Here is a 55,685-nt window from a genome sequence, read left to right as displayed (position 1 = left end):
CGCCTGGCGCAAGGCACAGTCCGGGCTGGAGGAGGCGCTGGCGATGATCGACGACCCCGCCACCGACGCCGAGATGCGCGATCTCGCCTATGAGGAGCGCGATGCGGCCAGGGCCGAGATCGAGGGGCGCGCCCGCGAGATCCTGATCGCGCTGCTACCCAAGGACGCTGCCGACGAGCGCGGCGTCATCCTCGAAATCCGCGCCGGCACGGGCGGCGACGAGGCTTCGCTCTTCGCCGGCGACCTCCTGCGCATGTACCAGCGCTATGCCGCCGGCAAGAGCTGGAGCGTCGACATCCTGACCGAGAGCGAGGGCACGGTGGGCGGCTTCAAGGAGGTCATCGCCGAAATCGCCGGCAAGGGTGTCTATGCCAGGCTGAAGTACGAATCCGGGGTGCACCGCGTGCAGCGCGTGCCGGACACCGAGACGAGCGGGCGCATCCACACCTCGGCCGCGACCGTCGCCATGCTGCCGCTCGCCGGCGAGGTCGACGTCAACCTCGACGAGAAGGATCTGCGCATCGACACGATGCGGGCCCAGGGCGCCGGGGGCCAGCACGTCAACAAGACCGAGTCGGCCGTCCGCCTCACCCACATCCCGACCGGCACCGTCGTGCTGGTCCAGGACGAGCGCTCGCAGCACAAGAACAAGGCGCGCGCCTACGAGCTGATGCGGGCCAAGCTCTATGACATGGAGCGCAGTCGCGCCGATGCCGAGCGCTCGGCCGATCGGCGCTCGCAGGTCGGCTCCGGCGACCGCTCGGAGCGCATCCGCACCTACAACTTCCCGCAGGGGCGCGTCACCGACCACCGCATCAACCTCACCCTCTACAAGCTCGACGAGATGATGCAGGGGCTGGTGCTCGACGAGATCATCGATGCGCTGACCGCCCAGCGGCAGGCCGAGTTGCTCGCCGAGCAAGGCAGCGTGTGAAACCTTCGCCGCTCTCCCGCGTTCTGGACGCATCGACTGTTTCCACGGGGAGGATCGAGAGATGAAAGTCCTGTTCAGCGCCATTGCCCTTGCCGCCGCCGTCGCCTTCGCGCCGGTGTCCGCGGGCGCCCAGGAGCGGACCGCGAAGAAGGTTCTGAGCGGCGAACCGGCAACGCTGCAGAAGGCCAAAACGCAGTCGCAGGCCCGGCGCGATTGTCAGCGTCAGTATCGCGGCGCTAAGGAAAGCAAGTCCGCCCTGCGGATCAAGATCAACGCCTGCGTCCAGGAAGGCATGCAGGGCAATTGACCGGCCGCGTGCCGGCCCAAGGATACGCTTGACCGGCACGGCCAAACCGACCGACGGAAACGCGCCCGTTGCCTTGCCGGCAGCGGGCGAAAGCATTTCTGCAGCCCGGAAGGCGATCGCGCTCGTCTTGAAGCGCGGCGGCATCGCCGATTTCACCTTCGAAGCCCGTATCCTGATCGAGGACCTCGCCGGCGGCAGCGATCCGATCGACGAGGCTGCTGCCATCAGGCTCACCGATGCGCTTGCTCGGCGCCTCGCCGGCGCCCCGCTCTGGCGCATCCTCGGCGCCCGCGAGTTCTGGGGCCTGAGCTTCGCCCTCTCGCCGGGCACGCTGGAGCCGCGTCCGGATAGCGAGACCCTGATCGAGGCGGCGCTCAGCCATCTCGCACCGCGCCGGCACGAGAGGCTGCGCGCGCTCGACCTCGGCACCGGAACGGGCTGCCTTCTGATCGCAGCCTTGCGCGAATTTCCGCAGGCGACCGGGCTCGGGATCGACCTGTCGCCGGATGCGGTCGCGACCGCGACGGGCAATGCCGCGCGCAACGGCGTCGCTGAGCGCGCCGCCTTTCGTCAGGGCAACTGGACTGCCGGGATCGACGAGCGCTTCGACCTCATCCTGTCGAATCCGCCCTATATCGGCAGCGCCGAGATCGCTGGCCTGGACCCCAATGTGCGCGAGCACGATCCGCTGCTCGCCCTCGACGGCGGCCCGGACGGCCTTACCACCTATCGCGCCCTCGCCGCTGCCCTGCCCGACCATCTGCATCCTGGCGGTCTCGTCATCCTGGAGATCGGCGCCGGACAGGAAGAGGCTGTCATCGCACTGATGGAGCAGGCGGGCTTGCACCATCTTGCGTCCCATCGCGATCTCGGCGGCCATATTCGCGGCCTCGTCTTCGGGCATCGTCGATGAGCCGTGCACAGCAAGCTGCGCGAATTTGCTTGGAACAGGCCGCAAAACCAGCTATGCACGCATGGTCTTGAAGACAGTGTCGACAGCTCATGACCTTTGGCTGGGCCCTGCCGAGCAGACCAAGCCCTCGGATCACTGCGAGAATCGACGTTACTGACATAGCGAGACCGAGACTTCGAATGCGCGAGACAGCCATTCGGAGGGGGAGCCGGTAAGGCTCCAGTGGAAAGAGCGCGTGAAGACCCATATCGGCGCAGAGCCCTTTCAGGTCGAATTTCCTACGCACGGCGTCGCAACCCGCCGCGTGTCACGACGCGCATGACGACCTCAAGGTTGCTTTGAATGAACGGAACGCGAGACAGACGCGAATGAGACCAGGTCAGAACCGGCGCATGCGCGGCCGTAGCAACAATAATAACAATAACAACAGCAACAACGGCAATCGTAAGTCACCCAATCCGCTGCAGCGCAGCTACGAGTCGAACGGCCCGGACGTCAAGGTCAGGGGCACGGCGCAGAATGTGGCGGAGAAGTATCTCCAGCTCGCTCGCGATGCGCAATCCTCCGGCGATCCGGTTGCGGCTGAGAACTATTTCCAGCATGCCGAACACTATTATCGCATTCTGCTCGCTGCCCAGGAGCAGATGACGCAGCAGTTCGGCCACAGCTTCCAGCCGAACCGCGCCTTCGTCGAAGACGCTGACGACGGCGAGGAGGAAGGCGAGGAAGACGTCAGCTTCCAGGGCGGCCAGCAGCAGGGCGAGCGCCAGTTCAATGGCAATGGCGTGAACGGCCATGGCGGCCAGCGCCAGGAGGGCGAGGAAGGCGAAGGCGGCATCCAGAACAACGGCCAGCGCTTCGACCGGACCAATAACAATAATAACCGCCCTGAGCGCAATTTCGACCGGAACGGCCAGCGCCGCTTCGACCGGAACGATCGGAACGATCGCCAGGATCGTGGCGATCGTCCGGATCGCGGCGAACGCCAGGACCGCGGCGAGCGTCGCTTCGAGCGCCCCGAGGGCCAGAACGGTTCCTACGCTCCGCGCCCCGAGGCTCAGCCCGGTGCCGAGCAGCCGGACATCGCACCCGTCCAGCCGCCGGTCGAGCAGCGTCGCTTCGAGCGCCCGGACCGTCCGCCGCGCGGCGAGCGTCCTTCGCGCCGTGACCGCGATGAGGCTCGCGCCAGCAACACAAACGAGGAGCAGGATGTCGCCCCGGCGCTCCCGGCCTTCCTGACCACGCCGACCCGCGTGCCGATCGCAATCGCGGAAGAGCCTGCAGCTCCGGTCGTCGTTACAGCTGCCCCGGCCGAAGCCGCGGAAGGCGCGCCTGAGACTGGCGAGAAGCCAAAGCGCCGGGCGCCCCGGCGGCGCTCGCCGCGCGAGGTGATGGACGCGCTCGGCGGCGACGGCGGCGAGCCCCCGGCCGAGTGACCCCGCCAAAGACATCAGGATCGTTCAGAGAGGGCCCGAAAGGGCCCTCTTTCTTTTCAGGCGACGCCGAGCGCTGCCGGCTCGCTGGCCTCGACCAGCGTCAGCCGCTCACCCTCGGCCAGTGCGCCACCAGCGACGATCCGGCAATAGATGCCGCAATCGACATGGCCGTAGCCCTTCATCAGCGCTTTCGGGATCTGCAGGTCGCGCGCGCCCGTCACAGGGTCGACATTTGTCGCGGCGCAGCGCTCGATCCGCTTGATCACCTGGAGTCGCAGGCCCGACGGCGCGACAAGTTCGCGGTCGGCCAGATCGAGCTCGGCCCAGGCCGGCAGGCCCTCGACCATGATATTGCCGCGGAAGCGCAGCGGATCGACGGGAACGCCGAGCCGCGTCTCCAGGTCGGCGACGCTGGCGAGGTTGATGATCGAGACGAAGCCCGAGCGTGAATCGGTGAAACGGTAGCCCTCCGGCGCGGCCAGCAGGCGCGGCTCGCCGCGCAGTTCCTCCGACATGAAGGCTTTGAAGAAGGCGCTGAGCTGTTCGCGGCCGGCAGCGGTCTGGGTGGCGATCCTGGTCTCTCCATCATCATGGCCGATGACGAGATCGCCGCTGGCGTCCTCGTACCGCGTGCGCAGGCGCGCCAGCGATTCGTTGCGCATCAGCATCAGGTATTTGATCTTCGGCTGATGCGCTGGCTCGGCCGGGTCGAAGCCGGAGAGCCCGTTCTCGATGGCGAAGAGCCGGTCGCCGGGGAAGTAGCCACCTGTCGGCAATTCGGCCCGGCTCAGCCGCTCCGGCGACAGGCCTTTGACCGGATAGCGATACAGCGAAGCGACGCGCATGGGCCCTGCCCTTCCGATTGCGAGGGCGGAAAGTGCCATGCAGGACACCGCGACGCCACCGCCTACGGGCCTCACAGTCGATGAAAGGATTGCATCGATCCGATCAATGCGACTGCTCCGCGCCCTCCTCGGCCTCTTCGTCCAGAATCGAGCGCTGGCAGCCCCAGCCCGAAAGCACATCATCGATGGCGTCGACGACGAAAAAGCGGGCGGCGTCGCGCTCATAGCCCTCGGCGAGCAGGCTGTCGTAGTCGGTATGGGCGTGCCGGACATGGGAACCGAGCGCGAGCCAGAGCGCGGTCGAAGGCGGCAGCGCCTTCATCTGGACCCGGCCGGCGAGCGCCAGCACCGCCTCGGCGTCGAGCAGCGGGATGCCGGGCACGAGCGTCCGCAACGCCTTTCGAATCGCCTGCTGCCGCTTCGTGCCGACCATGCCGGCAGGCTGGGCGCAGGCGTTGACGATCGTCAATGTCAAAGCTGCGTCCTTCCCCTTACGTTGCGCGAAAGCAACACTATCTTTGAGGACGAGGGGCCGCCCATCAGGGGGCCCTATCCCATCGAAAAGCAGCCGGCTCCGCCGCTTCGGGGCGCGACTGGCGTGCGGAGGTAGCCGAATGAACATCGAGAAATATACCGACCGGGCAAAGGGTTTCCTGCAGGCCGCGCAGACGATTGCCATGCGCGAAGGGCATCAGCAATTCACGCCCGAGCATCTGCTGAAGGCACTGCTCGACGACAGCGAGGGCATGGCTTCCGGCTTGGTCGACCGGGCCGGCGGGCAGTCGCGGCTCGCGAAGCAGCAGATCGACGCGGCGCTCGCCAAGCTCCCGAAGGTGAGCGGCGCAGGCGCCAACAGCCTGCACCTGACGCCCGCATTGGCACGTGTCTTCGACACGGCCGAGAAGGCAGCGGAGAAGGCCGGCGACAGCTTCGTCACGGTCGAGCGGCTGCTGCTTGCGCTGGCGATCGAGAAGGACAGCGAGGCCGGCAAGATCCTCGCCAAGGCCGGCGTCACGCCGCAGGGGCTGAATGCCGCGATCGAAGCGATCCGCAAGGGCCGTACCGCCGACTCCGCCTCTGCCGAGCAGGGCTATGACGCCCTGAAGAAGTATGCGCGCGACCTCACCGCCGCGGCCCGCGACGGAAAGCTCGACCCTGTCATCGGACGCGACGAGGAGATCCGTCGCACCATCCAGGTGCTGAGCCGCCGCACCAAGAACAATCCGGTGCTCATCGGCGAGCCCGGCGTCGGCAAGACCGCGATCGCCGAGGGCCTCGCGCTGCGCATCGTCAATGGCGACGTGCCCGAGAGCCTGAAGGACAAGGAATTGCTTGCACTCGACATGGGCGCGCTGATCGCCGGTGCGAAATATCGCGGCGAGTTCGAGGAACGGCTGAAGGCCGTGCTCTCCGAGGTCTCGGCCGCGGCTGGTGGAGTCATCCTGTTCATCGACGAGATGCACACCCTGGTCGGCGCCGGCAAGACCGACGGCGCCATGGATGCCTCCAATCTGCTGAAGCCCGCCCTGTCTCGCGGCGAATTGCACTGCGTCGGCGCGACCACGCTCGACGAGTATCGCAAGTATGTCGAGAAGGATGCAGCGCTGGCGCGGCGCTTCCAGCCCGTCTTCGTCGACGAGCCGACGGTCGAGGACACGATCTCGATCCTGCGCGGCCTGAAGGAGAAGTACGAGCAGCATCACCGCGTTCGCATCACCGACTCGGCGCTGGTCTCGGCCGCGACGCTGTCGAACCGCTACATCACCGACCGCTTCCTGCCCGACAAGGCGATCGACCTCGTCGACGAGGCCTCGGCGCGGCTGCGCATGCAGGTCGACTCCAAGCCCGAGGAACTCGACTCGATCGACCGCGAGATCGTCCGGCTCAAGATCGAGCAGGAGGCACTGAAGAAGGAAAGCGATGCCGGCTCGAAAGAGCGGCTGAAGCGGCTCGAATCCGAGCTCGCCGAGCTCGAAGCGCGCTCGGCCGCGATCACCGCGACCTGGAAGGCCGAGAAAGACAAGCTCGGCCACGCAGCGGAGATCAAGACCAAGCTCGACAGCGCCCGCAACGAGCTCGCCCAGGCGCAGCGCAAGGGCGAGTACCAGCGCGCCGGCGAGCTCGCCTATGGCGAGATTCCTCAGCTCGAGAAGGCGCTCGCCGAGATCGAGGCGAAGGGCGACACCTCCGGCATGGTCGAGGAGGCGGTAACGCCGGACCATGTCGCGCAGGTCGTCAGCCGCTGGACCGGCGTGCCGGTCGACAGGATGCTGGAGGGCGAGAAAGAGAAGCTGCTGCTTATGGAGCAGAGCCTCGGCAACCGCGTCGTCGGTCAGGCCGAAGCAGTCGAAGCCGTCTCCAAGGCTGTCAGGCGCGCCCGCGCCGGCTTGCAGGATCCGAACCGGCCGATCGGCTCGTTCATGTTCCTCGGCCCGACGGGCGTCGGCAAGACCGAGCTGACCAAGGCGCTGGCGTCGTTCCTGTTCGACGACGATACCGCCATGGTCCGCCTCGACATGTCCGAATACATGGAGAAGCACTCGGTCAGCCGGCTGATCGGGGCGCCTCCGGGCTATGTCGGCTATGAGGAAGGCGGGGCACTGACCGAAGCGGTCCGGCGCCGGCCCTACCAGGTCGTGCTGTTCGACGAGGTCGAGAAGGCGCATCCGGACGTGTTCAACGTCCTGCTGCAGGTGCTCGACGACGGGCGCCTGACCGACGGCCAGGGCCGCACGGTCGACTTCCGCAACGTACTGATCATCATGACCTCCAACCTCGGCTCGGAGTTCCTGGTGAACCAGCCGGAAGGGCAGGACAGCGACGTCGTGCGCGACGAGGTGATGGGCGTAGTCCGCCACGCCTTCCGGCCGGAGTTCCTGAACCGGATCGACGACATCATCCTGTTCCATCGCCTGCGGCGCTCGGATATGGGTGCGATCGTCGACATCCAGATGGCCAGGCTCGGCAAGCTCCTGGTCGACCGCAAGATCACGCTCGACCTCTCAGAGGATGCGCGCGACTGGCTGGCGGAGAAGGGCTACGATCCCGCCTATGGCGCGCGCCCGCTGAAGCGCGTGATCCAGAAGTCGGTGCAGGACCCGCTGGCGGAGCTGCTGCTCGCGGGTGCGATCCGCGATGGCGAGACCGTGCCGGTCACGGTCGGTCCGGCCGGACTGATGCTCGGCGAGTTCACCGCCGCGACCGAGCACCGGCCGGCAGGGGTGGCGCTGAACTGAACCTTCGCTCAGTCATCAAGACGAAGGGCGCCGCTCACGCGGCGCCCTTTTCTTTCTAGGGCGTCATTCTCGACCGCAGCGAAGCGTAGAGCCGAGAATCTGGGGATGAGAAGGCGTTGAGCGGAGCCTCCTCTCGCCGAGATGCTCGGGTCAAGCCCGAGCATGACGTATGTCATTCCAGCCTGGCCGCGGTGCGCATCACCGCCAGCGCCAGCGTCTGCGCCGCCGGAACGATGCTCTCGACCTCCAGGAACTCGTCCGGCGTGTGGGCCATGCCGCCGACCGGGCCGACGCTGCACAAGGTCGGGCAGCCCTGCGCCGCCGTGAAACCGGAATCGGCGCAGCCGCCAGTGTATTCCGCCGTCACAGCGATGCCGAGGCCGGCGGCCGCCTCGCGATAGGTGTCGTAGAGCACGAGCGAATCCGGCGTCTGCTCCAGCGGCACGAACTCCCCCTTGATGATCAGCTTCGCCGACGAGCCCTCGACCACCGGCGTCTCGACGATGCCGCGGATCGCCTCGACCAATTCTTCTCGCTGAGCCGCCGTCTTGTAGCGCAGGTCGATCTCGCACCAGGCCGAGGGCGCGACGGTGTTGACGGTCTGGCCGCCACCGATCAGCCCGACATTGACGGTGACGCCGGCGGCAAGATCGGTCAGCCCCTGCAGACGCGGGATCTTGTGGCCGAGATCGACGATGGCCGAGATGCCCTTCTCGTAGTTGGCGCCGGAATGGGCCGCCTTGCCCAGGAACTCGGCCCGCATGAAGACGCCGCCCTTGCGGCCCGACGTGATCGACTGCTTGTGATCGCGGCCGTAGTCCGTCCCTGTCGGCAGCCGGCTTGGCTCGGCGTTGAAGACGCAGCGCGACTCGCGCGCCGCCGCCTCGATCACCGGCCGCGAGGACGGCGAAGCGATCTCCTCGTCGCTGGTGGTCAGCATCAGCAGCGGCGCCTTGAGGCCGCCATTGGCGGCGAAGGCGGCGGCGACGAAGGCTTCGATCACGAGCCCGGCCTTCATGTCGGCGACGCCTGGCCCATAGGCGCGGCCATCGCGGAGGGTAAAGGGCCGGCGGCTCGGCTCGCCCTCGGGGAAGACCGTATCGCGATGGCCGAGCAGCAGGATCGGCCGCTGGTCGTTCGCGGTCGGATTGGGCAGGCGCGCCTTGACCGCATCGCCATAGCGCGCATCCGGCACGATCTCGACGGAGAGGCCGTTCGCCTCATGGAAGCGGGCCAGCACCTGTCCGGCCCGGTCGACGCCGGCCTTGTCATAGGAGCCCGAGTCGGTATCGACCATCTCGCGCAGCAGATCGATCATCGCCTGCTTGCGCTCGCCGAGCCAGGCGAGGATGCGGGCTTCTTCCTGTGTCGTGTCGGTCATGGTCGACTTCCGTCTCGTGAGATGGCGGCGAGCTTACCCAAGCCGTTCCGGCGACGATAGGAGCAGCGTGCAAGCCCGCCAGACCTCGGGCGCGGCCGGAATATGCGGCGATTCCGCCGACAGCGAACCTATGGTTAAGCGAAAATTCAGCGTGATGGGACAGGCTGACAAGGGGGACTGGCCTGTCGACCGCTATCGGCCATTTCCGAACAGCGCTCACAGGCCAACGCCCGCATGCAGACCGATTCCGCCGCGACCTATCTGACGCAGCTGCGTTTGCGCGTCGGCGGCGCCTTGACCTTGCTGCTCTGGCTCTTCGTGCCGCTCACCATGCTGTCCTGGTTCGTCACCGGGGGCGCCGGCTCACTCACGCCCCTCCTGATCACGATCGGACTGGCGGCCTTCGCGACCCTGGTCTGGCGGTCCAACCCGACCGGCATGGTGACGCAGATCATCCTCTCGCTGAGCAGCACCGGTAGCGCCCTTGCCTTCACCTACGCGCTCAAGGGCGCTGGCTGGCATGAGGTGAGCGACTCCGTGCTGCTCATCATGCTGACGCTCTCGGCCGGCTGGTGCGCCTGGCAGCCGCTGGTCGCCACGGCGGTCTTGGCGCTTGGCCATGGCAGCCTCATAGGTGCTTTGCTCTCCCGGCCGGGCACGACCCTGCAAGGAGACGCGCTCTTCCTCATCGGAGTCATCGTCCAGCTCGGGCTGCTGCTCTGGATCATCCGGCAGCAGAGCCAAACACTCACGGCCGCAGGCGACATGGCTGCGCAGGCGCGGGACGACGCCATGGCTCAAGCCGAGGAACTGCACCAGGCGCAGCTGCACGACATGGAGCGCGAAGCTGCCCGGCGCCAGACGACCCGGGACATCGTCGCCGGCTTCAACACGCAGTTCCTTGCGACACTCGACACGGTTCTGCAGGATATCCGCGACCTCAAGGGCCGCGCCGCCTCCCTGAACGAGATCGCCGATATCGCCAATGGCGAGGTCTCCGCCGTGGCCTCGACCTCGGAGGAATCCTCGCGCAACGTCTCGGATGTCGCCACCGCGACAGAACAGCTTTCGACCGCGATCACGGCGATCGACCGGCAGCTCGCTACCACCCAGGCGCTGGTCGCCGACATGAACGGCAGCGCCCGAACCACCGCCGGCTCGGTCGACGTGCTCGACCGGGCGGTGCAGCGCATTGACGGCATCGTCGCCCTGATCCGCGGCATCGCCGGGCAGACCAATCTTCTGGCGCTCAACGCGACGATCGAAGCAGCGCGCGCAGGCGACGCCGGCAAGGGCTTTGCCGTCGTCGCCGGCGAGGTCAAGAGCCTGTCGCATCAAACCGCGATCGCGACGCAGGACATCGCCGGACAGATCGCCGAAATCAAGCAGGCGACCTCCGGCGTGGTCGAGACCATCGCCAAGCTGACGGCAGGCATGACCGACATGGACGAACGGACGATCTCGATCGCGGCAGCGCTGGAGGAACAGGGCCAAATGACCCATGTCATCAGCCGCAGCATCGCCGAGGTCGCGACCGGCACTGAATATCTGGCCCAGACCACCAACAACATCCGCGGCTCGGCCAACCAGACCCATGAGGTCGCGAGCGCGGTGCTCGCCTCGACCACGGCACTCGAAGGCAAGGCCGAAGAGCTCGAAAGCGCCGTTCACCAGTTCCTGCAGCGCGTCTCGGCGGCTTGAAACGGTAGCCTGGCGATCCGCCTCGGCAGCGCGATCAGGCCGCCACCTCGCGCGCATGGGCGCCAAGGTAGGCAATGGCAGCCGCGACACCGCCCTCCCCGTGCGGGATGCCCTTCGCCTGCAGCGCCATCTCGACAGCGCTCAGGCTGCCCAGCACCATCGGCGCGTTGACATGGCCCATATGAGCGATGCGGAACGCCTTGCCGGTGAGATCGCCGATGGCGAGGCCGAGCGTGACGCCGCAGACCTCTCTCGCATAGTCGGTGATGACGGTCGGATCGCCATCGACGAGGATGGTGGTGACCGAGGGGGCGCGCTGCGACGGCTCGACGACGTTGAAGCTCAGCGCCTGGCCTTCAGCCCATTTCGACATCGCGGCCTGCGTCGCAGCCGCCAGCAGGGCGTGACGCCGCCAGGCGGCTTCGAGGCTCTCGGCGAAGATCATGTCGAGCGCGGCGCGCAGGCCGAACATCAGATGCTCGGGCGGCGTACCGCAATGCTTCATGTAGAGCAGCGGGTCCATCCGCGCGGTCCAGTCCCAATAGGGCGTGCGTATGGTCGCCTGCCGGTGCGCATGCAGCGCCTTGGCGTTCGCTGCGACGAAGGCGAGGCCCGGCGGGGTCATCAGCCCCTTCTGCGAAGCGGACATCGCGACATCGACGCCGAAGCTGTCCATATCGAACGGCATGCAGCCGAGGGCCGCGACGCCATCGACCATGTATAGTGCCGGATGGCCGGCGGCATCGATGGCGCGGCGGATCGCTTCGATGTCGTTGACCACGCCGGAGGCGGTGTCGATCTGGACCGTCAGCACAGCCTTGATCGCGTGGTCCTTGTCCTGCCGCAGGCGCTCTTCAACTGCCGCCGGATCGACCGCCGCGCGCCAGGAACCGGCGAGCACCTCGACATCGGCGCCCATGAACCGCGCCATCTCGCCCCAGCCGATGGCGAAGCGGCCGCTGGCGAGCACCAGGATCTTGTCGCCGCGCGAGAGGACATTGGTCAGCGCCGCCTCCCAGCCGCCATGGCCATTGGCAGCGTAGAGGAACGTTTCGCCCGTCGTGCGGAAGACAGCCTTGAGATCGGCCAGGAGAGACTCCGTCAGATCAACGATCGTCTTCGAGGCAAGCTCCTCGGCCGGGCGCATCATCGCCTGGAGAACGCGATCGGGAATATTGGTCGGGCCCGGCATTGCGAGCAGGACCCGGCCATTGGCAACACTCATGAAGACCCCCGCCTTACGCTTCGGATCGGACCCGCTGAACAAGCAGCAATCCGACGGCGCGATGCACAAACCCTATGAACGGTGCAGAAATCGTTGCGCGCGGCTTGTCAGCGGCGCGCTTCGGCCGCCATGCGCACGGCAAAGCCGGCGAGCATCGTCGCCATCACCCAGCGCTGCACCAGCGCCCAGAACGGGCGCGTGCGCAGGAAGATCGCGATGCCACCGGCGGCGAAGGTGATCAGCGTATTGACGCTGACGGAGACGGTGATCTGGATGAAGCCGAGGACGATCGACTGCGTCAGCACGCTGCCCGCAGCCGGATCGATGAACTGCGGCAGCAGCGCCAGGTAGAACATCGCGATCTTCGGGTTCAGCAGACTGGTGAGGAAGCCCATCATGAAGAGCTTGCGCGGCCCGTCATGCTTGAGCTCGCGCACATGGAAGGGCGAGCTGCCGCCCGGCCGGACCGCCTGCCAGGCGAGCCAGAGCAGGTAGGCCGCGCCGGCGAGGCGCAGCGCGTCATAGGCGAAAGGCACTGCAAACAGCAGTGCGGTGATGCCGAAGGCCGCGCAGAAGACATAGAAGACGAAGCCGAGCGCGATGCCGCCGAGCGAGATCAGCCCGGAAGCCGGCCCCTGCGCGATCGAGCGCGAGATCAGGTAGATCATGTTCGGCCCTGGCGTCAGCACCATGCCGAAGGCGAGCAGGATGAAGGCGATCAGGTTGCTCGTATCGATCATGGCGCGCTCCGGCCGCAAGGTGCGCGACCATGGCATTGCCGGTGAAACGCCCGCAAGGCGCAACCCATGACGCGGCTGCATCGCCGCCATCCAGCTCCGGCTTCCCTGGCAGCAGATGGCGGGAACGAGTCGCCGCCTGCCGGGTTCATGGGCATCATCTCGGGGGGATACACGCCATGACCTTGTTCAGCCGCCTGCTCTATTCCGGCATCGCCGGCTCCTTGCTGCTGGCCTCCTTGCTGCTGATGGCGGTCGCGATCTCGCGCACCTTCATCGGCTTTCGAACCGGCGAAGGTGCGCTCGACACGATGCTCGACGGGATCGGGCTGGTGATCATCGCGGTCGCCGTCGCCGATGTCGGCAAGTTCCTGTTCGAAGAGGAGGTCATCGCCGACCGCGAACTGCGGCGGCCGGCGGAAGCGCGCGGCTCGCTGACCAAGTTCATGACGATCATCATCGTCGCGCTCAGCCTGGAGTCGCTGGTGCTGATCACGAAGGCGGCGCGCGACAAGCCGGCCGACATCCTGTTCCCGTCCCTGCTGATGCTCGTCGCGGTGGCGGCGCTGGTCGGGCTCGGCCTGTTCCAGAAGCTCAGCCAGCATGCGACGGCGGCGATCCCCGACGATGTCGGGGACGACGAAGACGAGCCGAAGAAAGTTGAGAGCGCAAAGTCGTCACGGCCGCCACGACGTCCGCAACGTGCAAAGACCTGACCGGGAATCGGCGGCTCAGACCTTCAGCTCGACCAGCATCAGGTCGGTATCATCCGGCTTCGCCCCCGCCGCCGTCAGCATGGCGTGGGCCTGGCCGCGGTGATGGGTCTGGTGATTGAAGAAGTGCATGACGAGAATCGGTGCCGGCATCGTCATTTCACTCCCGGTCAGGCCCGAGAACCAGGTCACGTTCCCTGAGAGCCACTCCGGCGAGAGGTCCTCCGCCCAACCCCGAATCGTCCCGTCGACATCGTGGCGTGCAACCTTCAGCTCCTCCCAGTCCTCGATCATCCGCGAGGACTCGCGGTTGGGCACGGTCGGCTTCGGCGTTCCGGCAAAGCGCGACAGCCACATCCGGTCGGCCCAGAGCAGATGGCAGAAGGTGCCGTGGATCGAGCCGAAGAAGGCGCCGCGATCCTGCCGACGCGCTTCGTCGCTGAGCGTGTCGGCGGCGCCATAGAGGCTGCGGTTCTGCCAGCGATTATAGCGCGCCATGGTCGCGACATAGGCCGTGTCGATCATGACGCGTACTCCCTTCAGATGATGTTCGCCTCGCGCAGCGGCTTGCCGGCGGCGATTCGCTCATGGCCGAGATCGGCGAGGTCGAGCGTGAGGTAACGACCGTTGACGATATGCTCGGCAAGGCCGCGGCCGACCGCCGGCGATTGCTGCAGGCCATGGCCCGAGAAACCGTTGGCGAGGTAGAGATTCGGCACGCCGACGGCAGGGCCGAGGATGGCATTGCCGTCGAGGCCGTTCATGTCATAGGGACCGGCCCAGGCGCGGCCGGGCTTGATCGCCTCGAAAGCGGGCACGCGATGAGCGAGCGGCGCCCAGACATATTCCTCGAAGAAGGACCAGTCGACATCCTCGACATCGGCGTCGGTCTCGACCCATTCGCGGTCGAGCTCTTCCGGCGGCGAGGAGCCGCAGATGAACATCTGCGCCTCATTGCCGCGGTTGCCCTCGGGGCGGACATAAGCGCCGGAGGTGTCGATCAGCAGCGGGCAATTGTCGACCTCGCCCTTGCAGGTGAAGCTGTAGACATAGCGCTTCATCGACTTCACGGGGATGGTGACACCGGCGGTCGCGGCGAGCCTGGCGCCATGGGTACCTGACGCGTTGACCGCGGCGGCGCAGGCGATGCGGCTGCCATCGGCCAGCTCGACGCCGGTGACGCGGCCGCCTTCGACGACGTAACCAGCGACTTCGCCCTGGCGGTATTCGACGCCGAGCGACCGTGCCTTCTTGCGGAAGGCCTGCAGCAGGGCCCAGCCGTCGAACCAACCCTCGCCGCTGACGCCATAGGTGCCGCAGAGGAGATCCGAGGTATTCAGCCAGCCGAATTTGCTGCGCAGCATCTCTGCAGCATAAAGCGCAATATCGGCGCCTTCCTGCTGCTGAAGCTTTTGATTCTGCTCAAGAACCTTACGCCCCTCATCGCCGGCGACGTAGAGATAGCCGCCCTCGTGCAGATCGATCGACGGGGCCTCGCCATCCACAGAGAGGTGCTGGCCGATATTACGCAAAAACTCGATACCGAAGAGCGAGACGCGGATATTCACCGCGCTGGAGAACTGCTGGCGGATCGAGGCGGCAGAGAGCGCCGAGGCCGAAAGCCGATAGGTCGGATCCTTCTCGACGACGATGACCTTGCCCTTGAATCCGGGATCGCTGGCGAGGTGATAGGCGACGGAAGAGCCGATCGCGGCGCCTCCTACGATGACGATGTCGGCCGAGGCTGGAGCGGAAGACATGGATGACCTGCGCAAGCGATGGTTCGTGATCTCTGCGCATGAATGACGACTCGACCGGCGCTTGTCGAGTAGCTAGTTCATGCCCTCACATTCGCCGACGAGCCAGTCGCGGAAAGCGACCACCGCCGGCAGGCTCGCCTTGGCCTCGGGATAGACGAGATAATAGCCCTCGGGCCCGCGCACCGGCCGATCCACCGGGATGACCAGCGCGCCCGAGCGCAATTCCTCCTCGACCAGGATGCGCGGCACGATGGCCACGCCAAGCCCCGCCACCGCCGCCTGAGCCACCATGGCGAACTGCTCGAAGCGCGGCCCCATAAGCGCCCGCTCCGGCGGCAGGCCCTGCTGCTCCAGCCAGTTGGCCCAGGCCCGCGGGCGGGTCGATTGCTGCAGCAAGGGCTGGCGCAGCAGATCGGCTGCCTCCTTGAGACCGGCCCGGGCGACCAGCGCCGGCGCAGCGACAGGCACGACCTCCTCGCCCATCAGCCGGTGCAGCCGCGCGCCGGGCCATACCGGAAGGCCGAAATGGATGGCGGCGTCGGCCGCGTCATGGGCGAAGTCGAAAGGCACCAGCTTGGTCGAGAAGTTGATGGTGACGCCGGGATGAGCCTCGGTGAAGCGCGGCAGACGCGGGATCAGCCAGCGCGTGCCGAAGGTCGGCAGGATGGCAAGATGGAGCAGGCCCGCGCCGCCGCGGAAGGCCATCGCCGAAAGCGTCGCGGCGGCCAGGCGTGAAAGCCCGTCGCGCACCTCGGCGGCATAGGCCCCGCCGGCCGGCGTCAGGCTGACGCGCTTCTTCACCCGCTCGAACAGCTTCAGGCCGAGATTCTGCTCCAGCAGCGCGATCTGGCGGCTGACGGCGCCCTGCGTCAGGTTCAGCTCCTCGGCGGCCCGGGTGAAGCTGCCATGTCGCGCCGCCGCCTCGAAGGCGGCGAGCGCCGAGAGCGAGGGCACCGAGAGGCGGCCGGGAACGATTTCGGCGGTCATGATCTCAACTCATCAAGTCGTGAGAACATATCGATTGCGGAGAGCGGCTGGAAGAGGGCATTGTGCGGTCGAATGCCGGGCTGCAGCTCGCAGCCCAATACGAGCCCTCATCCTGAGGAGCCGCGTAGCGGCGTCTCGACGCATGCTCCAGACTGCATCACTGCAGTCGACTGGAGCATCCTTCGAGACGCGCTTCCTTTGGAAGCGCTCCTCGTAATGAGGGCTGTGGTTCGCTGGCGATCAGGATCAACACCATGACGACCTCCCTTCCGAACGACGCCCTCGCCTTGCTGAAGCGCCTCGGCGTGCCCGAGAGCGCCTATGCCGGCGCCGGCCTCAGCGCCCGCTCGCCGATCACCGGCGAGACTGTCGCGACGCTGCGCGAGACGAGCGCCGCCGAGGCCGAGGCCGCGATCGGCCGGGCCCAGTCGGCCTACCTCGCCTGGCGCAAGGTGCCGGCGCCGCGGCGCGGCGAGTTCGTCCGCCTGCTCGGCGAGGAGTTGCGCGCGCACAAGGCCGATCTCGGCCTGCTGGTGACGCTCGAAGCCGGCAAGGTCACGTCCGAGGGCCTCGGCGAGGTCCAGGAGATGATCGACATCTGCGACTTCGCGGTCGGCCTGTCGCGCCAGCTCTACGGCCTCACCATCGCCACAGAGCGCCCGAACCATCGCATGATGGAGACCTGGCACCCGATCGGCGTGGTCGGCGTGATCTCGGCCTTCAACTTCCCGGTCGCGGTCTGGTCATGGAATGCGGCGCTCGCCTTCGTCTGCGGCGACAGCGTCGTCTGGAAGCCGTCGGAGAAGACCCCGCTGACCGCGCTCGCCGTGCAGGCGATCACCCTGAAGACAATGAAGCGCTTCGGACCCGAGGCGCCGATCGGCCTGTCGGAAATCCTGATCGGCGGCCGCGAGCTCGGCGACATCCTGGTGCAGGACCATCGCGTCCCGGTGGTCTCCGCCACCGGCTCGACCCGGATGGGCAAGGAGGTCGGCCAGAAGCTCGCCGCCCGCTTCGCTCGCGCCATCCTCGAGCTCGGCGGCAACAACGCCGCGATCGTGGCGCCTTCGGCCGATCTCGACATCGCCCTGCGCGGCATCGCCTTTGCCGCCATGGGCACGGCCGGCCAGCGCTGCACCACCTTGCGCCGCCTGATCGTGCATGAGAGCGTCTACGACCAGCTCGTGCCGAAGCTCGCCAAGGTCTACGCCGGCGTGAAGATCGGCGATCCGCGCGAGGCCGGCGTTCTGGTCGGCCCGCTGGTCGACGAAGCCGCCTATCAGGGCATGCAGAAGGCGCTATCCGAGGCCAAGGCCGAGGGCGGCAAGGTGCATGGCGGCGAGAAGGTCGATGTCGGCTCGGGCGGTTTCTATGTCCGTCCGGCCCTGGTCGAGATGCCCAGCCAGTGCGGCCCGGTCGAGCGCGAGACCTTCGCCCCGATCCTCTATGTAATGAAGTACAAGTCGATCGACGAAGCGATCGCGATTCAGAATGCGGTCGGCGCCGGCCTGTCCTCCTCGATCTTCACGCTCAACATGCGCGAGGCCGAGCTGTTCGTCTCCGACGAGGGTTCGGATTGCGGCATCGCCAACGTCAATATCGGCCCGTCCGGTGCCGAGATCGGCGGCGCCTTCGGCGGCGAGAAGGAGACCGGCGGCGGCCGCGAAGCCGGCTCGGATGCCTGGAAGGCCTATATGCGCCGCGCCACGAATACGCTGAACTACGGCACCACGCTGCCACTGGCGCAGGGCGTCAGCTTCGACGTCGACGCCTGACAAGAAGACAAGGGAGAGCACCATGGCCGAAGCCGCGCGCAAGACCGCCCCTAGCCACAAGCTGGCGGAGTTCAACTGGGAAGACCCCTTCCTGATCGATGAGCAGCTCTCCGAGGACGAGCGGCTGATCCGCGACACGGCACGCCAATACGCGCAGGAGAAACTGCAGCCGCGCGTGGCCGAGGCGTATCTCGAGGAGAAGACCGAGCGCGGCATCTTCAACGAGATGGGCGAGCTCGGCCTGCTCGGCGTGACGGTCCCGGAAGAGTATGGCTGCGCCGGCGCCAACTACGTTTCCTACGGTCTGGTCGCCCGCGAGGTCGAGCGCGTCGACTCCGGCTATCGCTCGATGATGTCGGTCCAGTCCTCGCTGGTGATGTACCCGATCTACGCCTATGGCGACGAGAACCAGCGCAAGAAGTACCTGCCCAAGCTCGGTTCGGGCGAATGGGTCGGCTGCTTCGGCCTGACCGAGCCGGATGCCGGCTCCGACCCGGCGGGCATGAAGACCCGCGCCGAGAAGGTCGCCGACGGCTACAGGCTGACGGGATCCAAGATGTGGATCTCGAACTCGCCGATCGCCGACGTCTTCGTCGTCTGGGCGAAGTCGGCAGCGCATGACAACCAGATCCGCGGCTTCATCCTCGAAAAAGGCATGAAGGGCCTCTCCGCCCCGAAGATCGGCGGCAAGCTCAGCTTGCGCGCCTCGATCACGGGCGAAGTGGTGATGGACGGCGTGATCGTGCCGGAAGAGAACCTGCTCCCGAACGTCTCGGGCCTCAAGGGTCCGTTCGGCTGCCTCAACCGCGCCCGCTACGGCATCTCCTGGGGCGCGATGGGCGCCGCCGAGGATTGCTTCAACCGCGCCCGCCAATACGGGCTCGACCGCAAGCAGTTCAACAAGCCGCTCGCCCAGACGCAGCTGTTCCAGAAAAAGCTCGCCGACATGGTCACCGAGATCACGCTCGGCCTGCAGGGTTCGCTGCGCGTCGGCCGCCTGCTCGATGAGGGCAAGATGGCACCGGAGATGATCTCCCTCGTCAAACGCAACAATTGCGGCAAGGCGCTCGACATCGCCCGCCAGGCTCGCGACATGCACGGCGGCAACGGCATCTCGATCGAGTACCATGTCATGCGCCACGCGGCGAACCTCGAGACGGTCAACACCTATGAGGGCACGCACGACGTCCATGCGCTGATCCTCGGCCGGGCCGTCACCGGGCTGCAGGCGTTCTTCTGATCCTCCCTCTCGGATCGTCCCGGGCGAGCGCAGTTCGACCCGGGACCCATGCCTGAATCGTTCCGGCATGGGTCCCGGCTCTCCGCTTCGCTGCGGCCGGGATGACGGCGTGGACTCCGTTATGACTTCAGCCCCTCCCCTCGCCGGCCTGCGCGTCCTCGAACTGGCGCGCATCCTCGCAGGCCCTTGGATCGGCCAGCTCCTTGCCGATCTCGGCGCCGATGTCGTCAAGGTCGAGGCGCCGGAAGGCGACGACACTCGCAAATGGGGGCCGCCCTTCGTCGAGGGCACGGGCGACGAGCATCTCTCCGCCGCCTATTTCCACTCGGCCAATCGCGGCAAGCGCTCGATCACGGCCGATTTCCGCACGGAGGAAGGCCAGGCGCTGGTGCATCGCCTCGCCGCCCATGCCGATGTGGTGATCGAAAACTTCAAGGTCGGCGGGCTCGTCAAATACGGGCTCGACGCAGCCTCGATGCGCAAGGCCTATCCGCGATTGATCTACTGCTCCGTCACCGGCTTCGGCCAGGACGGCCCCTATGCGCCGCGCGCCGGCTACGACTTCCTGGTCCAGGGCATGGGCGGGCCGATGTCGGTCACCGGCGAACCGCAGGGCGCGCCGATGAAGGCGGGCTATGCCGTGGCCGACATCTATACCGGCCTCTATGCCACGACCGGCATCCTCGCCGCCTTGCGCCGGCGCGATACGACCGGCGAAGGCGCCGTGCTCGACATGGCGCTGCTCGATGCGCAGGTCGCCGTGCTCGGCAACCAGGCGATGAACTATCTCACCTCCGGCAAGGCGCCGCAGCGCCTCGGCAACGCGCACCCGAACATCGTGCCCTATGACGTCTTCCCGGTGGCCGACGGGCACATCATCATCGCCACCGGCAATGACGGGCAGTGGCGCAAGCTCTGCGAGGTCGTCGGCGATGCGGGCTTTGCCAGCGAGCCCGACTACATCGACAACCGCTCGCGCGTCGCCAACCGCGTGGCGCTGACCGCGCGCCTCAACGCGCTGACCAGCCGCTTCGCCAAGCTCGACCTCCTGGCGAAGCTGGAAGCGGTCGGCGTGCCGGCCGGCCCGATCAACACGATCGAGGAGGTCTTCGCCGATCCGCAGGTGGAAGCGCGCGGCGTGCGCGTCGACCTCAAGAATCCGGCGGCCAAGGCCGGCTCGACCCCGACCGTCGCCTCGCCGATCGTGCTCGACGGCATCAGGCAGGTCGCGAGCCGGCCGAGCCCGCGCCTTGGCGAGCATGCCGACGAAATCCTGAACGACCCGGCCTGGGGAGGGCCGCATAATGGCTGAGCGCACTGGTGGGCAGATCCTCGTCGACCAACTCCTAATCCACGGCGCGACCGACGCCTTCTGCGTGCCCGGCGAGAGCTATCTTGCCGTGCTCGACGCGCTGCATGACGCCGACATGAAGGTCACCATCTGCCGGGCCGAGGGCGGCGCGGCGATGATGGCGGAGGCCGCCGGCAAGCTCACCGGCAAGCCCGGCATCTGCTTCGTGACGCGCGGCCCCGGCGCGACCAACGCCTCGCCAGGCATCCATATCGCCGACCAGGACTCGACCCCGATGATCCTGTTCGTCGGCCAGATCGAGCGCGGCATGCGCGAGCGCGAGGCCTTTCAGGAGCTCGACTATCGCGCCGTCTTCGGCACGATGACCAAATGGGCGACCGAGATCGACGATGCCGCGCGCATCCCCGAGATCATCAGTCGCGCCTTCCATGTCGCCACCGCCGGCCGGCCCGGCCCGGTGGTGATCGCGCTGCCGGAGGACGTGCTGACCGACCTCGCCGACGTCCCGGACGCGCAGCCTTATCAGGTCACCGAGACGCACCCCTCGCTTTCGCAGACGATCGACCTGCAGAAGCGGCTCTGGGCGGCGAAGGCGCCGATCGCCATCCTCGGCGGCTCGCGATGGGACCCGCAGGCGATCGCGCGCTTCCAGCGCTTCGCCGAACGCTTCGACCTGCCGGTCGCGGTCTCCTTCCGCCGGCAGATGATCTTCCCGGCCGATCATCCGAATTTCGCCGGGGATCTCGGCATCGGCCCCAATCCGAAGCTGCTTAAGCGCATCCAGGATAGCGACCTGGCCCTTCTGGTCGGCGGGAGACTGTCGGAGATGCCGAGCCAGTCCTATACGCTGTTCGGTATTCCCAATCCGGGCCGGCCGCTGGTCCATGTCCATCCCGATCCGGAAGAACTCGGCCGCGTCTATCGGCCGGAGCTGGCGATCAACGCTTCGCCGACCGCCTTCTGCGCCGCGATCGAGACGGTGCACCCGCCGCAGGTGATCCCGTGGGCCGGTGCGGCCGCCGAGGCGCATGACGCCTATCTAGCCTGGAGCGAACAGCCGGCACCGGTGCCCGGCAAATTCCATCCCGGCGAGATGGTAACCTGGCTGCGCCGCAACATCCCCGCCGACGCCATCCTATGCAACGGGGCTGGCAACTATGCCACTTGGGTGCACCGCTTCCACCGCTTCACCAAGTTCGCGACGCAGCTCGCGCCGACCTCGGGCTCCATGGGCTATGGCGTGCCGGCGGCGATCGGCGCCAAGCGGCTCTTTCCGGACCGGACGGTGATCGCCTTTGCCGGCGATGGCTGCTTCCTGATGAACGGCCAGGATTTCGCGACGGCGGTGCAGTACGAACTGCCTGTCATCGTCATCGTCGTCGACAACGGCATGTACGGCACCATCCGCATGCACCAGGAGAAGCACTATCCCGGCCGCGTCTCGGCGACGACGCTGAAGAACCCTGACTTCGCCGCCTACGCCAAGGCCTTCGGCGGCCATGGCGAAAGGGTCGAGACCACTGAGGAGTTCGCGCCGGCCTTCGAGCGCGCCGTCGCCAGCGGCAAGCCGGCGATCATCCACTGCCTGCTCGATCCCGAGGCGATCACGCCGGCGAAATCGCTCTCGACCATCCGCGCCGAAGCGATCGCGGCGCAAGGCTGACCTGGTTCGATTTGCCGATCGGGTCGCTTCGGCCCGGTCGGATTCGGCTCTGACGACGCCATTGAACTTTCTGGCCCGCACCTCGTTGGAGACAGGCGAGCAACGGAGAAGGACAATGGCACGGCAACTGGCTCTGACGATGGCTATCGCGGGCGCGATCGGACTATCCGTGACGGCGCCGGCCAAGGCTGCCGGCTTCTTTGACGATCTGGCCCGCATTTTCGGGGCTCGCCCGACGCCACCGGCGGCAATCGGCGACCCTTTCGAGATGACCGTGCAGCCGAAGCGGCAGAAGCCGCGCGCTGCGGCGACGACGACTAAGCCGCCCGAGCCCGCCGTCAAGCTCGATGCGGCGAGCGATCCCTACTGGTATCTGAACGACCCGACACTGCGCAAAGGCGACATCGTCGTGACACGTTCCGGCGTCGTCGTCTTCGACGGCCGAAGCACCTCCCAGCATAGGCCGGCCGCCTTCACGGCACTCGTCGACAGCAGGAAACTGCCGAAGGGACAGCAGCATCTGCTGCAGGCGGCAGCCGGTGGACGCGCTTATTTCGGCGGCTCCTCCACCACCCCGGCAGCGCCTGCCCAGCCGGCCGCGACCGCCGTCTCTCAGCTTCAGTAAGTCGCGCGGCCGATTGCGCTGGCGTGACCGGTAACGGCGATCTTCGCCGAGTCCGTCAGGCTCACGCCGCCTTCGCCTCGTCGAGCTTGGCGGCGACGAGCTTGCGCAGGCTGCGCAGGTCCTTGACGAAGCCGCGAATGCCCTCGGCGAGCTTCTCGGTCGCCATCGCATCCTCGTTCATGGCGAAGCGGAAGGACTTCTCGTCGAGCGTGATCTTCTTCGCGCCTTCAGGGGATCCGACTTGCGGCGAGGCTGCCGGCGACAATCTGCGCGGGAGGTTGCCGGTCGCGCCAGCGAGCTCGTCGAGCAGGCTGGGGCCGATCGTCAGCCGGTCGCAGCCGGCGAGTGCCTCGATCTCGCCGATGTTGCGGAAGGAGGCGCCCATGACCACGGTCTTGATCCCGAAGGCCTTGTAATAGGCATAGATGCTCTTCACCGAGACGACGCCGGGATCGGTCTCCGCGGTGTAGGGGCCGCCGCCGGCTTTGACGTGCCAGTCGAGGATGCGGCCGACGAAAGGCGAGATCAGGAAGGCCTTGGCATCGGCTGCCGCGACCGCCTGCGGTAAAGCAAAGAGCAGGGTCAGGTTGCAGTCGATGCCCTCGGCCTGCAGGACGCGCGCAGCCTCGATGCCCTCCCAGGTCGAGGCGATCTTGATCAGGATGCGCTCGCGCCCGATGCCGCGCTCCTCGTAGGCCGCGATGATGGCGCGCGCCTTGGCGAGCGTCGCCTCGGTGTCGAAGGAGAGATCGGCATCGACCTCGGTCGAGACCCGGCCGGGGACGATCTTGGTCAGTTCGGTGCCGAAGGTGACGGCCAGCCGGTCGCAGACCGCCTCGACCGCGCCCGCACCGTCCTGGCGCTTGCCCCAGGCGATCGCCTCCTCGACGAGACCGGCATAGGCCGGCGTCTCAACCGCCTTGAGCAGCAGCGTCGGATTGGTGGTGCAATCGACCGGCTTGAGGCGGCGTACGGCCTCGATGTCGCCGGTGTCGGCGACTACGGTGGTCATGGCGCGGAGCTGGTCGAGCTTGGAGGCGGTCATCGCGTCATCCGTATCGGTTGCTGTCGGTCATGCCATCAATATGACGCCTGCCGACCGTCATTGCGAGCGAAAGCGAAGCAACCCGGCCCTGCACCAGCCCCGGCAGGGTCGCTTCGTCGATGCTTTCGTCAGCTCTTCACCGCACCCGCGGTCAGGCCGGTGACCATGTTCTTGCGGAAGCCGTAATAGATCACCGCGGGCGGGATGGCGTAGATCAGGCCGGCCGTCATCAAGAGGTTCCAGGGCGCATCATCGGCCGAGAGGAAGAGCCCGAGGCCCACCGCGAGCGGCACCGCCTTTTCGCTGGAGAGCAGCAGGAAGGCGTAGAGATACTCGTTCCAGGCGAGCAGCAGCGCGTAGATGCCGATCACCACCATCGAGGGCTTCATCAGCGGCAGATAGACCAGCCGGAAGAGCTGCAGCGAGTTGGCGCCGTCCATGATCGCAGCTTCGTCGAGCTCCTTGGGCAGCTTGTCGGAGGCCTGCTTCAGCACCCAGATCGCATAGGGCGAAGCCAGCGCCACCATGGCCAGGATCAGCGCGACGCGGGTGTTGAGCAGCCCGAACGTGCCCATCGCCTTGTACATGGGGATGGCGAGGAAGGCGGCCGGAATCAGATAGGTCGCCAGCGCGAAGTTCATGATCGAGCGGCCGCCCGGCGCCTTCAGCCGCGAGATGGCGAAGGCGGCGCAGGTCGCGATGAACAGGGTGAGCAGCCCGGTCGCGATCGCGATCATGAAGCTGTTGAACAGCTGCAGCCAGAAGTTCGTCAGGTAGTAGTGCTGCTGGTTGAAGACGATCTGGAAGTTCTGCAGCGTCGGCTTCTCCGGCCAGAGCTTGCCGGCGAGCATCGATTCCTGCGTCGAGATCGACAGCACGAAGAGATGGTAGATCGGCAGCAGCGTCCAGATCAGCACAGGAATGGCGATCAGGATCAGCTTGCCCTCGTCGAGAACCTTTTTCATCATTCGGATCCCTTCGAGAGACGCTTCACCATGAACCAGACCATGGGCAGGATCAGCGGCATCGCGCAGATGATCGAGGCGATGCCGAGGTCGAGATTGTTGTTGCGCATGTAGCGGATGCCGAGCGTCGCCAGCACGTGGTTGAGGTCGCCGGGACCACCGCCGGTGAGCAGGTAGACGCTGTTGAAGTCACCCAGCGTCCAGATCATCGAGAGCAGGGTCGAGGTGACGTAGAGCGTCGCCAGCGAGGGCCAGGTGATGAAGCGGAACTGCTGCCATTTGTTGGCGCCGTCGACGCTGGCCGCCTCATAGAGATCCTGCGCGATGGCGAGCCGGCCGGTGACGAGGATCAGTGTCCAGAACGGCAGTGACTTCCAGATATGGACCATGATCGAGGAGGCGAAGGCCAGCGTCGGATCGGTCAGCCAGCCCGGCCCCTCGACGATGCCGAACCAGTGGAAAAGCTGCTGGTTGATCATGCCGTTCTCGGGGTTGAGCATCACCCGGAAGGACAGGATGGTCGGGATCGAAGGCACCGCCCAGGGCAGGATGAACAGCACCAGCATGAATCGCACCCATGCACGCTGCTGGACGAAGAAGCCCGAGAGGAACAGCGCGATGATGAACTTCAGGTTCACCGCGATGAACAGGAAGACGACGGTGTTGACCAGCGTGCGGATGAAGATCGGATCGGCGAAGAGCGCCTTGTAGGACTGCCAGTTGAGGCCGAGCCAGAGGCCGTAGGCAACCGGATAGACCACCATCACAGCGAAGACGAGAAGATAGGGTGCGAGCATGAGCACGCCCCAGAACACGCGGTCCCGCGCCTGTCCGGAGGTTGCTTCGCTCGAAGCGGTTGCTGGGGGAGCCATCGCTGCCGTGGTCATTCTGGTGTTCTCCCTCGATACGCGCCCCGCCGTCGAAGACGGGTCGGCATCCCGCAGCGAGGTTGCGCTGCGGGATGCCCTGTTTGTCGGCTTGCCTTATGCCGGCGTCAGCCGGCGATCTGCTTGATGCGGGCGATCATCTCGTCGACCGCCTGCTCCGGCGTGACCTTGTCGACCAGCACGCGGTTGACCGCCTTGGCCCAGACGTTCTCGGCGTTCACCGTGGTGAACTTGTAGTTGTAGACGAACTGGAACGGCGTGGTGCCATCCGTGTACTGCTTGTAGACGATCTTGCGGTGCGGGTCCGCACCCGTCCAGAACTCGGCCTTGGCGGCCTCGACCGTGGTCGGGAACCAGCGGCCAACCGAGCCCTCGACGAAGGGACGCAGGTTCTCGTCCTTCATCATGAAGGCCATGAATTCCTTGCCGCGCTTCTTGTTCTTGCCATCGGCGAAGACGACTGCCGTCTTGACCGCGGCGAGGTTGGTCATCGGCGAGCCGTCAGGCTTGTTCGGGAACTCGGCCGTGCGGATGTTGTCGTAGTAGTTCTTCTTGGCCTGGTCGCGCTGCTCCTGGGTGAGCGCTTGGTTGTTCATGTCGTCGAGGTGCTTGGCCGCGATCGAGATCGTGGCGTTGTGGGTCAGCACCGTCGTGCGGTTGTGGAAGGCGACGTTGTTGTCGGGGTCGAGCCAGTTCACCGAGGAGGGCGGCGTGCAGCCGCGCTGGGAGATGTTGGCGTAATCCTTCACCGCCTTGACCATCGCAGCCTTGTTGGCCGGCTGGTCGAGCACGATCTTGCCGTCCTCGTCGACGACCTTGGCGTTGTGGGCGTTGGCGAAGGTCAGGAAGGAATAGAAGGTGTCGGAAGCGGCGACGCCCATCGGATGGCCGACGGCATAGATGCGCTTGCCCTTGGCGCGCAGCGCGCCCTGGACCTTGTCGCACCAGAAGTCCCAATAGCCATCCCAGCCCTTCGGGATATCGCTTTCCTTGAAGCCGGCCTCTTCCAGCATGTCTTTCCAGTAGGTGATGTGCATCATCTGCTGCTGGACCGGGAAGGCGTAGTAGGCCTTCTTCTTGGTCTTGTCGTTCATCAGGAAGGTCGTCGCCAGCGCCTGCGGCTGGATCTGCGCCTTGATCGGCTCCAGCACGTCGGTGACGTCCTCGAGCTTGCCCTCGAAGGCCCACTGCCCGGTGGTGCGGAAATCGTAGGTCGTGCAGAAGCCGACATCGGGCGGCGTGCCCGCCTGGACCGCGCCCACCGACTTGGTCACGCAGTCCTCGGTGGCATAAAGGGAGAGATCGACCTTGACGCCGGTCGCCTTCTGGAACTTGTCTACGACGGCGAGCAGCGCGTCGTCCTCGCCCTTGTAGAAGCCCTTGGTGAACCAGACGGTCACCGTCTCCTGGGCAAGCGCCGCTCCGGACCAGCCGGCGGCGATTGCGGCCAAGGCTGCACCGGCAGCCAGAGAACGCACGAATTTCATGGTATCCTCCCATTTAAAACGTTTAGATTGAGCTTTTTGTGCCCTAGTCCTCATAAACACTAGTCGATGAGCCATGCAACTCACAAGCGGCTGGGTTGCACGATTTTCATGCGATGTTCGATCGCACGTGTCCTCGTTCCCTTCTGCCGCACCGACGTGAATCGGCTTTGACGGCGCAGCCCGGCCGCGTCAAAGAGGACGATGTCACTGATGTGTCATGCGCGCGGCTTACCCCGCGCCGCAAGATTCATGTCCTGACGTTCGCGCGCTCTCGCCGCGCGGCAGACCTGCGGAGTTTCATATGCGCGCCCTCGCAATCACCGCCGTCCTTGCGCTCGGCCTGGCCCTGCCGGCGATCGACACCGCCGGCGCGGTCGAAGGCAAGCTCGTGCTCTATACGAGCCAGCCCAACACCGACGCCCAGCAGACGATCGACGCCTTCAAGGCGAAGTATCCCAAGGTCGAGGTCAGCTTCGTGCGCGACGGCACGCCGCGCGTGATGGCCAAGCTCCGGGCCGAGATCGAGGCCGGCGCGCCGCAGGCCGACGTGCTGCTGATCGCCGATGCCGTGACCATGGAGGGCCTGAAGAAGGAAGGCCGCCTGCTCGCCCATGACAAGGCCGATGTCTCGGCCTTCCCGGCCGGCGTGCACGACTCCGCGAAGATGTGGTTCGCGACCAAGCTGATCACCACCGGCATCGTCTACAACACCAAGGCGGCGCTGAAGCCGGAGAGCTGGCTCGACCTCGCCAAGCCGGAGGCCAAGAACCAGCTCGCCATGCCGAGCCCGCTGAATTCGGGCGCCGCGATGATCCACACGATCACGCTGACCGGCAACCTGCCCGGCGGCTGGAGCTTCTACGAGAAGCTGAAGGAGAATGGCACGCTCGCCGCCGGCGCCAATGGCGACATCCTGCGCCAGGTCGCCACCGGCGAGAAGCTCTACGGCATGATCGTCGACTTCATGCCGATCCGCGAGAAAGCCAAGGGCGCGCCGGTCGAATTCGTCTTCCCGAAGGAAGGCGTCTCGGCGGTGAGCGAGCCGGTCGCGATCCTGAAGAGCAGCAAGAATCCCGAGGCCGCCAAGGCCCTGGTCGATTTCCTGATCTCCAAGGACGGCCAGGAGCTGGCGCTGAAGCAGGGCTATGTCTCGGCCCATCCGGATGTCGCCCTGCCGGCCGGCTACCCGGCCCGCGGCGCGATCAAGCTGATGCCTTTCGACGCGGCCAAGGCGCTGGCCGACGAGCCGGCCGCCCGCAAGCGCTTCAGCGCGATCTTCGAAGGCTGAGCCCGACGGAATCCAGCCCCAGGCGCCGACACGATGACGCTCGCAGCCCCCGCCGAGCTGAGGCAGACCGGCATCCGCCCGGTCCTGCCCGGCCTCGCGTTGCCGGCCGGCCTCGGCCTGCCGGCGCTGGTCCTGCTCTGCGCGACCCTGTTCGGCGCCCTGCCCTTCCTGCGGCTGCTCGTCGCCGCCTTCGCGCCGGGCTGGCAGTTCGCACCCGAAGCGGCCCTGGCCGAGATCTCCAGCCGCGCCGCGGTCAACGCGACCCTGCACACCTTCGAGACGGCCGGGCTTTCAGCGCTCGGTGCTTTGCTTATCGGTGGAATGGCGGCGATCCTGCTCGCCGTCACCGATGTCCGCGGCAAGCGCCCGCTCGCCTTCGCGCTGGTCTTCTCGATGATGGTCGCGCCGCAGGTTGCGGCGCTGGCCTTCCTCAGCCTGTTCGCGCCGAACTCGGCCCTGCTGGGCATACTCGGGCTGGCGCCGGCGCCCGGCACGCCCAATCCGCTGCTGGGACGCGGCGGCATCATCCTGGTGATGGCCCTGCATCATGCGCCGCTGGTCGCCATCACTCTCTGGACCGGTCTGCGCAGCGTGCCACATACGCTGGTCGAGGCCGCGCAGATGGAGGGGGCGGCGCCCGCCACCATCGTCGCGCGCATTCTTTTGCCGGTGCTGCGGCCGCAGATCATGGCCGCGGCCCTGCTCGCCTTCGTCGCCGGCATCGGCAATTTCGGCATCCCGGCTTTGCTTGGCCTGCCGGTGAACTACCTCACGCTGCCGACGCTGATCTATCGCCGGCTGTCGAGCTTCGGCCCGGCCGGGCTGCCGGACGCGGCCGCGCTCTCGCTGCTGGTCGTGCTCGTCGCCGGCCTCGGCATCGTCGCCGGCCTGCTCGCAACCCGGCGCGGCGGCGGCAAGGTCGAGATCGAACGGCCGCTGCAACCCTTCTGGCAGCTGGGAGCCGCGCGTCCCTTCGTAGCCGTCGGTCTCTGGCTGCTGATCGCGCTCAAGCTCGGCCTGCCGCTGCTGGCACTGCTCGGCGAGGCGCTGACGCCAGCACTCGGCGTCGCGCTGACCTGGCAGAACCTCACCTTCGACAAGTTCGCCGAGGTGCTGCTGCGGCAAGACGTGACGGTGCGCGCCTTCCGCAACTCCTTCTTCTTTGCAGGCTCGGCCGCAGTGTTGCTGGCCCTCCTCTCGATCGCCTTCGCCTATGGACTGGAGCGGCGCATGGGCAAGCTCCGGCGCGTGGTCGCGGTGGTGATCGAGCTGCCCTATGCCCTGCCCGGCGTCGTGCTGGCCATCGCCTGCATCCTGATGTTCCTGAAGCCGCTGCCGCTGATCGGCGTCAGCATCTACGCCACGCCCTTCATCATCCTGTTCGCCTATGTCGCACGCTTCCTGCCGCTGGCGCTGAAGGCCCCGGTCGCGGCGATGGCGCAGATCGAGGCGCATCACGAGGAAGCCGCGAAGCTGGACGGCGTCACGCTCTGGCAGATGCTGCGCTTCATCGTCGCCCCGATCCTGGCGCCGGCAGCCGCCGTCAGCGGGCTGATGGTCTTCCTCGTCGCCTTCAACGAGCTCACCGTCTCGGCCCTGCTCTGGTCCTCCGGCACCGAGACGCTCGGCGTCGTGCTGTTCAGCCTGAAGGAAGCCGGACTCGCCGGCGAAGCAGCGGCCGTGGCGATCAGCGCCTGCGCGGTGATCCTCGCGGTCATGCTCGGGCTCGACGCGCTCGGCCGCAAATTGCCGGCCAACATCCTGCCCTGGCGGATCTGAACTGCAGCACTCCCGCAACAGCGATAAGCACCCCCTATCACCCCCGCGCGACAGGTGCTGGTTAAACCCAAATTAACGTTGCGGCAGGAAGGTCTGCCGCATGGAGTTCGCCTTTTCATCGCAAAGCAGAGCTCGAAACCTGCCGCAAACCCTGCTGGCACCGACCAGGGACTCGTGAGCTCAATGGCCTATCGCGCAACCGGACGCCGCGAGAGCGAACCCATCACTGAGGAGCTCAAGGTCCTTCTCGTCGAGGATTCGCGGACCTACGCGCTGGCGCTCTCGCGCCGCCTCGAGACCGAGCTTCAGCTGCCCATCGTCGTTTGCCAGTCGCTCAACGAATTGCACGAGGTCGTCACCGAGGATCGCGCCGCCTTCACCCTCGCCGTGGTCGACCTCAACCTTCCCGACGCGCCACGCGGCGAAGCCATCGACTTCACCGTCCAGCGCGGAATCCCGACCATCGTCCACACCGCCAGCTTCGACATCGAGACGCGCAACCGGATCATGGAGCGCGACGTCATCGATTACGTCCCGAAGGACAGCGCCTTCACGCTCGAGACAGTGGTCGGGACCGCCAGGCGTGCGCTCGGCAACCGCCAGACCCGCATCCTCGTCGTCGACGACACATCGGCAACGCGCAAGCTGCTCGCCCATATGCTGAAGGTCCAGCAATACGAGGTGATCGAGGTCGCCTCCGGGGACGAGGCGCTGGCCCTTCTCAAGGACGATCCCGACATCAAGCTGGTCGTCAGCGACTATTACATGCCCGACATGGATGGTTACGAGCTGACGCGGCGCATTCGCCGCGAGTTCGCCTCCGACCGGCTGCGCCTGATCGGCGTCTCCTCGTCGAGCGACCGCATGGTCTCGGTCGGCTTCCTCAAGGCCGGCGCCAACGACTTCATCTCGATGCCCTTCATCCCGGAAGAGCTGCAATGCCGGATCGCGAGCAATGTCGAGACGCTCGAACAGCTCGAGCAGCTCCATAGCCTCGCCTCCCGCGATGCTTTGACCGGGCTGTTCAATCGCCGCCATTTCTTCGCCAACGCCGGCAGGCTGATCGAGGAGGCGCAGGCGAAGAAGCGCAAGAGCGCCGTCGCCATCCTCGATATCGACGACTTCAAGCAGTTGAACGACAGCCACGGTCATGATTTCGGCGACCGGGCGCTCGCCAATGTGGCGCGCTGCCTCGCCCAGTCGGTGGAAGGCAGCGGCCATTTGCTCGCCCGCATCGGCGGCGAGGAATTCGCCATCCTGTTCCCTGGTGTCGACGCCAAGGCGGCGATGCGGCTCAGCGACCACATCCGGCTCGACGTCTCGCACGAGACCCTAACCGTGGGCGGTCAGCAGGTCACGCTGACGGCGTCGATCGGCGTTGCAGAGATCGATGGTGCCGGCAATTTCGACCAGCAGCTGATCGCCGCGGACCGGGCGCTCTATGCGGCCAAGCGCGAGGGACGCAACTGCGTGCGCCTCGCGGGCTGAGCACGCAGCGTCAGCTTGCCGCGGCGAGGCGCGCGCCGCCGGCTGCCGCCAGCTCGCCCATCAACAAGGCGCGGCTCGCCTTCGACTCGCGCACGATGAAGTCGACGACCGCCCGCACCCGGGCCACGTCCTTGAGGTCGGCATGGACGAGCAGCCAGAACGAGCGCGTGATCGACACGCTCTCGGGCAGCACCGGCACCAGCCTGGGTTCGTCGACCGCCATGAAATGGTGGATCACGCCGATGCCGGCGCCGGCCGCGACGGCGTTCATCTGCGCTAGCACGCTGGAGCTCTGGATATGGGCCCGCAAGCCCTTGGCGACCTCGTCGAGATAGTCGAGCTCGGGCGTGAAGATCAGGTCGTCGATATAGCCGACGATGCGATGGCCGAAGAGATCCTCGGCTGCCGTGATCTTCGGCATGGCGTCGAGATAGTTCTGCGCGGCGTAAAGGCCGAGCCGGTAGTCGCAGAGCTTGCGGGCGACGACCTTGCCCTCCTTAGGGGGGGCCAGCGTGATGGCGACATCCGCCTCGCGCTTCGACAATGAGAGCAGGCGCGGCATCGCGATGAGCTGCAGCTCCAGCCCGGGATAGGACTTGGCGAGACCGGCGAAACGCGAGGCGAGGAAGGTCGAGCCGAAACCATCGGGCGCGCCGATCCGGACCGTGCCGGAGAGCGCCATGTCGGCGCCGCCGATCTCGCTCTGGATCGCCAGCGCCTCGGTTTCCATGCTTTCTGCCTTGGCCAGCAACTGCTCGCCATGGCCGGTCAGCGCATAGCCCTGTGGGCGGCGCTCGAACAGCTTGGCCTTGAGCGATTCCTCAAGCGAGGTGATGCGGCGCGAGACGGTGGCGTGGTCCGCGCCAAGACGGCGCGCCGCCGCGGTGAGCCGGCCCGAGCGGGCGACGGCAAGGAAGAAACGCAGGTCGTCCCAGTCGAACCGTTCCATGGCGCTCCTCCCGTATCTGTTTTTTTGCACGACGCCCGCCGATATCCGCCTATAGCCGTGCGCAAACGATAATGATAGGGGTAGCTCAAATCAGCGTCACACGACTTTAGGGGAGGACGCCATGCGTCAGATCGGTCACTTCATCGGCGGCAAGCACGTCGCTGGCACCTCGGGCCGCACGGCCGACGTCTACCAGCCGATGGACGGCTCGGTGATCGGCAAGGTTGCGCTCGCCTCCGCCGCCGAGATGCGCACCGCGGTCGAGAACGCCGCCGAGGCCCAGCCGAAATGGGCGGCGGTCAATCCGCAGCGCCGCGCCCGCGTGCTGATGAAGTTCCTCGACCTGATCGCGCAGAACAATGACGAGCTCGCCGAACTGCTCGCCCGCGAGCACGGCAAGACCATTCCCGACGCCAAGGGCGACATCCAGCGTGGCGTCGAGGTGATCGAGTTCTCGCTCGGCGTGCCCAACCTGATGAAGGGCGAGTTCACCGACGGCGCCGGCCCCGGAATCGACATCTACTCGCTGCGCCAGCCGCTCGGCGTCGTCGCCGGCATCACCCCGTTCAACTTCCCGGCGATGATCCCGCTCTGGAAGCTCGGCCCCGCCATCGCCTGCGGCAACGCCTTCATCCTGAAGCCGTCCGAGCGCGATCCCGGCGTGCCGATGCGCCTCGCCGAGCTGTTCATCGAGGCCGGCGGCCCTCCCGGCATCCTCAATGTCGTCAACGGCGACAAGGAAGCGGTCGACGCCATCCTCGACGACCACGACATCAAGGCCGTCGGCTTCGTCGGCTCGACCCCGATCGCCGAGTACATCTACGCCCGCGGCTGCGCCAATGGTAAGCGCGTGCAGTGCTTCGGCGGCGCCAAGAACCACATGATCATCATGCCTGACGCCGACATGGACCAGGCCGTCGACGCGCTGATCGGCGCCGGCTACGGCTCGGCCGGCGAGCGTTGCATGGCAATCTCGGTCGCCGTCCCGGTCGGCAAGGCCACCGCGGACGAGCTGGTCAAGCGGCTCATTCCCCGCGTCGAGAGCCTGAAGATCGGCCCCTCGACCGACACCTCGGCCGATTACGGCCCGGTCGTCACCAAGGCGGCGATGGAGAAGATCAAGTCCTATGTCGACATCGGCATCCAGGAAGGCGCCAAGCTCGTCGTCGACGGCCGCGACTTCAAGATGCAGGGCTACGAGAACGGCTTCTATGTCGGCGGCTGCCTGTTCGACAACGTCACCAAGGACATGCGCATCTACAAGGAAGAGATCTTCGGCCCGGTCCTCTCCGTGCTGCGCACCGAGAGCTATGACGAGGCGCTGAAGCTGACCAACGACCACGAATACGGCAACGGCACCGCGATCTACACCCTCGACGGCGACGCCGCCCGCGACTTCGCCTCGAAGGTCCAGGTCGGCATGGTCGGCATCAACGTGCCGATCCCGGTGCCGCTGGCCTACTACACCTTCGGCGGCTGGAAGCGCTCCTCCTTCGGCGACCTCAACCAGCACGGCCCGGACTCGATCCGCTTCTACACCAAGACCAAGACGGTGACGGCGCGCTGGCCTTCGGGCATCAAGGACGGCGCCAGCTTCGTCATCCCGACGATGAACTGAGCCGACGGCGAGGAGATCGGATCGTGTTCTCCCTCACCGAAGACCAGATCGCGATCCGCGACATGGCCCAGGGTTTCGCTGCCGAAACCCTGGCGCCGCACGCCGTGCGCTGGGACGAGGAGAAGCATTTCCCGGTCGAGGAGATGCGCCAGGCGGCTGCGCTCGGCATGGGCGGCATCTACATCCGCGACGATGTCGGCGGTTCCGGCCTGTCGCGCCTCGACGCGGCGGTGATCTTCGAGGCGCTGTCGACGGGCTGCCCGACAGTCGCCGCCTATATCTCGATCCACAACATGTGCGCCTGGATGATCGACCGCTACGGGTCGGAAGAGCAGCGCCACAAGTTCCTGCCGAAGCTCTGCAGCATGGAGCATCTCGCGAGCTACTGCCTGACCGAGCCGGGCGCCGGCTCGGACGCCGCCGCGCTGAAGACCAAGGCCGTGCTCGACGGCGACCACTATGTCCTCGACGGCCAGAAGCAGTTCATCTCCGGCGCCGGCGTCTCCGACATCTATGTCGTGATGGTCCGCACCGGTGAGGCCGGCCCGTCCGGCATCTCGACCATCGTCGTCGAGAAGGGCACGCCCGGCCTCTCCTTCGGCGCCAACGAGAAGAAGATGGGCTGGAACGCCCAGCCGACGCGCGCCGTGATCTTCGAGAACTGCCGCGTGCCCGTCGCCAACCGGATCGGCCCGGAAGGCATCGGCTTCAAGATCGCCATGGCCGGCCTCGACGGCGGCCGGCTCAATATCGGCGCCTGCTCGATCGGCGGGGCGCAGGGCGCGCTCGACAAGGCCCTCGGCTATGCCCAGGAGCGCAAGGCCTTCGGCGCACGCATCGCCGACTTCCAGGCGCTGCAGTTCAAGCTCGCCGACATGGCGACCGAGCTTGAGGCGGCCCGCACCTTTCTGTGGCGTGCTGCAGCAGCGCTCGACAAGAAGACGCCGGATGCCAGCAAGCTCTGCGCCATGGCCAAGCGGGTCGCGACCGACACCGGCTTCGAGGTCGCCAACCAGGCGCTGCAGATCCATGGCGGCTATGGCTATCTCGCCGATTACGGCATCGAGAAGATCGTCCGCGACCTCAGGGTCCACCAGATTCTGGAGGGCACCAACGAGGTGATGCGGATGATCGTGGCGCGCTCGCTGGTTGGGCGCGCCAAGGGGAACTAACAAACGCAGGTCATCCCGGGCGGACGTCAGTCCGACCCGGGATCCATTCCGGAACGGTTCAGGCATGGACCCCGGCTCTCCGCTTCGCTGCGGCCGGGATGACGCCCCGAGAATACAGGCAGGAGAGAACGACCATGAGCACCATCGCCTTCATCGGTCTCGGCAATATGGGCGGGCCGATGGCCGGCAACCTGGTCAAGGCCGGGCACAAGGTCTCCGCCTTCGACCTGTCGCAGCCTTCCAAGGACGCCGCCGCGGCGCTCGGCGTCGGCATCGCCGGTTCGGCCAAGGAGGCGGTCGCGGATGCCGAGATCGTGGTCACCATGCTGCCGGCCGGCAAGCATGTGCTGGGGGTCTGGACCGACATCCTCCCCGCCGTGAAGCCGGGCACCCTCCTGATCGATTCCTCGACCATCGACGTCGAGAGCGCCCGCAAGGCGCATGCGCTCGCCGCCGAGCGCGGCTGCCTTTCGCTCGACGCGCCGGTCTCGGGCGGCGTCGGCGGCGCCCAGGGCGCGACGCTGACCTTCATGGTCGGCGGCAGTGGCGATGCCTTCAAGCGCGGCGAGCCGATCCTGTCGGCGATGGGCAAGAAGGTCGTGCATTGCGGCGACGCCGGCAACGGCCAGGCGGCGAAGATTTGCAACAACATGATCCTCGGCATCTCGATGATCGGCGTCTCCGAGGCCTTCGTGCTGGCCGAGAAGCTCGGCCTGTCGCATCAGGCGCTGTTCGACGTCGCATCGACCTCGTCCGGCCAGTGCTGGTCGCTGACGACCTATTGCCCGGTGCCCGGCCCGGTGCCGACCTCCCCGGCCAACAACGACTACAAGCCCGGCTTCGCCTCGGCGCTGATGCTGAAGGATCTGAAGCTCGCCCAGGAAGCGGCGCAGGCCGCCGGCGCCTCGACGCCGCTGGGCTCGGCGGCCGCGCAGGTCTACGGCCTGCACAATGCCTGGGGCGAAGGCGGCACCGACTTCTCCGGCATCATCCATCTGCTGCGTGGGCGCGGAAACAGCTGAGCCAGCGTCGCGCTGCCGGCAAACGTTCGCATACGTATAATTCTGCATTCGACCCCGTTCCGGTCGGACCGAAAGCGGAGTAGGACGGGAGGCATGAACGACGCCTCCCGCCGCAAAGAACGCTCAGCCCAGACCGGCTTCGCCACCAGCCCGCTCGACCGCCGCGCCGATCTGCGCGACCGGCCGGACGAGGTCGCCGCCTTGCGAGAACGCAGCGACACGCGTTTCGCCGTCGTTGCCGGCGAGACGCCGATCCTGTTGCGGACGGGTGCCGAGACGCAGACCGTCTGGTTCGACGAGAGCGGTGCCGATGGCCTGGGCCCGGCGCAGGAAGAGGTCTTCCTCGGGCTCGATCCGGACGGGGCGCCGCGCTTCGGCCGGCTGATCGACCGCGAACTGCTCGATGGCCTGCGCGAGCAGGCCGTACTCGTCGTCACCGACCTGCGCAGCGTCGCGCTGAAGCGGCTGGTGCCGAAGGATGAGCTTGGCCCGCTCGGCGAGGCCAAGGCCCTGCTCGACTGGCATGCCCGCCATCGCTGCTGCGCCCAGTGCGGCGCGCCGACCAAGCTCGGCTCGGCCGGCTGGAAACGGCAATGCGAGGCTTGCGGCGCCCAGCATTTCCCGCGCACCGATCCGGTCGTGATCATGCTGGCGGTGCGCGGCGACAACTGCCTGCTGGCGCGCCAGGCGCGCTTTGCGCCCGGCATGTATTCCTGCATCGCCGGCTTCGTCGAGCCGGGCGAGACCTTCGAGGATGCGGTCAGGCGCGAGACCTGGGAGGAAGCCGGCCTGCGCACCGGCACGGTGCGCTACATTGCCTCGCAGCCCTGGCCTTTCCCGGGGTCGCTGATGATCGGCTGCATCGCCGAGGCGCTGAACGACGACATCGTGCTGGATGGCACCGAGCTGGAAGCCGGTCGCTGGTTCAGCCGCGCCGAGGCGCTGCAGATGCTGGAGGGCAAGCACCCCGACAATCTGTTCTGCCCGCCGCATATGGCGATCGCCAACACGATCCTGAAGGCGTGGGCTGTGGACGGCGAGGAGCCGTAGCAGCATTATGCCGAAACAACTAAGTCTGCCGGAGACATAAAACACACGAGTTACCAGCTATTAAATCTCAATTATCTTCGACTCGATATCTCGAGTATTAAGCCTCCACTTAATTCTATTATAAATGAATTCATCTAATTCAGGCTCATCCTTAAAAAGAGCCTTACTATCTGTTAATAGCAGAAATTCGTTTTCATCATATTCAATGAGCGAGAAATCGCAGAATAAACCATATGCTCTGTAGTACACACCGCCCTTGTTGGCTGATTCTCTTTGCTCATATTTTGCATTGAAAATATCCCCGTAAATTTGATCAGCCAGCCCCTTAAGCGGCGACTTTGAGCGAATCAGCAAGGCAAGCATTCGCTGGGCGCCCTACTCCCCCGGCTCGGGGAAGCTGTCGCGGAATTCGTGCGCGGGATAGACGCCCAAAATCTTCAGCTCCTTGGAGAAGAAGGCGAGCTCGTCGAGCGCGCGACGCAGCGCCGGGTCGTCGGGATGCCCCTCGACGTCGCTGTAGAACATCGTCGCCGAAAAATGGCCATCTACCATGTAGCTCTCGAGCTTGGTCATGTTGACGCCGTTGGTGGCGAAGCCGCCGAGCGCCTTGTAGAGCGCCGCCGGCAGGTTGCGGACCTGAAAGATCAGCGTGGTCACCGTCTTGCCCGAACCCTGGCGGGCGAATTCCGGATATTTCGAGAGTACGACGAAGCGCGTGGTGTTGTGCTTCTCGTCCTCGATGTCCTCCATCAGGATGTTGAGCCCGTAGACCTCGGCGGCGATGTGCGGCGCGATCGCGGCCCGCGTCGGATCGCCGGCCTCGGCGACCTGCCGGGCCGAGCCGGCCGTGTCGGCCGCGACCTCGGCCTTGAGTCCGAGCTTGCGGATGATCTTGCGGCACTGGCCGAGCGCGTGGATGTGGCTCTGCACCGTCTTCAGCGTCGCCAGCGTCGCACCCTCGACCGCCATCAGATGGAAGCGGATCGGCAGGAAGTGCTCGCCGATGATGTGGAGCCCAGAGCGCGGCAGCAGATGATGGATGTCGGCAACGCGGCCCGCGATCGAATTGTCGATCGGGATCATGCCGTAGCGGGCGGCGCCGTCCGAGACCGCGGCGAGCGCGTCCTCGAAGGTCCGGCAGGGCAAGAGCTCGCAATCCGGAAAGACCTGGAGGGCCGCCTGCGAGGAGAAGGCTCCGGGCTCACCCTGATAGGAAACGACGACTGACATTCTAGGACTTTCAGGCTCAGGCTTTGGATGTCAGGAACGCGCGGGCGCGATCCAGATCGGGAGGCGTGTCGACGCCGCGCGGGACGTGATCGATGATCATCGCGTCGATGCGCATGCCGTCCTCTAGCGCCCGCAGCTGCTCGAGCTTCTCGCGCAGCTCCAGCGGTGATTGCGGAAGCGAGACGAAGCGGTCGAGCGCGCGGCGGCGATAGGCGTAGAGGCCGACATGGTGATAGAGCGGGCCATCGCCATAAGGGGCCGTCGCGCGGGTAAAGTAGAGCGCCCGCATCCGGCCGGGGGAAACCTCGCTGCCGATCAGCTTGACCACGCTCGGCGCGGTCTTCTCCTCGTCCTCGGTGATCTCGCCGGCCAGCGTCGCGATGTCGACGGCCGGATCGGCGAGCGGCTCGACCGCAGCCGCGATTGCAGCCGGCGCCAACGTCGGGAAGTCGCCCTGGACGTTGACGATGATGTCGTGCTCGCCTTTCGGATCGACGATGTCGGCCGCTTCCTTGATCCGGTCGGAGCCGGTCTGATGCGCGGGGCTGGTCATCACCGCCCGGCCGCCGGCCTGCTCGATCGCCGCGAGGATGCGCTCGTCATCGGTCGCGACCACGACATCGCCGACACCAGCCTCGATGGCACGGCGCCAGACGCGGACGATCATCGGCTCGCCCAGGATGTCGGCCAGCGGCTTGCCCGGCAGGCGCGTCGCCTGCATGCGGGCCGGGATCAGGATCAGCGGGTTGGGCATTGGCTGTGGAAGCTCGCGGGGGCGGCAAAAGGTCTCAAAGCGGAGCGTGCTTATACGAGTTGCAATGCAGCGCGCAAAGCGGTTAAGCAGCGCAGACGTGCCGGCTCCCGCAAGGGTCCGGCCGCAGCGCTGTCTTGCTTCGCCGACGGGCGGGCCGGGGGTTGTGAGAGACGATGAATATCGAACTGAACAAGATCGCTGGCGCGGGTTTGTCGACCCTGCTCGTCGTCATGGCCCTGAACATGGGCGCCGGCATCGTCTTCGCCCCGAAGAAGCCGGTTGTCCCTGGCTATGACCTGCCTAGCCTCGAGCCGGCGGCGGCAGCTGGCGGCGCGGGCGCTGCAGCGGCAGTCGAAGAGCCGATCGCGGTGCGCCTCGCCAAGGCGGACGTGGCCAAGGGCGAGAAGGCCGTCGGCGCCTGCAAGGCCTGCCACACCTTCGAGAAGGGCGGCGCCAACAAGGTCGGCCCGCATCTCTATGACGTTTATGGCCGCGCCGAGGGTTCGGTCGCCGGCTTCGGTTATTCCGCGGCGATGAAGGCCCGCGGCGACAAGAGCTGGGACGCCGACGCGCTCGACCACTTCCTGAAGAACCCGAAGGCCTACGTCCCCGGCACCGCGATGGCCTTTGCCGGCATCGCCCGGCCCGAGGCCCGCGCCGACGTGGTCGCCTATCTCAACAGCCTCGCCGATTCGCCGAAGCCGCTGCCGAAACCCTGATTTGATAGCGCGCCTCGCGCCGATGTGACGTCATGAGCCGGGCCGAAAGCCCGGCTTTTGCTTGTCGGCGCCATGCAATTGCCGTCACCATGACCGGAAATGCGCGCAGCGCTAGCGTTAGCTCGGCGTAACGACATAATCGGACGACGAATCGCAAGGGGTATCGCATGGCGATCCGGATCACCCGCCGCAGGCTGCTCAAAGCCGGCGGTGCCATCGCAGGCGCGGCCACGCTGCCGGCCTCGCTCACGGCGGCGCTGGCGCAGGAGAACGAGGTCCATGGCCTCTCGACCTTCGGCGAGCTGGCACTGCCGCCGGACTTCCCGCATTTCGCCTATGTGAATCCGAAAGCGCCGAAAGGTGGTTCGATCACCATCCAGATCAAGCGTGCCGGCGGCAATCAGAGCTTCGACACCTTCAACACGCTGAACACCTATGTGCTGCAGGGCGACGGCGCGGCCGGCATGGATGCCTGCTTCGACAGCCTGATGGCTGGCTCAGGCGACGAACCCGGCTCGCTCTACGGCCTGATCGCGAGGAGCGTCTCGGTCTCGCAGGACAAGCTGACCTACCGCTTCCGCCTGCGGCCGGAGGCGAAGTTCCATGACGGCTCGCGGGTCACCGCCGGCGACGCCGCCTTCTCGTTCAACCTGCTGAAGAGCAAGGGCCATCCGACCTACCGGCTGATCCTTGGCGAGATGGAATCGGCGGTCGCCGAGAGCGACGACGTCCTCGTGGTGAAGCTCTCGGCGAAGCGCAGCCGCGACCTGCATCTCGTCGTCGCCGGCCTGCCGGTCTTCTCGGAGAAATACTGGTCGACTCGCAATTTCGAGGCCTCGACACTGGAGCCGCCGCTCGGATCGGGCGCCTACAAGGTCGGAAAGTTCGAGCAGGGCCGCTTCATCGAGTTCGACCGCGTGCCGGATTACTGGGCCAAGGATCTGCCGGTGAATGTCGGGCAGAACAATTTCGACCGTGTCCGCTGGGAGTATTTCCGCGACCGGCAGGTCGCCTTCGAAGCCTTCAAGAGCGGGGTGATCACCTTCCAGGAGGAATTCACCTCGCGGATCTGGGCGACGGGATACGACTTCCCGGCCATCCACGAAGGCAAGGTCAAGAAGGAGGCCCTGCCGAAGACCGAACCGATCGGCTCGCAGGGCTGGATCTACAATCTGCGCCGCGAGAAATTCGCCGACCCGCGCATCCGCGAGGCACTCGGCCTCGCCTTCGACTTCGAGTGGACCAACAAGAACATCATGTTCTCGTCCTTCTCGCGGGCGACCTCCTATTTCGAGAACTCGGATTCGAAGGCGGTCGGCAAGCCTTCGCCGGAAGAGTTCGCGCTGCTCGAGCCGTTCCGCGGCAAGGTCCCGGACGAGGTCTTCGGCGAGCCCTTCCTGCCGCCGGTCTCGGACGGCTCCGGCAGTGACCGCGCCTTGCTGCGCCGGGCCGACGAGATGCTGCGTGCCGCCGGCTGCAAGCGCGACGGCAATGTCATGAAGCTGCCGAACGGCCAGCCCTTCGAGATCGAGTTCCTCGATTCGACCCCCTCGCTGCAACCGCACACCCAGCCCTTCCAGGCCAATCTCAAGCGGCTCGGCATCAACGCGACCTCACGCATCGTCGATGGCGCCCAGTACCAGCGCCGGCTCGACGAGTTCGACTTCGACATGATCAGCCGGGCGATGAGCGGCAGCGCCATCCCAAGCGACACGATGCGCGTGATCTACGGCTCGGAAGCAGCCAAGACGCGCGGCTCGCGCAATGTCGGCGGGATCGCCGATCCGGCGATCGACGCGATGATCGACAAGGTCGGCCAGGCCAAGAGCTATGCCGAGGTGGTGGTCGCCGCCAAATGCCTCGACCGGCTGCTGCGGGCCGGGCGCTACTGGATCCCGATGTGGTGGAATGCCAGCGAGTGGCTGGCCTATTGGGACATGTACGAGCGCCCGCAGACCAAGCCGAAATTCGGTTCCGGCGCGCCGGGCACCTGGTGGTACGATGCGGAAAAGGCCAAGCGGATCGGGAAGGCATAAGCGGGAATGCTGAACTACATCGCCCGGCGTCTGGCGCTGATGGTGCCGACCCTGTTCGGCATCCTGCTGATCTCCTTCGTCATCGTGCAGTTCGCTCCGGGCGGGCCGGTCGAGCGGATCATCTCGCAGCTCAACAATCCCAATAGCGGCGCGGCCGAGCGCGTCGGCGGCGGCTCCGGCGGCGATGCCGGCGCGCAGGCGATGGATTCAGGCTCGGCCTATCGCGGTGCGCAGGGGCTGGATCCCGCCTTCATCAAGGAGCTGGAGAAGCAGTTCGGCTTCGACAAGCCGGCGCATGAGCGCTTCTTCAAGATGCTGAAGGACTACGCGACCTTCGATTTCGGCCGCAGCTATTTCCGCGATGCGCCGGTGCTGCAATTGATCAAGGAGAAGCTGCCGGTCTCGATCACGCTCGGCCTGTGGATGACCCTGCTCTCCTATGCGATCTCGATTCCGCTCGGCATCCGCAAGGCAGTCAAGGACGGCTCGCGCTTCGACACCTGGACGAGCGCCGTCGTCATCGTCGGCTACGCCATACCGGGCTTTCTCTTCGCGATCCTGCTGATCGTGCTCTTTGCCGGTGGCTCGTTCTGGCAGATATTCCCCTTGCGCGGCCTGACCTCGGAGAACTGGGCCCAGCTCAGCCTGATCGGCAAGATCGGCGATTATTTCTGGCACATCGCCCTGCCGGTGCTGGCGATGGCGCTGGGCGCCTTCGCGACCTCGACATTGCTGACCAAGAACTCCTTCCTCGACGAGATCCGGAAGCAGTACGTGCTGACGGCGCGGATGAAGGGCTTGTCGGAGCGCGGCGTGCTCTACGGCCATGTCTTCCGCAACGCCATGCTTATCGTAATCGCCGGCTTTCCCGGGGCCTTCGTGCATGCGCTCTTCGCGGGGTCGCTGCTGATCGAGACGATATTCTCGCTCGACGGGCTTGGGCTCCTGTCCTTCGAGGCGATCGTCAACCGCGACTATCCGGTCGTCTTCGCCAATCTCTACATCTTCTCGCTGATCGGCCTCATCGTGCACCTGATCACCGATTTGACCTATGCCTGGGTCGACCCGCGCATCGACTTCGAATCGCGGGAGGCGTGAAGTGAGCGATACCCTCCTCGACGCTCCGCCACCGGCCCTGCGCTCCGCCGCGCCTGTCGCTGTCCCCCCGCAGACAAAGCAGGGCTGGCTCAAGCTCTCGCCGATCAACCGACGTCGCCTCGAGAGCTTCAAGGCCAACAAGCGCGGCTGGTGGTCGTTCTGGATCTTCCTGACGCTGTTCGTGCTCTCGCTCTTCGCCGAGTTCATCGCCAACGACCGGCCGCTGATCGTCCGCTACAAGGGCGAGACGCTCTTCCCGGTCGCGGTGAACTATCCCGAGGAGAAATTCGGCGGCTTCCTTGCCACCACCGACTACCGCGACCCGACCATCGCCAGGGAAATCGCAGCGAATGGCTGGGCCTTATGGCCGCTGATCCGCTATTCCTACCGCACGCACAACCTCGACCTGCCGGTGCCGGCGCCTGCCCCGCCGACCTGGATGCTCAAGGACGAGCAGTGCCGCCCGATCGCCGAGCGAACCGGCGGCATGACCTGCCGCGAGCTCGAATGGAACTGGCTCGGCACCGACGACCAGGGCCGCGATGTCGTCGCCCGACTGATCTACGGCTTCCGGATCTCCGTGCTGTTCGGGCTGATCCTGGCCTCGATCTCATCGGTGATCGGCATCGCCGCCGGAGCGATCCAGGGCTATTTCGGCGGCTGGACCGACCTGATCTTCCAGCGCGTCATCGAGATCTGGACTTCGATCCCGGCGCTCTATCTCCTGATCATCGTCGCGGCGATCATCACGCCAAGCTTCTTCGTCCTCCTCGGCATCCTGTTACTGTTTTCATGGGTGGCGCTGGTCGGCGTGGTCCGTGCCGAATTCCTGCGGGCGCGCAACTTCGAATATGTCCGCGCGGCGCGCGCGCTCGGCCTCTCCAACAGTGCGATCATGGTCAAGCATCTCCTGCCCAACGCCATGGTGGCGACGCTGACCTTCCTGCCCTTCATCCTCAACGGCTCGATCACGACGCTGACCTCGCTCGACTTCCTCGGCTTCGGCCTGCCGCCGGGCTCGCCCTCGCTCGGCGAATTGCTGGCACAGGGAAAGGCGAACCTGCAGGCGCCCTGGCTCGGCCTGTCCGGCTTCGTCGTGATCGCGCTGATGCTATCGCTGCTGATCTTCATCGGCGAAGCCGTCCGCGACGCCTTCGACCCGAGGAAGACCTTCGCGTGAGCACCGTGCTATGATCGCCGCAAGGAGAGAGGCGATGAACAAGATCGTGCGCGAGCACTATCCGGTCGAGAAGCTGCCCGAGGATTTGCGGATTGCGGTCGGTACAGCGACATCTGTGCGCCTAACGATCGAAACCCCCGAGACCTCGACGGATTCGTGCACGCGATCCGCGCTTCGACGGGCCCGCGAGTTGGTCCGTTCGGGGCAGATAAAGCGCGTGACCTCGCAGGAAGCCGTGGACCGCATCCGCAAGCTGCGCGACGAATGGCCTTCATGAGCAATCGTAAGTGACGTCAGTCTATTTGGACGCAAACGCCATCATCCGATTTGTGGAAACCGACGACGATCTGTTCGACTCGTTGCTCGATCACACTCGGGACGGTGAGAAGCGACTTTATACGAGCGAGTTCACACTGGCTGAGGTGTTGGTGCTGCCGCTTCGGGAAAACAACACCGAATTGCTGTCTGTCTACGAGACACTGTTCGGGGTGGACAACGAAATTGACATTATTCCTGTCGACCGTGCGATCCTGCGCCGAAGCGCAGAACTGCGTGCTACGCTCGGCAACAAGGCTCCCGACGCAATTCATATCGCCACTGCGGCGCTTGCCGAGTGCTCGGTTTTCATATCCTCCGATTTGCGCATCCATCTGCCCGACGGCATGAGGCGCATCGACGCCGAGGCCGTTAGAGAGATGAATATCTGGGAATGATCGCCCCCCTTCTCTCCGTCCAGGACCTCTCCGTCACCTTCCGCCAAGGCGGGCAGGAGACGCTCGCGGTCGACAAGGTCTCGTTCGAGATCGCCAAGGGCGAGACGCTTGCGCTGGTCGGCGAGTCCGGCTCGGGCAAGTCGGTCTCGGCGCTGTCGATCCTGAAGCTGCTGAACTATCCGGCGGCGCATCATCCGTCGGGCAAGGTGCTGTTCAACGGCCAGGACCTGATCGCGGCCGACGAAGACGCGATGCGCAAGGTCCGCGGCAACGACATCACCATGGTGTTCCAGGAGCCTATGACCTCGCTCAACCCGCTGCAAACCATCGCACGGCAGATCGGCGAGATCCTCGAACTGCACAAGGGCCTGCGCGGCGAGAAGGCGCGCGCGCGCACGCTCGAACTGCTCACCCTGGTCGGCATCCGTGACGCGGCGAGCCGCCTCGACGCCTACCCGCACCAGCTTTCCGGCGGCCAGCGCCAGCGCGTGATGATCGCGATGGCGCTCGCCAACGAGCCCGACCTCCTGATTGCCGACGAGCCGACCACGGCGCTCGACGTCACCGTGCAGGCGCAGATCCTGACGCTGCTGAAGGAGCTACAGGCACGGCTCGGCATGGCGATCCTGTTCATCACGCATGATCTCGGCATCGTCAGGCGCATCGCCGACCGGGTCTGCGTGATGCTGAAGGGCAAGATCGTCGAGCAGGGCCCCGTCGCCGAGATCTTCGGCAATCCCCAGCACGCTTATACGCAACGCCTGCTCGCGGCCGAGCCGAAGGGCCGGCCGGAACCGGTGCCGGACGGCGCGCCGACCCTGCTGGAGGCCGGGCCGGTCAAGGTCTGGTTCCCGGTCAAGACCGGGCTGCTGCGCCGGACCACCAGCCATGTGAAGGCGGTCGACGGCATCTCGGTGACGGTGCGCGAGGGCGAGACGCTCGGCATCGTCGGCGAATCCGGTTCAGGCAAGACGACGCTCGGCCTCGCCATCCTCAGGCTGATTTCATCCGAGGGGCCGATCGTCTTCCTCGGCGACCGCATCGACGGGCTGAAGAGCAAGGCTATCAGGCCGAAGCGCCGGGATCTCCAGGTCGTCTTCCAGGACCCGTATGGCTCGCTGTCGCCGCGCATGTCGGTCGCCGACATCGTCGCCGAAGGGCTCACCGTCCAGCAGAAGGGGCTGAGCTATCAGCGCCAGCGCGAGATCGTGGCGCAGGCGCTCGCCGATGTCGGACTCGACCCGGCGACGATGGACCGCTATCCGCACGAATTCTCCGGCGGCCAGCGCCAGCGCATCGCGATCGCCCGCGCCATGGCGCTCGACCCGAAATTCGTCGTTCTGGACGAACCGACCTCGGCGCTCGACATGTCCGTCCAGGCGCAGATCGTCGAGTTGTTGCGCGGGCTGCAGGCCAGGCGCAAGCTCGGCTATCTCTTCATCAGCCACGACCTCAAGGTGGTCAGGGCGCTGTCGCACCGAGTGGTGGTGATGCAGAACGGCAGGATCGTCGAGGAAGGGCCGGCGGAGGAGATCTTCCAGCGCCCCCGCGAGGCCTATACGCAGGCGTTGCTCGCCGCGGCCCTCAATCTTGAGCCTGCGAACAACGCCGCGGTGCGCGACTGATGGCGCGCGCCATCCTGATCGTGCTCGATTCCGTCGGCTGCGGCGGCGCCGAGGATGCGGCGACCTATGGCGACGAGGGTTCCGACACGCTCGGCCATATCGCGCAGGCCTGCGCCCAGGGGCGCGGCGACCGCGAAGGCCTGCGTAAGGGGCCGCTCCACATCCCCAATCTCGCCCGCCTCGGTCTCAGCCATGCCTGCGAGGCTTCGACCGGCAAGCCGCTCGCCGGCGTGGCACGGCCAGCGGCACCGCAAGGCCGGTACGGCTATGGTGTCGAGATCAGCCAGGGCAAGGACACGCCCTCTGGCCACTGGGAGATCGCCGGCTGCCCGGTGCCGTTCAAATGGGGTTATTTCACCGCGCTGGAGAATACCTTCCCGCCGGACCTCGTCGCCGCCATCATCCGCGAGGGCGCCCTGCCCGGGATCCTCGGCAACAAGCATGCCTCGGGCACGGCCGTGATCGACGAGCTCGCCGAGGAACATATCTCGACCGGAAAGCCGATTTGCTACACCTCGGTCGACTCTGTGCTGCAGATCGCGGCGCATGAGGAGCATTTCGGCCTGGAGCGGCTCTATGCGCTCTGCAAGAGGGTTCGTGTTCTGGTCGATCCGCTGCGGATCGGACGCGTCATTGCCCGGCCCTTCATCGGCACGACCGAGACCGGCTTCACCCGAACCGGCAACCGCAAGGACTTCGCGATCCCGCCACCGGACGAAACGATCCTCGACCGGCTCGCGGCCAAGGGCCGGAGTGTGGTCACGGTCGGCAAGATCGGCGACATTTTCGCCCACCGGAACACCGGCGAGGAGATCAAGCCCTTCGGCAACGCCGCCATGTTCGCGGCGGCGCTCGAGGCATTCGAACGTCTGCCGGATGGCGGCTTCTGCTTTGTCAATCTCGTCGACTTCGACACCGAATACGGCCATCGCCGCGACATTCCCGGCTATGCGGCGGCGCTCGAAGCCTTCGATCGCAATCTGCCCGAGCTGGAGGCCCTGCTGCTGCCGGGCGACCTTGCCGTCATCACAGCCGACCATGGCAACGACCCGAGTTGGCCGGGATCCGACCATACGCGCGAGCACGTGCCGATTCTGGCCTTCGGGCCGGATGTGCCGGCCGGTTTGCTCGGCCGCCGCGAGAGCTTCGCCGACATCGCCGCGACGCTCGGAGAGTGGCTGACGCTCGGCGCGATCGGTCCCGGCCGCGCCTGGTAGTCAGAGCTTCCGGTTCATCGCATTTTCTTCACGCGAACCGGAATCCACTTCGCTCGAAAATGCTCTAGGCGGCCGCGACGCGCTCGCAGAACTCGGCCACTTCGCGGCGGATGCGCTGGGCCTGCGTCGCCAGATCGCTGGAGGAGCTTTGCAGGCTGCCGGCAGCAGCATAGGTGCGCTCCGTCACCGTCTCGAAGCTCTGCAGGCTCTGGGCACTGCGACTGATGCCGTCGGAGGAGATCTGCACCTCCTTGGCGATCTCTGCCGTGGCGCGATCCTGTTCGCCGACCGCATAAGCGATCGCGATCGAGACGGTCTCGACCTCGCCGATCGCCGCGACGATCTCGCGGATCGACTTGAGCGAGCGTTGCGAGGCGATCTGGATCGCTTCGATCGAGCGCGCGACCTCGTCGGTTGCGCTCGCGGTCTGGGCCGAGAGCGTCTTCACCTCGCTGGCGACGACGGCAAAGCCCTTGCCCATGGCGCCGGCGCGAGCCGCCTCGATGGTCGCGTTCAGAGCCAGCATGCTGGTCTGCGCCGCAATTCCGCGAATGATCTCGACGACCGCCCCAACGCTTTCGCCGGTGCGCGCCAGCGCCTCGATCTCGGTGCTGGCAGCACGCGCCAACCTTGCCGCCGATTGCGAGCTGTCGGCGGTCTGCGAGACGTTGCGGCCTATCTCAGCGATCGAAGAGGCGAGTTCCTGGCTGGCGGCCGCCGTCTGCTCGATACTGGTCGTCATCTCGTTCGAATTGCGCGAAACGGAGGCGATCTGCTGCCGCGCCCGTTCGGACGCGCCAGTGAGGCCGCGGGCATCGACCTGCATCGCCTCGGACGCCTTGTCGAGAATGGCCATGGCGCCGTCCATCTCGTCGCGGAACTTCTCGACCATGGCGCGCAGGCTCCGGGCCCGGGTCTCCGCATCATCGGCAAGCGCCCGTTCGCGTTCGCCCGCCAGACGCTCGCGCTCGGCCACCTCCTCGGCGCGGCGCAGGTTGGCCTCGGTCTGCGCGAAGATGCGCGCGGTCATCAACGCGATCACCGCGAGGAAGGCGGTCTCGATGACCACGATCACCGCGTGCAGCACCACCCGCTGCAGATTGCCGCCCTGGTAGAAGACGGCGGCAGGCAGGACGAATTGCAGAACCAGATGATGCGCCGCCGTGAGTGCAGCACCGAGGATGATCGGTCGCCAGTCGCAGAAGCCGGCGAGCAGCGCCAGCACGGCGAAGTAATACATATGCATGTCGGGCTGCCAGGGATGCCCGGAGAAGACCGCGACCAGGATCGAAACCTGACCGATCAGGGCAATCGCGATGGCGAATTGCGCGATCAGCGTGGCCCCGGCACTGCGATAGGCGATCAGCGCCGCGAGCGCGAGCATCAACGCGCTGAGCCCAGGTATCAGACCGTCGCCGGCCTGGGCCAGAGACGCCAGTACGAGCAGCGGGACATGGAGGAAGGCAAGGCCAAGGAGGCAGCGCGCAACGAGGTCCCGCAAGCCGGGCAAAGTCAATGTCATGAGCGGCTCGCTTCGGCCTCGGGTGAGATGATGCAGCCGGCTAGGCCGTCGAGGCGCAGCATCAGCAGGGCGCCGACGGGCCTTGCTGTCGTCTCCGGCGCGAGAACGACGACGAAGGGGACAGTCCCCTGCCGCAGGACCCTGGCGCCGGTCGCCAGGCTGCGCGCCACGGCCTCCTCGCCCACGACCCAGGGCGGAAAGACAGCAGCCAGCGGAGCGGGCGGCCCCGCGACGGGCCCGGGCAGGCTCGCGATGGCCAGGAAACCGGAGCAGAGCGCCAGACCTGCGATCAGGCCGATGTCGCGCCATTGCCGGAGCCTGAAGCGGGATGCGGTCGATATCGCGACTGAACTCATCCTCGGCTCGGCTCTCGGCAAGGCTAACGTAACGTTGCCCTCAGCAACGTTCCTGATCTGGCTTTCTTAAATTTCTGTTAAGCCTCTGGAGGAGCTTCACAATTCGGCGCCGGCCGAGAGTACAACTTTTACGTTTCGTCAATCGCTCGTCCTTACAACTTATAGTTGTTAAAACGATGAGCAGCACGCCATGCGCCATGATCCCCTTGCGCTCGGAACCGACCAGTCGGCCAGCACGGCGGTCGAGTTCGCCTTCATCGCCCCCATCCTGCTGCTGCTGCTGTTCGGGATCATCGGCTACGGCCACGCTTTCGGCGTCTACCATGGCGTGCAGCAGCTTGCCGCGGAAGCAGCGCGGGCATCCGTCGCCGGCCTCGACGATGCCGAGCGCGAGCGGCTGGCCCGCTCCTTCATCACCCGCAACATCGGCTCCTACGCTTTCCTCGAACCGAGCAAGCTGACCGTCCGGACGACCGCGCTCGGCGCCCCGGCGCCGAGCTTCGAGGTCACGGTCGTCTACGACTACTCGGACAGCGTCTTCAACCGGCTCAGCTCGATGGTCGCACTGCCGATGCCGGTCGTCGAGCGCCGCGCCGTCGTCCAGCGCGGCGGCTACTGACGCGATCCCCGAACCGACCGGACAGGAGGCCCTCATGATCCGCTTGTTCGGGACTTTCCTGGCCGACCGCCGCGGCCTCTCGACCATCGTCTTCGCCGGCACCTCCCTGGTCCTGTTCGGGTTCGGTGCGATGGCTGTCGATGTCGGGAGCATCTTCTACCAGAAGCGTCGGCAGCAGACCGCGACCGATCTCGCGGCGCTCGCGGCTGCGGCCGATATCGAGCGTGCCACGAACGCGGCCCGGGCCAGCGCGAGCCGCAACGGCTTTCCGGCCGACGCCGTCGGCACCGTCCAGGCCGGCACCTATACGCCCGATGCGCGCCTGGCTCCGGCAGCACGCTTCCAACAAGGCTCGGGACCCGCGGCCAACGCCGCCCGGGTCGAGATGCGGGCGACCACGCCGTTGATCCTCGGCCGCGTCCTGGCCTCCAGCCTGGGCGGCGAGAGCGGCGAGGTCGCCATCGTGACGCAGGCCATCGCCGCGCAGGATGCGCAGGCAGCCTTCGCCATCGGCTCTCGGCTGGCCCGCGTCGAGGGCGGCGCCCTCAACGGCCTGCTCGGCGGCCTGCTCGGAACCAGCCTGTCGCTGTCGGTGATGGACTATGAGGGGCTGGCGCGAGCGCGGATCGACCTGTTCAGCTTCGCGCGCCGGCTGGCGACGCGTGCCTCGATCTCCGCCTTGACCTTCGAGGAGGTCCTGCGCGCCAATGTCCGCATCGGCGACATCGTTCTGGCCGCCCAGGATGCGGCCCGCGATCAGGGAGCAGGCAGCGACGCGATCGCGGCGCTGGGGCGCCTTTCCAGCGCCCTCGGCAGCTCGGGCCAGCGCATCAACCTGCAGAGCCTCGTCTCGTTCGGCGTCTACGGCGGCCGGCAGCTCAGTGAAGAGGTCCCGCTCAAGGCCTCGCTGGCGGCGCTCGACCTGATCTCGGCAGCGGCCCAGCTTGCCAATGGCTCGCGCCAGCTCGACCTCGGCCTCGCGGTCAACGTGCCCGGCCTCGCCGCGGTCTCGCTCAAGCTCGCCATCGGCGAACGGCCGGTCGGGACCAGCCTCGTCCGGGTCGGCCGTGCCGGAGCAAGCGTCCACACCGCCCAGACACGCCTGCTGCTCACGCTCACTCTGGTCGGCAGCGGCCAGGCCTCGCTGGTCAAGCTGCCGCTCTATCTGGAGCTCGCTTCCGCGACGGCCCGGCTGACCGCGATCTCCTGCGGCGCCGGCGACGTCACCAGTTCGCGGGTGACGGTCGGCGTGACGCCGGCCGTCGTGGATGCCTGGATCGGGCAGGTCTCCAACGCCGAATTCGGCAATTTCAGCACACGGCCGAATCCACCGGCTGCAACGGTGCTCGACCTGCTCGGTCTCGCCAAGGTGACGGCTCGGGCGCATGTCACGATCAGCAACACCAGCGAGACCGCCGTCAGCTTCAGCTATGCCGAGATCCAGCGAGCCGACAAGAAGACGACCTCGACGCAGAACTTCGTCGCAAGCCTGCTGTCGCGGCTGGTCGGGGATCTCGACCTGCGTGTTGAGCTGCTGGGCCTGGGTCTGCCCATACCCGGGCTCGACGGGGCCGTCACCGGCGTCATCGCCGGCGCGGCAGCCCCGCTCGATCAGGTGCTGACGAGCCTGCTCAACACGCTCGGCATCGGCCTCGGTCAGGCCGACAGCTGGGTCAGCGGCGTGCGCTGCGGCGGCGCGGTCCTGATCCAGTAGGGATTCAGGACCGCAGCCGCACCTTGATCCGCTGCATCAGCCCGTCGCGAACGGCGCGATAGGCGTCGAGCACCTGTTCGCGGGAACCCTGGACGATGGTCGGGTCCGGGGTCGGCCAGTACTCGACCTCGGCGGCGAGGGTGCGGGTGAGCTCCAGCGCCTTGTGGTGCGCCTCGGGCGAGAGCGAGACAATCAGGTCGAAATTGAGCCCCTCCCATTCCTCCAGCTCCTCGACGGTCTTGGGCTTGTGCTTGCGCGCATCGATGCCGATCTCGTCGAGGGCCTCCAGCGCGAAGGCATCGACATCGCCTTTACGGGCCCCAGCCGACTGGACGTAGACCGACTTGCCGAAGAAGTGCTTGGCCATGGCCTCGGCCATGGGCGAGCGCACCGCGTTGTAGGCGCACATGAACAATACGCTCTGGAGCTTGCGCGGTACGGGCGGCTCCAAGCGTTCAGCCCTTCCAGTGCAATGCGTAGATCAGGGTGAACAAGCGCCGGGCCGTCTCGTTGTCGATCTCGACCTTGTTCGCCAGCCGCTCGACCAACAGAACCGCGGCCTCGTCGTGCAATCCGCGGCGCCCCATGTCGATCGCCTCGATCTGCGAGGGCGTCGCGGTGCGGATGGCGGCGTAATAGCTGTCGCAGACCATCTCGTAGTCCTTGATGATGCGCTTGAGCGGAGTCAGCGAGAGGTGGTGAGTGACGATCGGGGCGCCGTCCGCGCTCTTCACCTCGAAGGCGAGCCGGCGCTCCACCAGGGCGAGATGGACGGCATAGGGGCCGCCGTCGAAATCGGGCAGGGCGAAGTGGTTGCGTTCGATCAGGTCGTAGATCGCAACGGCGCGTTCATGCTCCTGGTCGGCGCTGCCGCGGCCGAGCGACGCCTCGTCGAGCGTGACGGCGACCAAGTGGTTGCGTTCCGACATGTGCCCTCCGCCAGCTCCGTGCAGGCGCAGAATCGCCAGCCTGCCGTCAGCCGTTGAGTCGGATCGTCACGGAACGCGCGTGAGCCTGCAAGCCCTCGGCTTCAGCGAGTTCCGTCGCGGCGCCGGCAAGCGCCCGCAACGACTCGGGATCGCATTTCAGCAGCGAGGTGCGCTTCATGAAATCGAGGACGCCGAGCCCGGAGGAGAAGCGGGCCGAGCGCGCTGTCGGCAGGACATGGTTCGAGCCGCCGACATAGTCGCCAATCGCCTCGGGCGTGTGTCCGCCGAGGAAGATCGCGCCGGCGTTCTGGATACGCCCCGCCAGCCCTTCGGCATCGTCGGCGATGATCTCGAGATGCTCCGGCGCCAACCGGTCGACCAGAGGAATCGCGCTCGCGAGCGTCTCGACCAGGATGACCGCGCCGAAATCGCGCCAGCTTGCGCCCGCGATCTCGGCGCGCGGCAGGGTACGGAGCTGGCCTTCGACCGCGCGCTCGACCGCGTCCGCCAGCGCGGCGTCGTCGGTGATCAGGATCGACTGGGCGGCGGTGTCGTGCTCGGCCTGGGCGAGCAGGTCGGCGGCGATCCAGTCGGGATTGGCGTCGGCATCGGCCAGGACCAGGACCTCGGACGGGCCGGCGATCATGTCGATGCCGACCGTGCCGAAGACACGGCGTTTGGCGGCGGCGACATAGGCGTTGCCGGGGCCGACGATCTTGGCGACGGGCGCGATCGTCGCGGTGCCATAGGCGAGCCCGGCCACGGCCTGCGCCCCGCCGATCCTGTAGATCTCGTCGATGCCGGCGAGCTTCGCCGCGGCGAGCACCAGCGGATTGCCTTCGCCACGCGGAGTCGGGGCGACCATGACGAGGCGCTTCACACCGGCGACCTTGGCCGGCACAGCGTTCATGAGCACGGAAGACGGATAGCTCGCCGTGCCGCCCGGTACGTAGAGGCCGACCGCCTCGACCGCGCTCCAGCGCCAGCCGCTCTCGACGCCGAGCGCATCGCGCGACCAGGAATCGGCCGGCTTCTGGCGCAGGTGATAGGCCTCGATCCGGGCGCGGGCCGTTTCGAGCGCGGCGAGCTGCTCGCGCGTGCAAGCGGCGAAGGCCGCCTCGATCTCGCCTTGCGTGACGCGCAGGGTCTGCGGCGTCAGAGAGAGCTTGTCGAAGCGCTCGGTGTAGTCGATCAGCGCCGCATCGCCACGGGCGCGGACATCGGCGATGATCGCGGCCGCGACCTGGTCGACATCCTCGGAAACCTCGCGCTTCATCGCGAGCAGGGCAGAGAACTCCCGCTCGAAACCGGCATTGCGTGCGTCAAGCCTGATCGGCATGGTGCTGTCCTGACCGCAGGTGTGATTCAGCCGGCGTCCGGGTGGGCCGGCGTCGCGACGGCTTCCCAGATCGGACCGAGATCCTTCATCTGCGCCTCGATGCACTCGACATCGAGGCGGATGGCGGCGCCGTCGGCGAAATGCAGGGTCACCTCCCCGGCAGGGCCGTCGGTCTCGGCGAAGGTGACGGCGAGCAGACTAAGCACCACATCGCCGGCCGCGACCTTGCTGCTGCGCGCGGCCGTCACGCGTTCGAAATGGAGCGCGGCGAGCCGCCGGCGCTTTTGCCCTTGCGCCGCGCCTTCCCAGTCGAAACGGCGCAGCGCCAGGGCAAAACGCTTCTCGGCGGGCCGATAGGCAATGTCGCCGCGCTTCAGCACCGCGTCTTGCAGATGCGCCGAGATCACTGAGAGATCCTCGGCGTCCAGGGCGATCAGTTTCAGCGGCTCGGCGGCGGGATCGGACATGGATCCTATCTGGCGGGGGCCGTGCCTTGCGTCAACCGCTGATGCGCTCGACCTGGGCGCCGCAGCGGCCGAGCTTGGCCTCGAGTGCCTCGAAACCGCGGTCGAGATGGTACACGCGGTTGATCATCGTCTCGCCCTCGGCGACGAGTCCGCCGATGACGAGCGAGACCGAGGCGCGCAGATCGGTCGCCATCACCGGGGCGCCGGTGAGCTTCTCGACGCCGTCGACATAGGCCGCATCCCCGTCGAGCCGGATCCTGGCGCCGAGACGGGCGAGCTCCTGCACGTGCATGAAGCGGTTCTCGAAGATGGTCTCGCGGATGCGCGAGGTGCCCTTGGCCTTGGTCATCAGCGCCATGAGCTGGGCCTGGAGGTCGGTCGGGAAGCCCGGGAACGGATCGGTCGTGACGTCGACCGGCTCCAGCGCGGCGCCGTTGCGGCGGACGCGGATGCCCTCATTGGTCTCGGAAACCTCGACGCCGGCCTGGCTGATCACGTCCAGCGCCGCCTGCAGCAGATCGGCGCGCGCGCCTTCGAGCAGGACGTCGCCGCCGGCCATAGCCACCGCCATGGCATAGGTGCCGGTCTCGATCCGGTCCGGCAGCACGGCATGATGCGCGCCGCCGA

At 66.5% G+C, this 55,685-nt stretch carries 53 protein-coding genes (2 of these 53 running past the window's edge); 30 read left to right on the top strand and 23 right to left on the bottom strand.

What is annotated here, in order from left to right; translation table 11 throughout:
• The 4 genes from prfA to V7S63_RS22090 form a co-directional block, all read left to right on the top strand.
• Positions 1-934, top strand: the 3' portion of a protein-coding gene (gene prfA / locus V7S63_RS22105) for a peptide chain release factor 1 (protein ID WP_091834112.1). The gene continues 152 nt to the left of window position 1, outside the view; the window shows 934 of its 1,086 coding nt (coding positions 153-1,086); the start codon falls outside the window, past its left edge; the stop codon is at positions 932-934.
• Positions 935-995: 61 nt separating this feature from the next.
• Positions 996-1,241 (top strand): hypothetical protein, encoded by a 246-nt coding sequence (locus V7S63_RS22100; protein WP_336531787.1) that lies wholly within the window; start codon positions 996-998, stop codon positions 1,239-1,241.
• A gap of 28 nt (positions 1,242-1,269) precedes the next feature.
• Positions 1,270-2,154 (top strand): peptide chain release factor N(5)-glutamine methyltransferase, encoded by an 885-nt coding sequence (gene prmC / locus V7S63_RS22095; protein WP_336531786.1) that lies wholly within the window; start codon positions 1,270-1,272, stop codon positions 2,152-2,154.
• A gap of 392 nt (positions 2,155-2,546) precedes the next feature.
• The gene (locus V7S63_RS22090) at positions 2,547-3,590 is read left to right on the top strand and encodes a DUF4167 domain-containing protein (protein ID WP_336531785.1); all 1,044 of its coding nucleotides are present in this window, start codon (positions 2,547-2,549) and stop codon (positions 3,588-3,590) included.
• A gap of 56 nt (positions 3,591-3,646) precedes the next feature.
• On the opposite strand, the gene V7S63_RS22085 is transcribed toward V7S63_RS22090, so the two are convergent.
• On the bottom strand, positions 3,647-4,435 hold the full coding sequence (locus V7S63_RS22085) for an MOSC domain-containing protein (RefSeq protein WP_336531784.1): 789 nt from the start codon (positions 4,433-4,435) through the stop codon (positions 3,647-3,649).
• Positions 4,436-4,538: 103 nt separating this feature from the next.
• Positions 4,539-4,868, bottom strand: coding sequence for a DUF2293 domain-containing protein (locus V7S63_RS22080; protein WP_091834411.1), 330 nt, complete (start codon positions 4,866-4,868; stop codon positions 4,539-4,541).
• Positions 4,869-5,049: 181 nt separating this feature from the next.
• Here V7S63_RS22080 and clpB point away from each other — a divergent pair, with 181 nt between their 5' ends.
• On the top strand, positions 5,050-7,671 hold the full coding sequence (gene clpB, locus V7S63_RS22075) for an ATP-dependent chaperone ClpB (protein ID WP_336531783.1): 2,622 nt from the start codon (positions 5,050-5,052) through the stop codon (positions 7,669-7,671).
• Positions 7,672-7,843: 172 nt separating this feature from the next.
• Here clpB and V7S63_RS22070 read toward each other — a convergent pair whose 3' ends face one another.
• Positions 7,844-9,052, bottom strand: a complete 1,209-nt coding sequence (locus V7S63_RS22070) for a M20 family metallopeptidase (RefSeq protein WP_336531782.1) — start codon at positions 9,050-9,052, stop codon at positions 7,844-7,846.
• 234 nt (positions 9,053-9,286) lie between these two features.
• Between V7S63_RS22070 and V7S63_RS22065 the strand changes: the two genes are divergently transcribed.
• Complete coding sequence (locus V7S63_RS22065) at positions 9,287-10,753, top strand: methyl-accepting chemotaxis protein (RefSeq protein ID WP_336531781.1); 1,467 nt, start codon at positions 9,287-9,289, stop codon at positions 10,751-10,753.
• Between the two features lie 34 nt (positions 10,754-10,787).
• Here the strand turns inward: V7S63_RS22065 and V7S63_RS22060 are convergent, their stop codons facing one another.
• Together V7S63_RS22060 and V7S63_RS22055 are read right to left on the bottom strand one after the other, a co-directional pair.
• On the bottom strand, positions 10,788-11,978 hold the full coding sequence (locus V7S63_RS22060; RefSeq protein WP_336531780.1) for a pyridoxal-phosphate-dependent aminotransferase family protein: 1,191 nt from the start codon (positions 11,976-11,978) through the stop codon (positions 10,788-10,790).
• A 107-nt stretch (positions 11,979-12,085) separates the two neighbouring features.
• A complete protein-coding gene (locus tag V7S63_RS22055) occupies positions 12,086-12,718 on the bottom strand; it encodes a LysE family translocator (protein WP_091834094.1) in 633 nt (210 codons plus the stop codon).
• Between the two features lie 176 nt (positions 12,719-12,894).
• On the opposite strand from V7S63_RS22055, the gene V7S63_RS22050 reads away from it, so the two are divergent.
• Positions 12,895-13,431 carry a GNAT family acetyltransferase gene (locus V7S63_RS22050; protein ID WP_336531779.1) on the top strand — a complete coding sequence of 179 codons (537 nt, stop codon included), beginning with the start codon at positions 12,895-12,897 and terminating at the stop codon, positions 13,429-13,431.
• A gap of 15 nt (positions 13,432-13,446) precedes the next feature.
• On the opposite strand, the gene V7S63_RS22045 is transcribed toward V7S63_RS22050, so the two are convergent.
• From V7S63_RS22045 to V7S63_RS22035, 3 genes are all read right to left on the bottom strand, one after another.
• On the bottom strand, positions 13,447-13,953 hold the full coding sequence (locus V7S63_RS22045; RefSeq protein WP_336531778.1) for a DinB family protein: 507 nt from the start codon (positions 13,951-13,953) through the stop codon (positions 13,447-13,449).
• A 14-nt stretch (positions 13,954-13,967) separates the two neighbouring features.
• A complete protein-coding gene (locus V7S63_RS22040; RefSeq protein WP_336531777.1) occupies positions 13,968-15,188 on the bottom strand; it encodes an NAD(P)/FAD-dependent oxidoreductase in 1,221 nt (406 codons plus the stop codon).
• Positions 15,189-15,260: 72 nt separating this feature from the next.
• Entirely contained in the window at positions 15,261-16,175 is a 915-nt protein-coding gene (locus V7S63_RS22035) for a LysR family transcriptional regulator (protein WP_336531776.1), read from the bottom strand.
• 254 nt (positions 16,176-16,429) lie between these two features.
• Between V7S63_RS22035 and amaB the strand changes: the two genes are divergently transcribed.
• From amaB to V7S63_RS22010, 5 genes are all read left to right on the top strand, one after another.
• Positions 16,430-17,950 (top strand): L-piperidine-6-carboxylate dehydrogenase, encoded by a 1,521-nt coding sequence (gene amaB, locus V7S63_RS22030; protein ID WP_091834078.1) that lies wholly within the window; start codon positions 16,430-16,432, stop codon positions 17,948-17,950.
• Between the two features lie 22 nt (positions 17,951-17,972).
• Positions 17,973-19,190 (top strand): acyl-CoA dehydrogenase, encoded by a 1,218-nt coding sequence (locus V7S63_RS22025; RefSeq protein ID WP_336531775.1) that lies wholly within the window; start codon positions 17,973-17,975, stop codon positions 19,188-19,190.
• A 121-nt stretch (positions 19,191-19,311) separates the two neighbouring features.
• Positions 19,312-20,502 carry a CaiB/BaiF CoA transferase family protein gene (locus V7S63_RS22020; protein WP_336531774.1) on the top strand — a complete coding sequence of 397 codons (1,191 nt, stop codon included), beginning with the start codon at positions 19,312-19,314 and terminating at the stop codon, positions 20,500-20,502.
• Positions 20,495-22,165, top strand: coding sequence for a thiamine pyrophosphate-binding protein (locus V7S63_RS22015; protein ID WP_336531773.1), 1,671 nt, complete (start codon positions 20,495-20,497; stop codon positions 22,163-22,165). Before V7S63_RS22020 ends, V7S63_RS22015 begins: the two co-directional genes overlap by 8 nt.
• 115 nt (positions 22,166-22,280) lie before the next feature.
• Positions 22,281-22,790 carry a hypothetical protein gene (locus tag V7S63_RS22010; RefSeq protein ID WP_336531772.1) on the top strand — a complete coding sequence of 170 codons (510 nt, stop codon included), beginning with the start codon at positions 22,281-22,283 and terminating at the stop codon, positions 22,788-22,790.
• A 61-nt stretch (positions 22,791-22,851) separates the two neighbouring features.
• Here V7S63_RS22010 and tal read toward each other — a convergent pair whose 3' ends face one another.
• The 3 genes from tal to V7S63_RS21995 form a co-directional block, all read right to left on the bottom strand.
• Positions 22,852-23,835: a transaldolase gene (gene tal / locus V7S63_RS22005; protein WP_336531771.1), complete on the bottom strand. Its 984-nt coding sequence runs from the start codon at positions 23,833-23,835 to the stop codon at positions 22,852-22,854.
• A 128-nt stretch (positions 23,836-23,963) separates the two neighbouring features.
• Positions 23,964-24,800: a carbohydrate ABC transporter permease gene (locus V7S63_RS22000; protein WP_244543815.1), complete on the bottom strand. Its 837-nt coding sequence runs from the start codon at positions 24,798-24,800 to the stop codon at positions 23,964-23,966.
• The gene (locus V7S63_RS21995) at positions 24,800-25,687 is read right to left on the bottom strand and encodes a carbohydrate ABC transporter permease (protein WP_091834056.1); all 888 of its coding nucleotides are present in this window, start codon (positions 25,685-25,687) and stop codon (positions 24,800-24,802) included. The genes V7S63_RS22000 and V7S63_RS21995 overlap by 1 nt, the downstream gene beginning before the upstream one ends.
• Between V7S63_RS21995 and V7S63_RS21990 the strand changes: the two genes are divergently transcribed.
• A complete protein-coding gene (locus V7S63_RS21990; RefSeq protein WP_336531770.1) occupies positions 25,596-25,814 on the top strand; it encodes a hypothetical protein in 219 nt (72 codons plus the stop codon). The genes V7S63_RS21995 and V7S63_RS21990 overlap by 92 nt on opposite strands.
• Here the strand turns inward: V7S63_RS21990 and V7S63_RS21985 are convergent.
• A complete protein-coding gene (locus V7S63_RS21985) occupies positions 25,795-27,165 on the bottom strand; it encodes an ABC transporter substrate-binding protein (protein WP_442896500.1) in 1,371 nt (456 codons plus the stop codon). The genes V7S63_RS21990 and V7S63_RS21985 overlap by 20 nt on opposite strands.
• Positions 27,166-27,475: 310 nt before the next feature.
• On the opposite strand from V7S63_RS21985, the gene V7S63_RS21980 reads away from it, so the two are divergent.
• From V7S63_RS21980 to V7S63_RS21970, 3 genes are all read left to right on the top strand, one after another.
• Positions 27,476-28,462, top strand: a complete 987-nt coding sequence (locus V7S63_RS21980; protein WP_336531769.1) for an ABC transporter substrate-binding protein — start codon at positions 27,476-27,478, stop codon at positions 28,460-28,462.
• Between the two features lie 33 nt (positions 28,463-28,495).
• Positions 28,496-30,241: an ABC transporter permease gene (locus V7S63_RS21975; protein WP_336531768.1), complete on the top strand. Its 1,746-nt coding sequence runs from the start codon at positions 28,496-28,498 to the stop codon at positions 30,239-30,241.
• Positions 30,242-30,424: 183 nt separating this feature from the next.
• Positions 30,425-31,729 carry a diguanylate cyclase gene (locus V7S63_RS21970; RefSeq protein WP_336531767.1) on the top strand — a complete coding sequence of 435 codons (1,305 nt, stop codon included), beginning with the start codon at positions 30,425-30,427 and terminating at the stop codon, positions 31,727-31,729.
• 10 nt (positions 31,730-31,739) lie between these two features.
• Here V7S63_RS21970 and V7S63_RS21965 read toward each other — a convergent pair whose 3' ends face one another.
• On the bottom strand, positions 31,740-32,678 hold the full coding sequence (locus V7S63_RS21965) for a LysR family transcriptional regulator (RefSeq protein ID WP_091834038.1): 939 nt from the start codon (positions 32,676-32,678) through the stop codon (positions 31,740-31,742).
• Positions 32,679-32,799: 121 nt separating this feature from the next.
• Here V7S63_RS21965 and V7S63_RS21960 point away from each other — a divergent pair, with 121 nt between their 5' ends.
• From V7S63_RS21960 to nudC, 4 genes are all read left to right on the top strand, one after another.
• Positions 32,800-34,296, top strand: a complete 1,497-nt coding sequence (locus V7S63_RS21960; protein ID WP_336531766.1) for a CoA-acylating methylmalonate-semialdehyde dehydrogenase — start codon at positions 32,800-32,802, stop codon at positions 34,294-34,296.
• Positions 34,297-34,316: 20 nt separating this feature from the next.
• Positions 34,317-35,468, top strand: coding sequence for an isobutyryl-CoA dehydrogenase (locus V7S63_RS21955; RefSeq protein ID WP_336531807.1), 1,152 nt, complete (start codon positions 34,317-34,319; stop codon positions 35,466-35,468).
• A gap of 98 nt (positions 35,469-35,566) precedes the next feature.
• Positions 35,567-36,490 (top strand): 3-hydroxyisobutyrate dehydrogenase, encoded by a 924-nt coding sequence (gene mmsB / locus V7S63_RS21950; protein WP_336531765.1) that lies wholly within the window; start codon positions 35,567-35,569, stop codon positions 36,488-36,490.
• Positions 36,491-36,583: 93 nt separating this feature from the next.
• Complete coding sequence (gene nudC / locus V7S63_RS21945; protein ID WP_100961169.1) at positions 36,584-37,540, top strand: NAD(+) diphosphatase; 957 nt, start codon at positions 36,584-36,586, stop codon at positions 37,538-37,540.
• A gap of 60 nt (positions 37,541-37,600) precedes the next feature.
• Here nudC and V7S63_RS21940 read toward each other — a convergent pair whose 3' ends face one another.
• Genes V7S63_RS21940 through V7S63_RS21930 form a run of 3 tightly spaced genes read right to left on the bottom strand, consistent with a single transcriptional unit; the run spans position 37,601 to position 39,524 of the window.
• Complete coding sequence (locus tag V7S63_RS21940) at positions 37,601-37,903, bottom strand: hypothetical protein (RefSeq protein WP_336531764.1); 303 nt, start codon at positions 37,901-37,903, stop codon at positions 37,601-37,603.
• Positions 37,904-37,915: 12 nt separating this feature from the next.
• A complete protein-coding gene (locus V7S63_RS21935) occupies positions 37,916-38,770 on the bottom strand; it encodes a prephenate dehydratase (protein ID WP_091834017.1) in 855 nt (284 codons plus the stop codon).
• A gap of 16 nt (positions 38,771-38,786) precedes the next feature.
• A complete protein-coding gene (locus tag V7S63_RS21930; protein WP_091834013.1) occupies positions 38,787-39,524 on the bottom strand; it encodes a 3-deoxy-manno-octulosonate cytidylyltransferase in 738 nt (245 codons plus the stop codon).
• Positions 39,525-39,697: 173 nt separating this feature from the next.
• On the opposite strand from V7S63_RS21930, the gene V7S63_RS21925 reads away from it, so the two are divergent.
• From V7S63_RS21925 to V7S63_RS21890, 8 genes are all read left to right on the top strand, one after another.
• Complete coding sequence (locus V7S63_RS21925) at positions 39,698-40,243, top strand: c-type cytochrome (RefSeq protein ID WP_091834010.1); 546 nt, start codon at positions 39,698-39,700, stop codon at positions 40,241-40,243.
• A gap of 167 nt (positions 40,244-40,410) precedes the next feature.
• Positions 40,411-42,279, top strand: a complete 1,869-nt coding sequence (locus V7S63_RS21920) for an extracellular solute-binding protein (protein WP_336531763.1) — start codon at positions 40,411-40,413, stop codon at positions 42,277-42,279.
• Positions 42,280-42,285: 6 nt separating this feature from the next.
• Entirely contained in the window at positions 42,286-43,377 is a 1,092-nt protein-coding gene (locus V7S63_RS21915) for a microcin C ABC transporter permease YejB (RefSeq protein WP_100961165.1), read from the top strand.
• Position 43,378: 1 nt separating this feature from the next.
• Positions 43,379-44,557, top strand: coding sequence for an ABC transporter permease (locus V7S63_RS21910; protein WP_442896495.1), 1,179 nt, complete (start codon positions 43,379-43,381; stop codon positions 44,555-44,557).
• Positions 44,558-44,591: 34 nt separating this feature from the next.
• Positions 44,592-44,834: a hypothetical protein gene (locus V7S63_RS21905; protein WP_336531762.1), complete on the top strand. Its 243-nt coding sequence runs from the start codon at positions 44,592-44,594 to the stop codon at positions 44,832-44,834.
• Positions 44,835-44,844: 10 nt separating this feature from the next.
• Positions 44,845-45,270 carry a type II toxin-antitoxin system VapC family toxin gene (locus tag V7S63_RS21900; protein WP_336531761.1) on the top strand — a complete coding sequence of 142 codons (426 nt, stop codon included), beginning with the start codon at positions 44,845-44,847 and terminating at the stop codon, positions 45,268-45,270.
• Complete coding sequence (locus V7S63_RS21895; RefSeq protein WP_336531760.1) at positions 45,267-46,895, top strand: ABC transporter ATP-binding protein; 1,629 nt, start codon at positions 45,267-45,269, stop codon at positions 46,893-46,895. The genes V7S63_RS21900 and V7S63_RS21895 overlap by 4 nt, the downstream gene beginning before the upstream one ends.
• The gene (locus V7S63_RS21890; RefSeq protein WP_336531759.1) at positions 46,895-48,112 is read left to right on the top strand and encodes a phosphopentomutase; all 1,218 of its coding nucleotides are present in this window, start codon (positions 46,895-46,897) and stop codon (positions 48,110-48,112) included. The genes V7S63_RS21895 and V7S63_RS21890 overlap by 1 nt, the downstream gene beginning before the upstream one ends.
• Before the next feature lie 64 nt (positions 48,113-48,176).
• Here the strand turns inward: V7S63_RS21890 and V7S63_RS21885 are convergent, their stop codons facing one another.
• Both V7S63_RS21885 and V7S63_RS21880 read right to left on the bottom strand, forming a co-directional pair.
• Complete coding sequence (locus V7S63_RS21885; RefSeq protein WP_336531758.1) at positions 48,177-49,634, bottom strand: methyl-accepting chemotaxis protein; 1,458 nt, start codon at positions 49,632-49,634, stop codon at positions 48,177-48,179.
• Positions 49,631-49,990: a hypothetical protein gene (locus V7S63_RS21880; protein WP_336531757.1), complete on the bottom strand. Its 360-nt coding sequence runs from the start codon at positions 49,988-49,990 to the stop codon at positions 49,631-49,633. Before V7S63_RS21880 ends, V7S63_RS21885 begins: the two co-directional genes overlap by 4 nt.
• Before the next feature lie 190 nt (positions 49,991-50,180).
• Here V7S63_RS21880 and V7S63_RS21875 point away from each other — a divergent pair, with 190 nt between their 5' ends.
• The gene (locus tag V7S63_RS21875; protein ID WP_091833977.1) at positions 50,181-50,609 is read left to right on the top strand and encodes a TadE/TadG family type IV pilus assembly protein; all 429 of its coding nucleotides are present in this window, start codon (positions 50,181-50,183) and stop codon (positions 50,607-50,609) included.
• Positions 50,610-50,643: 34 nt separating this feature from the next.
• On the top strand, positions 50,644-52,323 hold the full coding sequence (locus tag V7S63_RS21870) for a pilus assembly protein TadG-related protein (RefSeq protein WP_336531756.1): 1,680 nt from the start codon (positions 50,644-50,646) through the stop codon (positions 52,321-52,323).
• 4 nt (positions 52,324-52,327) lie between these two features.
• Here the strand turns inward: V7S63_RS21870 and V7S63_RS21865 are convergent, their stop codons facing one another.
• The 5 genes in view from V7S63_RS21865 to murA are tightly spaced (at most 46 nt apart) and all read right to left on the bottom strand, a layout consistent with a single transcriptional unit that may run on beyond the window.
• A complete protein-coding gene (locus V7S63_RS21865; protein ID WP_091834402.1) occupies positions 52,328-52,732 on the bottom strand; it encodes an arsenate reductase/protein-tyrosine-phosphatase family protein in 405 nt (134 codons plus the stop codon).
• A 46-nt stretch (positions 52,733-52,778) separates the two neighbouring features.
• Positions 52,779-53,252 carry a UPF0262 family protein gene (locus V7S63_RS21860; protein WP_091833972.1) on the bottom strand — a complete coding sequence of 158 codons (474 nt, stop codon included), beginning with the start codon at positions 53,250-53,252 and terminating at the stop codon, positions 52,779-52,781.
• A gap of 46 nt (positions 53,253-53,298) precedes the next feature.
• A complete protein-coding gene (gene hisD, locus V7S63_RS21855) occupies positions 53,299-54,591 on the bottom strand; it encodes a histidinol dehydrogenase (RefSeq protein ID WP_100961145.1) in 1,293 nt (430 codons plus the stop codon).
• A gap of 26 nt (positions 54,592-54,617) precedes the next feature.
• On the bottom strand, positions 54,618-55,058 hold the full coding sequence (locus V7S63_RS21850; protein WP_091833966.1) for a DUF2948 family protein: 441 nt from the start codon (positions 55,056-55,058) through the stop codon (positions 54,618-54,620).
• Positions 55,059-55,089: 31 nt separating this feature from the next.
• Positions 55,090-55,685 carry the 3' portion of a UDP-N-acetylglucosamine 1-carboxyvinyltransferase gene (gene murA / locus V7S63_RS21845; protein ID WP_091833963.1) on the bottom strand. The gene runs 694 nt beyond the window's last position, so only the last 596 of its 1,290 coding nucleotides appear in the window; its start codon lies off the right edge, out of view — the gene reads right to left on this strand; it ends in the stop codon at positions 55,090-55,092.

Origin of the sequence: Allobosea sp. CCNWLY174, from assembly GCF_037120455.1 — a bacterium.
Lineage (GTDB): Bacteria > Pseudomonadota > Alphaproteobacteria > Rhizobiales > Beijerinckiaceae > Allobosea > Allobosea lupini.
Note: the sequence above shows the minus strand (reverse complement) of the source record. Positions and strands in the feature narration are given on the sequence as shown.

What these genes read in the sequence shown, in the direction of transcription:
- V7S63_RS22100 (WP_336531787.1), top strand. Translation starts at nt 996, where the DNA reads ATGAAAGTCCTGTTCAGCGCCATTGCCCTTGCCGCCGCCGTCGCCTTC.
- V7S63_RS22090 (WP_336531785.1), top strand. Translation starts at nt 2,547, where the DNA reads ATGCGCGGCCGTAGCAACAATAATAACAATAACAACAGCAACAACGGC.
- V7S63_RS22085 (WP_336531784.1), bottom strand. Translation starts at nt 4,435, where the DNA reads ATGCGCGTCGCTTCGCTGTATCGCTATCCGGTCAAAGGCCTGTCGCCG.
- V7S63_RS22080 (WP_091834411.1), bottom strand. Translation starts at nt 4,868, where the DNA reads ATGGTCGGCACGAAGCGGCAGCAGGCGATTCGAAAGGCGTTGCGGACG.
- clpB (WP_336531783.1), top strand. Translation starts at nt 5,050, where the DNA reads ATGAACATCGAGAAATATACCGACCGGGCAAAGGGTTTCCTGCAGGCC.
- V7S63_RS22070 (WP_336531782.1), bottom strand. Translation starts at nt 9,052, where the DNA reads ATGACCGACACGACACAGGAAGAAGCCCGCATCCTCGCCTGGCTCGGC.
- V7S63_RS22065 (WP_336531781.1), top strand. Translation starts at nt 9,287, where the DNA reads ATGCAGACCGATTCCGCCGCGACCTATCTGACGCAGCTGCGTTTGCGC.
- V7S63_RS22060 (WP_336531780.1), bottom strand. Translation starts at nt 11,978, where the DNA reads ATGAGTGTTGCCAATGGCCGGGTCCTGCTCGCAATGCCGGGCCCGACC.
- V7S63_RS22055 (WP_091834094.1), bottom strand. Translation starts at nt 12,718, where the DNA reads ATGATCGATACGAGCAACCTGATCGCCTTCATCCTGCTCGCCTTCGGC.
- V7S63_RS22050 (WP_336531779.1), top strand. Translation starts at nt 12,895, where the DNA reads ATGACCTTGTTCAGCCGCCTGCTCTATTCCGGCATCGCCGGCTCCTTG.
- V7S63_RS22045 (WP_336531778.1), bottom strand. Translation starts at nt 13,953, where the DNA reads ATGATCGACACGGCCTATGTCGCGACCATGGCGCGCTATAATCGCTGG.
- V7S63_RS22040 (WP_336531777.1), bottom strand. Translation starts at nt 15,188, where the DNA reads ATGTCTTCCGCTCCAGCCTCGGCCGACATCGTCATCGTAGGAGGCGCC.
- V7S63_RS22035 (WP_336531776.1), bottom strand. Translation starts at nt 16,175, where the DNA reads ATGACCGCCGAAATCGTTCCCGGCCGCCTCTCGGTGCCCTCGCTCTCG.
- amaB (WP_091834078.1), top strand. Translation starts at nt 16,430, where the DNA reads ATGACGACCTCCCTTCCGAACGACGCCCTCGCCTTGCTGAAGCGCCTC.
- V7S63_RS22025 (WP_336531775.1), top strand. Translation starts at nt 17,973, where the DNA reads ATGGCCGAAGCCGCGCGCAAGACCGCCCCTAGCCACAAGCTGGCGGAG.
- V7S63_RS22020 (WP_336531774.1), top strand. Translation starts at nt 19,312, where the DNA reads ATGACTTCAGCCCCTCCCCTCGCCGGCCTGCGCGTCCTCGAACTGGCG.
- V7S63_RS22015 (WP_336531773.1), top strand. Translation starts at nt 20,495, where the DNA reads ATGGCTGAGCGCACTGGTGGGCAGATCCTCGTCGACCAACTCCTAATC.
- V7S63_RS22010 (WP_336531772.1), top strand. Translation starts at nt 22,281, where the DNA reads ATGGCACGGCAACTGGCTCTGACGATGGCTATCGCGGGCGCGATCGGA.
- tal (WP_336531771.1), bottom strand. Translation starts at nt 23,835, where the DNA reads ATGACCGCCTCCAAGCTCGACCAGCTCCGCGCCATGACCACCGTAGTC.
- V7S63_RS22000 (WP_244543815.1), bottom strand. Translation starts at nt 24,800, where the DNA reads ATGAAAAAGGTTCTCGACGAGGGCAAGCTGATCCTGATCGCCATTCCT.
- V7S63_RS21990 (WP_336531770.1), top strand. Translation starts at nt 25,596, where the DNA reads ATGAGCACGCCCCAGAACACGCGGTCCCGCGCCTGTCCGGAGGTTGCT.
- V7S63_RS21995 (WP_091834056.1), bottom strand. Translation starts at nt 25,687, where the DNA reads ATGACCACGGCAGCGATGGCTCCCCCAGCAACCGCTTCGAGCGAAGCA.
- V7S63_RS21980 (WP_336531769.1), top strand. Translation starts at nt 27,476, where the DNA reads ATGCGCGCCCTCGCAATCACCGCCGTCCTTGCGCTCGGCCTGGCCCTG.
- V7S63_RS21975 (WP_336531768.1), top strand. Translation starts at nt 28,496, where the DNA reads ATGACGCTCGCAGCCCCCGCCGAGCTGAGGCAGACCGGCATCCGCCCG.
- V7S63_RS21970 (WP_336531767.1), top strand. Translation starts at nt 30,425, where the DNA reads ATGGCCTATCGCGCAACCGGACGCCGCGAGAGCGAACCCATCACTGAG.
- V7S63_RS21965 (WP_091834038.1), bottom strand. Translation starts at nt 32,678, where the DNA reads ATGGAACGGTTCGACTGGGACGACCTGCGTTTCTTCCTTGCCGTCGCC.
- V7S63_RS21960 (WP_336531766.1), top strand. Translation starts at nt 32,800, where the DNA reads ATGCGTCAGATCGGTCACTTCATCGGCGGCAAGCACGTCGCTGGCACC.
- mmsB (WP_336531765.1), top strand. Translation starts at nt 35,567, where the DNA reads ATGACGCCCCGAGAATACAGGCAGGAGAGAACGACCATGAGCACCATC.
- nudC (WP_100961169.1), top strand. Translation starts at nt 36,584, where the DNA reads ATGAACGACGCCTCCCGCCGCAAAGAACGCTCAGCCCAGACCGGCTTC.
- V7S63_RS21940 (WP_336531764.1), bottom strand. Translation starts at nt 37,903, where the DNA reads ATGCTTGCCTTGCTGATTCGCTCAAAGTCGCCGCTTAAGGGGCTGGCT.
- V7S63_RS21935 (WP_091834017.1), bottom strand. Translation starts at nt 38,770, where the DNA reads ATGTCAGTCGTCGTTTCCTATCAGGGTGAGCCCGGAGCCTTCTCCTCG.
- V7S63_RS21930 (WP_091834013.1), bottom strand. Translation starts at nt 39,524, where the DNA reads ATGCCCAACCCGCTGATCCTGATCCCGGCCCGCATGCAGGCGACGCGC.
- V7S63_RS21925 (WP_091834010.1), top strand. Translation starts at nt 39,698, where the DNA reads ATGAATATCGAACTGAACAAGATCGCTGGCGCGGGTTTGTCGACCCTG.
- V7S63_RS21920 (WP_336531763.1), top strand. Translation starts at nt 40,411, where the DNA reads ATGGCGATCCGGATCACCCGCCGCAGGCTGCTCAAAGCCGGCGGTGCC.
- V7S63_RS21915 (WP_100961165.1), top strand. Translation starts at nt 42,286, where the DNA reads ATGCTGAACTACATCGCCCGGCGTCTGGCGCTGATGGTGCCGACCCTG.
- V7S63_RS21905 (WP_336531762.1), top strand. Translation starts at nt 44,592, where the DNA reads ATGAACAAGATCGTGCGCGAGCACTATCCGGTCGAGAAGCTGCCCGAG.
- V7S63_RS21895 (WP_336531760.1), top strand. Translation starts at nt 45,267, where the DNA reads ATGATCGCCCCCCTTCTCTCCGTCCAGGACCTCTCCGTCACCTTCCGC.
- V7S63_RS21890 (WP_336531759.1), top strand. Translation starts at nt 46,895, where the DNA reads ATGGCGCGCGCCATCCTGATCGTGCTCGATTCCGTCGGCTGCGGCGGC.
- V7S63_RS21885 (WP_336531758.1), bottom strand. Translation starts at nt 49,634, where the DNA reads ATGACATTGACTTTGCCCGGCTTGCGGGACCTCGTTGCGCGCTGCCTC.
- V7S63_RS21880 (WP_336531757.1), bottom strand. Translation starts at nt 49,990, where the DNA reads ATGAGTTCAGTCGCGATATCGACCGCATCCCGCTTCAGGCTCCGGCAA.
- V7S63_RS21875 (WP_091833977.1), top strand. Translation starts at nt 50,181, where the DNA reads ATGCGCCATGATCCCCTTGCGCTCGGAACCGACCAGTCGGCCAGCACG.
- V7S63_RS21870 (WP_336531756.1), top strand. Translation starts at nt 50,644, where the DNA reads ATGATCCGCTTGTTCGGGACTTTCCTGGCCGACCGCCGCGGCCTCTCG.
- V7S63_RS21865 (WP_091834402.1), bottom strand. Translation starts at nt 52,732, where the DNA reads ATGTGCGCCTACAACGCGGTGCGCTCGCCCATGGCCGAGGCCATGGCC.
- V7S63_RS21860 (WP_091833972.1), bottom strand. Translation starts at nt 53,252, where the DNA reads ATGTCGGAACGCAACCACTTGGTCGCCGTCACGCTCGACGAGGCGTCG.
- hisD (WP_100961145.1), bottom strand. Translation starts at nt 54,591, where the DNA reads ATGCCGATCAGGCTTGACGCACGCAATGCCGGTTTCGAGCGGGAGTTC.
- V7S63_RS21850 (WP_091833966.1), bottom strand. Translation starts at nt 55,058, where the DNA reads ATGTCCGATCCCGCCGCCGAGCCGCTGAAACTGATCGCCCTGGACGCC.